General features: G+C 61.9%; 44 protein-coding genes. 18 read left to right on the top strand and 26 right to left on the bottom strand.

Translation table 11 applies throughout. The features are described from left to right. Positions 1-378: 378 nt before the first annotated feature. The 3 genes from M6D32_RS17385 to M6D32_RS17375 all read left to right on the top strand — a co-directional run bounded on the left by M6D32_RS17385 (position 379) and on the right by M6D32_RS17375 (position 5,812). Entirely contained in the window at positions 379-780 is a 402-nt protein-coding gene (locus M6D32_RS17385; protein ID WP_298258382.1) for a DNA-directed RNA polymerase subunit N, read from the top strand. 220 nt (positions 781-1,000) lie between these two features. Beyond that, positions 1,001-2,539 carry a YifB family Mg chelatase-like AAA ATPase gene (locus M6D32_RS17380; protein ID WP_298258380.1) on the top strand — a complete coding sequence of 513 codons (1,539 nt, stop codon included), beginning with the start codon at positions 1,001-1,003 and terminating at the stop codon, positions 2,537-2,539. A 990-nt stretch (positions 2,540-3,529) separates the two neighbouring features. Then, on the top strand, positions 3,530-5,812 hold the full coding sequence (locus tag M6D32_RS17375) for a response regulator (protein ID WP_298258379.1): 2,283 nt from the start codon (positions 3,530-3,532) through the stop codon (positions 5,810-5,812). Between the two features lie 46 nt (positions 5,813-5,858). Here M6D32_RS17375 and coaA read toward each other — a convergent pair whose 3' ends face one another. The 7 genes from coaA to hisB form a co-directional block, all read right to left on the bottom strand. Beyond that, a complete protein-coding gene (gene coaA / locus M6D32_RS17370) occupies positions 5,859-6,815 on the bottom strand; it encodes a type I pantothenate kinase (RefSeq protein WP_298258378.1) in 957 nt (318 codons plus the stop codon). An 18-nt stretch (positions 6,816-6,833) separates the two neighbouring features. Further along, positions 6,834-7,157 carry a phosphoribosyl-ATP diphosphatase gene (locus M6D32_RS17365; RefSeq protein WP_298258376.1) on the bottom strand — a complete coding sequence of 108 codons (324 nt, stop codon included), beginning with the start codon at positions 7,155-7,157 and terminating at the stop codon, positions 6,834-6,836. 252 nt (positions 7,158-7,409) lie between these two features. Continuing rightward, positions 7,410-8,186: an imidazole glycerol phosphate synthase subunit HisF gene (gene hisF, locus M6D32_RS17360; protein ID WP_298258375.1), complete on the bottom strand. Its 777-nt coding sequence runs from the start codon at positions 8,184-8,186 to the stop codon at positions 7,410-7,412. Then, positions 8,168-8,935, bottom strand: coding sequence for a 1-(5-phosphoribosyl)-5-[(5-phosphoribosylamino)methylideneamino]imidazole-4-carboxamide isomerase (gene hisA / locus M6D32_RS17355; protein WP_298258373.1), 768 nt, complete (start codon positions 8,933-8,935; stop codon positions 8,168-8,170). The genes hisF and hisA overlap by 19 nt, the downstream gene beginning before the upstream one ends. Beyond that, positions 8,932-9,582, bottom strand: a complete 651-nt coding sequence (gene hisH / locus M6D32_RS17350) for an imidazole glycerol phosphate synthase subunit HisH (RefSeq protein ID WP_298258371.1) — start codon at positions 9,580-9,582, stop codon at positions 8,932-8,934. The genes hisA and hisH overlap by 4 nt, the downstream gene beginning before the upstream one ends. Continuing rightward, on the bottom strand, positions 9,579-10,109 hold the full coding sequence (locus M6D32_RS17345; protein ID WP_298258370.1) for a DUF2628 domain-containing protein: 531 nt from the start codon (positions 10,107-10,109) through the stop codon (positions 9,579-9,581). The genes hisH and M6D32_RS17345 overlap by 4 nt, the downstream gene beginning before the upstream one ends. Positions 10,110-10,158: 49 nt before the next feature. Next, positions 10,159-10,752, bottom strand: a complete 594-nt coding sequence (gene hisB, locus M6D32_RS17340) for an imidazoleglycerol-phosphate dehydratase HisB (RefSeq protein WP_298258369.1) — start codon at positions 10,750-10,752, stop codon at positions 10,159-10,161. A 239-nt stretch (positions 10,753-10,991) separates the two neighbouring features. Between hisB and hslV the strand changes: the two genes are divergently transcribed. The 4 genes from hslV to M6D32_RS17320 are packed head-to-tail and all read left to right on the top strand — an operon-like array spanning position 10,992 to position 14,530. Then, positions 10,992-11,552 (top strand): ATP-dependent protease subunit HslV, encoded by a 561-nt coding sequence (hslV, locus tag M6D32_RS17335; protein ID WP_298258368.1) that lies wholly within the window; start codon positions 10,992-10,994, stop codon positions 11,550-11,552. Position 11,553: 1 nt separating this feature from the next. After that, positions 11,554-12,036: a GNAT family N-acetyltransferase gene (locus M6D32_RS17330; protein WP_298258366.1), complete on the top strand. Its 483-nt coding sequence runs from the start codon at positions 11,554-11,556 to the stop codon at positions 12,034-12,036. 58 nt (positions 12,037-12,094) lie between these two features. Then, complete coding sequence (gene hslU, locus M6D32_RS17325) at positions 12,095-13,396, top strand: ATP-dependent protease ATPase subunit HslU (protein ID WP_298258364.1); 1,302 nt, start codon at positions 12,095-12,097, stop codon at positions 13,394-13,396. A gap of 9 nt (positions 13,397-13,405) precedes the next feature. Then, positions 13,406-14,530 carry a hypothetical protein gene (locus tag M6D32_RS17320; protein WP_298258362.1) on the top strand — a complete coding sequence of 375 codons (1,125 nt, stop codon included), beginning with the start codon at positions 13,406-13,408 and terminating at the stop codon, positions 14,528-14,530. Between the two features lie 83 nt (positions 14,531-14,613). Here the strand turns inward: M6D32_RS17320 and M6D32_RS17315 are convergent, their stop codons facing one another. From M6D32_RS17315 to M6D32_RS17305, 3 genes are all read right to left on the bottom strand, one after another. After that, positions 14,614-15,195 (bottom strand): Smr/MutS family protein, encoded by a 582-nt coding sequence (locus tag M6D32_RS17315; protein WP_298258360.1) that lies wholly within the window; start codon positions 15,193-15,195, stop codon positions 14,614-14,616. 164 nt (positions 15,196-15,359) lie between these two features. Beyond that, on the bottom strand, positions 15,360-16,805 hold the full coding sequence (locus M6D32_RS17310; protein ID WP_298258388.1) for an MltA domain-containing protein: 1,446 nt from the start codon (positions 16,803-16,805) through the stop codon (positions 15,360-15,362). Positions 16,806-16,875: 70 nt separating this feature from the next. After that, positions 16,876-17,580 (bottom strand): Tim44/TimA family putative adaptor protein, encoded by a 705-nt coding sequence (locus M6D32_RS17305; protein ID WP_298258359.1) that lies wholly within the window; start codon positions 17,578-17,580, stop codon positions 16,876-16,878. Between the two features lie 469 nt (positions 17,581-18,049). On the opposite strand from M6D32_RS17305, the gene secB reads away from it, so the two are divergent. Then, complete coding sequence (gene secB, locus M6D32_RS17300; protein ID WP_298258358.1) at positions 18,050-18,541, top strand: protein-export chaperone SecB; 492 nt, start codon at positions 18,050-18,052, stop codon at positions 18,539-18,541. Between the two features lie 7 nt (positions 18,542-18,548). Here secB and dnaQ read toward each other — a convergent pair whose 3' ends face one another. Genes dnaQ through M6D32_RS17280 form a run of 4 tightly spaced genes read right to left on the bottom strand, consistent with a single transcriptional unit; the run spans position 18,549 to position 21,323 of the window. Next, a complete protein-coding gene (gene dnaQ / locus M6D32_RS17295; protein WP_298258357.1) occupies positions 18,549-19,253 on the bottom strand; it encodes a DNA polymerase III subunit epsilon in 705 nt (234 codons plus the stop codon). A gap of 26 nt (positions 19,254-19,279) precedes the next feature. Beyond that, entirely contained in the window at positions 19,280-19,879 is a 600-nt protein-coding gene (coaE, locus tag M6D32_RS17290) for a dephospho-CoA kinase (protein ID WP_298258355.1), read from the bottom strand. Positions 19,880-19,881: 2 nt separating this feature from the next. After that, entirely contained in the window at positions 19,882-20,490 is a 609-nt protein-coding gene (locus M6D32_RS17285) for a Maf family nucleotide pyrophosphatase (protein WP_298258353.1), read from the bottom strand. Continuing rightward, positions 20,487-21,323, bottom strand: coding sequence for a pyruvate, water dikinase regulatory protein (locus tag M6D32_RS17280; RefSeq protein WP_298258351.1), 837 nt, complete (start codon positions 21,321-21,323; stop codon positions 20,487-20,489). The genes M6D32_RS17285 and M6D32_RS17280 overlap by 4 nt, the downstream gene beginning before the upstream one ends. A 465-nt stretch (positions 21,324-21,788) precedes the next feature. Here M6D32_RS17280 and hemJ point away from each other — a divergent pair, with 465 nt between their 5' ends. The 7 genes from hemJ (at position 21,789) to M6D32_RS17245 (ending at position 30,032) form a co-directional block, all read left to right on the top strand. Beyond that, the gene (hemJ, locus tag M6D32_RS17275) at positions 21,789-22,214 is read left to right on the top strand and encodes a protoporphyrinogen oxidase HemJ (protein WP_298258349.1); all 426 of its coding nucleotides are present in this window, start codon (positions 21,789-21,791) and stop codon (positions 22,212-22,214) included. Positions 22,215-22,464: 250 nt separating this feature from the next. After that, positions 22,465-23,730, top strand: a complete 1,266-nt coding sequence (rho, locus tag M6D32_RS17270) for a transcription termination factor Rho (protein ID WP_298258348.1) — start codon at positions 22,465-22,467, stop codon at positions 23,728-23,730. Between the two features lie 173 nt (positions 23,731-23,903). Continuing rightward, a complete protein-coding gene (gene mnmE, locus M6D32_RS17265; protein WP_298258347.1) occupies positions 23,904-25,259 on the top strand; it encodes a tRNA uridine-5-carboxymethylaminomethyl(34) synthesis GTPase MnmE in 1,356 nt (451 codons plus the stop codon). Between the two features lie 277 nt (positions 25,260-25,536). Next, positions 25,537-27,438: a tRNA uridine-5-carboxymethylaminomethyl(34) synthesis enzyme MnmG gene (mnmG, locus tag M6D32_RS17260; RefSeq protein WP_298258346.1), complete on the top strand. Its 1,902-nt coding sequence runs from the start codon at positions 25,537-25,539 to the stop codon at positions 27,436-27,438. Positions 27,439-27,527: 89 nt separating this feature from the next. Further along, positions 27,528-28,247, top strand: coding sequence for a 16S rRNA (guanine(527)-N(7))-methyltransferase RsmG (gene rsmG, locus M6D32_RS17255; RefSeq protein WP_298258344.1), 720 nt, complete (start codon positions 27,528-27,530; stop codon positions 28,245-28,247). Further along, complete coding sequence (locus tag M6D32_RS17250; protein WP_298258341.1) at positions 28,244-29,095, top strand: ParA family protein; 852 nt, start codon at positions 28,244-28,246, stop codon at positions 29,093-29,095. Before rsmG ends, M6D32_RS17250 begins: the two co-directional genes overlap by 4 nt. A 58-nt stretch (positions 29,096-29,153) precedes the next feature. Further along, positions 29,154-30,032, top strand: a complete 879-nt coding sequence (locus tag M6D32_RS17245) for a ParB/RepB/Spo0J family partition protein (RefSeq protein ID WP_298258339.1) — start codon at positions 29,154-29,156, stop codon at positions 30,030-30,032. A 5-nt stretch (positions 30,033-30,037) separates the two neighbouring features. On the opposite strand, the gene holA is transcribed toward M6D32_RS17245, so the two are convergent. The 4 genes from holA to M6D32_RS17225 form a co-directional block, all read right to left on the bottom strand. Then, on the bottom strand, positions 30,038-31,066 hold the full coding sequence (gene holA, locus M6D32_RS17240) for a DNA polymerase III subunit delta (RefSeq protein WP_298258337.1): 1,029 nt from the start codon (positions 31,064-31,066) through the stop codon (positions 30,038-30,040). 45 nt (positions 31,067-31,111) lie between these two features. Then, positions 31,112-31,657, bottom strand: coding sequence for an LPS assembly lipoprotein LptE (gene lptE / locus M6D32_RS17235; protein ID WP_298258335.1), 546 nt, complete (start codon positions 31,655-31,657; stop codon positions 31,112-31,114). Next, positions 31,644-34,268 (bottom strand): leucine--tRNA ligase, encoded by a 2,625-nt coding sequence (gene leuS / locus M6D32_RS17230; protein WP_298258333.1) that lies wholly within the window; start codon positions 34,266-34,268, stop codon positions 31,644-31,646. Before leuS ends, lptE begins: the two co-directional genes overlap by 14 nt. A gap of 132 nt (positions 34,269-34,400) precedes the next feature. Continuing rightward, positions 34,401-36,098 carry a diguanylate cyclase gene (locus tag M6D32_RS17225; protein ID WP_298258331.1) on the bottom strand — a complete coding sequence of 566 codons (1,698 nt, stop codon included), beginning with the start codon at positions 36,096-36,098 and terminating at the stop codon, positions 34,401-34,403. Between the two features lie 105 nt (positions 36,099-36,203). Here M6D32_RS17225 and M6D32_RS17220 point away from each other — a divergent pair, with 105 nt between their 5' ends. Then, a complete protein-coding gene (locus tag M6D32_RS17220) occupies positions 36,204-36,896 on the top strand; it encodes a YggS family pyridoxal phosphate-dependent enzyme (protein ID WP_298258386.1) in 693 nt (230 codons plus the stop codon). On the opposite strand, the gene M6D32_RS17215 is transcribed toward M6D32_RS17220, so the two are convergent. Beyond that, entirely contained in the window at positions 36,893-37,678 is a 786-nt protein-coding gene (locus M6D32_RS17215; protein ID WP_298258329.1) for a hydratase, read from the bottom strand. The two genes, M6D32_RS17220 and M6D32_RS17215, sit on opposite strands and share 4 nt — an antisense overlap. Positions 37,679-37,693: 15 nt before the next feature. Continuing rightward, complete coding sequence (locus tag M6D32_RS17210; RefSeq protein ID WP_298258327.1) at positions 37,694-38,263, bottom strand: L,D-transpeptidase family protein; 570 nt, start codon at positions 38,261-38,263, stop codon at positions 37,694-37,696. A gap of 227 nt (positions 38,264-38,490) precedes the next feature. Between M6D32_RS17210 and M6D32_RS17205 the strand changes: the two genes are divergently transcribed. Both M6D32_RS17205 and M6D32_RS17200 read left to right on the top strand, forming a co-directional pair. Further along, positions 38,491-39,177 (top strand): response regulator transcription factor, encoded by a 687-nt coding sequence (locus M6D32_RS17205; protein ID WP_298106660.1) that lies wholly within the window; start codon positions 38,491-38,493, stop codon positions 39,175-39,177. A gap of 132 nt (positions 39,178-39,309) precedes the next feature. Then, positions 39,310-39,750, top strand: coding sequence for a cyclic nucleotide-binding domain-containing protein (locus M6D32_RS17200; RefSeq protein ID WP_298258324.1), 441 nt, complete (start codon positions 39,310-39,312; stop codon positions 39,748-39,750). A 5-nt stretch (positions 39,751-39,755) separates the two neighbouring features. On the opposite strand, the gene M6D32_RS17195 is transcribed toward M6D32_RS17200, so the two are convergent. From M6D32_RS17195 to M6D32_RS17170, 6 genes are all read right to left on the bottom strand, one after another. Beyond that, positions 39,756-40,571 carry an exodeoxyribonuclease III gene (locus M6D32_RS17195; protein WP_298258322.1) on the bottom strand — a complete coding sequence of 272 codons (816 nt, stop codon included), beginning with the start codon at positions 40,569-40,571 and terminating at the stop codon, positions 39,756-39,758. Positions 40,572-40,689: 118 nt separating this feature from the next. After that, a complete protein-coding gene (locus M6D32_RS17190; protein WP_298258320.1) occupies positions 40,690-41,526 on the bottom strand; it encodes an outer membrane lipoprotein carrier protein LolA in 837 nt (278 codons plus the stop codon). 467 nt (positions 41,527-41,993) lie between these two features. Next, positions 41,994-44,429 carry a DNA translocase FtsK gene (locus tag M6D32_RS17185; RefSeq protein ID WP_298258318.1) on the bottom strand — a complete coding sequence of 812 codons (2,436 nt, stop codon included), beginning with the start codon at positions 44,427-44,429 and terminating at the stop codon, positions 41,994-41,996. Positions 44,430-44,434: 5 nt separating this feature from the next. Next, positions 44,435-45,649, bottom strand: coding sequence for an aminotransferase class I/II-fold pyridoxal phosphate-dependent enzyme (locus tag M6D32_RS17180; protein WP_298258316.1), 1,215 nt, complete (start codon positions 45,647-45,649; stop codon positions 44,435-44,437). A gap of 256 nt (positions 45,650-45,905) precedes the next feature. Then, positions 45,906-47,396 carry an ammonium transporter gene (locus M6D32_RS17175; protein ID WP_298258314.1) on the bottom strand — a complete coding sequence of 497 codons (1,491 nt, stop codon included), beginning with the start codon at positions 47,394-47,396 and terminating at the stop codon, positions 45,906-45,908. Positions 47,397-47,437: 41 nt separating this feature from the next. Next, the coding region (locus M6D32_RS17170) for a P-II family nitrogen regulator (RefSeq protein WP_298258384.1) at positions 47,438-47,611 on the bottom strand (174 nt) is incomplete at its 5' end.

The following is a 47,611-nucleotide window of genomic DNA, read 5'->3' as shown; positions in this document are numbered from 1 at the left end:
CAGTTTCGCGGCGACCTCGTCATAGGAACTTCAAATTCTAAACCGCACTAGAATCATATAATTGGCTAGTGCTCCTTTGATTCCGAAGTTCGTAAACGTGGAGCCGCAATATGATACGAACTTCGGAATCGGAGCACTAGTATGGCGAATTTGAAGTTCCTATCAGTGTTGCTGCGAGGTCGTCACATGAACTTCAAATTCAAAGGCCGCTGCTTGGAAACAATAAGTTGCTACGCTTCCGGGCACATCCGCACCAAGCCGTCGTCGCGAAGGCGTCCAAATGTAGTCACAATAGTCAGGTGACTGATGACGGAGCAAATGGACTCGCCATGGTCAGGCTTGTCACTATCCGATGGTGGACAAGCGGGGGATTTCAAAATGAAGAAACAGACGATCGGCCTGGCCTTTGCCTTGGCACTGCTGTCATCGGCCGCGACTGCCCAGGAACGCGCAGGCGATGCCGCGCTCGGCGCAGTATCGGGAGCCGTCGTGCTTGGGCCGATCGGTGCGGTGGCCGGTGCGTTTGTGGGTTATACGGCCGGACCGTCGATTGCCAACGCCTGGGGCGTGCGGCGACCAAGCCACCGCCGATACGTCCGCAGGCCCGCGACGGCGGAGCCAGCCGCGATGACACGCGAAAGCGGACCTGCGCCGCGCACCCATGCGGATGTTGCAGCGGTCGCATCGGCCCCGCCTGTTCCATCCCCGCCGCCAGCGCCAACGGCTGCACCTGCTCCAACGCACGCGACTGCCATGCCGCCGGTCCAGCCGCTGGACTGAGCGCTCTCGCGGAATTGGTTCTGCGGCCTGTCGGGGTTTTCCTTTAAAGCGGCTGGCGATCAGAGTGCCTCGCCGTCGTGCGCGGCAGCATCGGCATCACGTCACGAGGATTTTTGAGCTCCCCCTACCCTTAGGTGGTGTCCTCAAGTTGGCGAATGTTCTCCTAATGTTCTTGCCCTCTCGTCCGCCTTCCGCTACCCTCTGACACGGAAGGGGCAGCATGGTCCAGCGGGTTTCAACCGTCGCGTTTGAGGGTATCGAGGCCCGCGCCGTCGACGTGCAGGTGCAGGTCGCGCCGGGTTTGCCGGCCTTTGCCATCGTCGGCCTGCCCGACAAGGCGGTTTCCGAGGCGCGGGAAAGAGTTCGCTCGGCGCTGATTGCCTCCGGCCTCGCGCTGCCGGCGCGCCGCATCACCGTCAATCTTGCGCCGGCGGACCTGCCTAAGGAAGGCAGCCATTACGATCTGCCGATCGCACTCGGACTGATGGCGGCGATCGGGGCCATTCCGCCGGATGCGCTTTCAGGTTTCACCGTGCTCGGCGAACTCGGCCTCGACGGCTCGATTGCAGCCGTCGCGGGCGTCTTGCCAGCCGCCATCGGTGCGAATTCGCGCGAGGAAGGCTTGATCTGTCCCGCCGCCTGCGGCGCGGAAGCCGCCTGGGCCAGCCCGGACATCCAGATCGTGGCCGCACAATCGCTGATCCAGTTGGCCAATCATTTTCGCGGGTCTCAGGTGTTGTCGCGGCCCACGCCCAGGGTGCATGAGGCAACGGCGAGCACACTCGACCTGCGCGACATCAAGGGCCAGGAGAGCGCCAAGCGCGCGCTCGAAATTGCGGCGGCCGGCGGGCATCATTTGCTGATGATGGGAAGTCCCGGCGCGGGCAAGTCGATGCTCGCCGCGAGGCTGCCCTCGATCCTGCCGCCGCTATCGCCGTCCGAATTGCTGGAAGTGTCGATGATCGCGTCGGTCGCCGGCGAAATCCGCGACGGCGCCTTGACGGCACAGCGTCCGTTCCGCTCGCCGCATCATTCCGCGAGCATGGCGGCGCTGACCGGCGGCGGCGTGCGCGCCAAACCCGGCGAGATTTCGCTCGCGCATCAGGGCGTGCTGTTTCTCGACGAACTGCCGGAGTTCGATCCGCGCGTGCTCGATTCGCTGCGCCAGCCGCTTGAAAACGGCACGGTGGCGGTGTCGCGCGCCAACCATCGCGTGACGTATCCGGCGCGCTTCATGCTGATCGCGGCGATGAACCCCTGCCGCTGCGGGCACGCGTTCGAGCCCGGCTTTTCGTGCAAGCGCAATCGCATCGAGCGCTGCACGGCGGATTACCAGGCGCGCATATCGGGTCCGTTGATGGACCGCATCGATCTGCGAATCGAGGTGCCGGCGGTGAGCGCCGCCGATTTGATTCTGCCGCCGCCGGCGGAAGGCTCAGCCGAGGTTGCCGCGCGCGTGGCGGCGGCACGCGACATTCAGGCCGCGCGTTATGCCGCGCTGGGACTACCGAACATCCGCACCAATGCGGAAGCGCCAGCCGCCGTGCTGGAAACAATCGCGCAGACAGATAGCGCGGGCACCAAGCTGTTGCGCGAGGCGTCTGAAACCATGCGGCTCTCGGCGCGAGCCTATCATCGCATCCTGCGGGTGGCGCGCACGCTCGCCGATCTCGACGGCGCCGACAACATCACGCGGCTTCACTTGGCCGAAGCCCTGTCCTATCGCGCGCTCGCCGACGATCTGCAGCGCGCGGCTTGATGATGGTGGCGTTCCCCGGATGCTGCGCAATGCGCCGCGGCAGCGGCGTGGTGCGCTGCTGATCCTAGTGTAGTGGATTTGACATTCGCTCTCCCCAAGCCGCTAGTCCGGAAAGCGAATGTCAAATCCTAAACTACACTAGAATCTAATATTTCTAGTGATCCTATGATTCTAACATTCGCAAAGTGGGCGCTGAGGGGGATGCGAATGTTAGAATCGGATCACTAGGTCCCCGCGGAGGATTGTGGGTCCCGGCTTCTCGCGAAGCAGCCATAGCGCGTCGAGGACGCGCGTGAACGCGCTTTCGGCACGCTGCGTCGCGTCCAGGACACGAGAATTGTCCTTGACAGCTTTTCTCGTCCCTCACCTGATTTGCCCGTCGTGCCAATCTGTCGCAGGTGCGATCCTTGTGACGTCGGGCAAATCACTGGCACTTCTTCGCGCGTCTTCCGCCCGAGATGAGGGCGTTTCGCGATCGTCACTAAACGTTGGGCGGAAGATGCGGTGGACGCGGCGGCGCAACAGACGAATGCGCATCGTCGCGGACGGCGAAGCCACGTGGTCCTGATGTCCCGACGCTGACATCAACTCGCGACAATGCTCCGTATTGCGCGAGGACGGTGACAACAAGCCCGATCGCCGGGGAGAGCGTGGAATAAGCCGTAAAACCAGCCGCGCGGGGAATGCCTGACGACTTCGGCGGACCTGCGGTGACTAACTCGTACGCTTTCTACTTTGCGTGCGAGGCTGTGGGTGCGTTGACGCGCCCGGCATTCCCTGCTCCCTCTGCTTTCGGAGGGACCCTTTGCAATGACTCGGAGGCGATTGCCGCGCGAGAATGAAGAGGCGCGACCCGCGGGAGGTTTAACGTTTCGTCAACCACGTTCGCATGCCGCGAGCGGAACCCGCGCACCTTCAAGCACTTCGCAAGACCGTGGACGGCATCTTCGTGAACCAACGAACGATGCAAAAAAATTCAGGTGATCGGCCATGGGGCGGATGATCCAGATCAAACTGCACCTGCGCCGCTTCGCGCGACGTCATCCGTGGATTTCGCTTTCGGTCCGTTCGTTCGTGATCTTCTCCGCGACGTTCGGCGGCGCCTATGGCTTCATAGCGGGCAGCCGCTCGGAACATTCCGGCTACAACCCCAACAATTTTGCGATCGGCGCAAGTTTCCTGTTTGCGGTCGCATGTCTTGCACTCGTGACCGTCAGCATGCGGCTGCGTTTTGTGCGCAAGAAGATGCGCAAGATCGCGCTGCATAATGAGGCGCTGGCCGACCGCAATTGGGAATTGCAGGAAGCGGAAGGGCGCTCGCGCAGCCTGTTCGAATCGCAGGGCGATTTAATCGTGCTGCGCGACGGAGAAGGCAGGATCACTTTCGTCAACGACGCCTACTGCGAACTGGCGCGCAAGGAGCGGGGCGAGCTGATCGGCAGCCGCTTCCAGCTCACCGTGATCGAACAGGGCGAAAGCGCGATCGAGGCGAACGGGACCCGGATTCACGACCAGCGCATCGAAACCGCGCTGGGTGCGCGCTGGATCGCCTGGCGCGAAGCGCTGGTCCGCTTCGATGCCGGCGCGCCGGCCGAAATGCAAAGTGTCGGCCGCGACGTCACCGACCGCACCGAAACCGAGCGTGCGCTTGCCGAGGCTCGCGACCAGGCGGACGCCGCCAACCGTGCCAAGTCGCGCTTTCTCGCGATGGCAAGCCACGAGATCCGCACGCCGCTCAACGGCATCCTCGGGATGAGCGGGCTGTTGCTCGACACCGCGCTGACGCCGGAGCAGATGACCTATGCCAAGGCGGTGAAAACCTCGGGCGATGCGCTGCTCGCGCTGATCGAGGAGCTGCTCGATTATTCCAAGATCGAGGCCGGCAAGATCGACCTGGAATCGCGCCCGTTCGCACTCGCCGGCCTGATCGAGGACATCACCGAACTGCTGGCGCCGCGCGCACAGGCGCGCAAACTCGAAATCGCGTCTTTCATCGATGACCGCCTGCCGGCGCAGGTGATCGGCGATGCCGCGCGGCTTCGACAGGTGCTGCTCAACCTCGCCGGCAACGCCATCAAATTCACCGCGACCGGCGGCGTGGCGCTGATCGTCGAGCCCGGCATCTGGCCCAGCGAAATCTCGTTCATCGTGCGCGACACCGGCATGGGTATCGCGCCGGCGGCACAGGAGCGCATCTTCCGCGAATTCGAACAGGCCGACGACCGCATCGCCCGCAGCTATGGCGGCACGGGACTGGGCCTCTCCATTTCCGAGCGCATCGTCAAGCGCATGGGCGGGCGCATCGCGCTGGAAAGCGAACCCGGCAAGGGCTCGACCTTCACCGTCAGCATTCCGTTGGCGGCCAGCGAGAGCGCGCCGCAGCCGTTTGCGGCCCCCGATCTTGGCGGCCGCTCCGTGATGCTGGTGGCGCCACAGAGCATCGAGGCGTCGCTGGTAGCGCGGCGGCTGGAACGCTGGGGCGGCCAGACCTGCGTGGTTTCCGATCCCGATGTGGCGCGCGCGCTGCTGCCGGAGCGGAATTGGCACGCGGTGCTGCTCGACCACGCGCTCGGCATCGAAACGGTCGAGGCGCTGGCGACGTCGGCACGGCCGTTCGCTCCCCGGCGGATCGTCATGTTCACGCCGGCGACCCGGCAGGAATCGCAATTCTCGGCGGCCTCTTCCCTCACCGGCTATCTGGTCAAGCCGTTGCGCGCGGCCTCGCTCGCCGCACGCCTTTCCGGGCCGCCGGAGGTTTCCGCACCCGGCCTCGTCGACGCCATCGCCGAGCCGGCGGAAGCCGCCGAGGCCGCACCCGCCGTCACGCCGCGCGGCTTCTCCGTGCTGGTAGCGGAAGACAACGAGATCAACGCGCTGCTGATGCGCTCGCTTCTGACGCGGCTGGGACATCAGGTCGTCCTCACCACCGATGGCGAGGAGGCGCTGGAATCCTGGCTCGCCGCAAAATCCGCCGGTGCGCCTTATGACCTCGTGCTGATGGACATCCAGATGCCGGGCCTCGACGGCATCGAGACCACCAAGCGCATCCGCAGCCATGAAGCCGCGCAGGCGGGACGGCGGACGCCGATCCTGGCGCTGACCGCGAACACGCTGGTCGAGGATCGCCATGCCTGCTTCGAGGCGGGCATGGACGGTTTCCTGGTCAAGCCGCTCGACCGCGAGAAGCTTGCAGATGCGCTAGAGTCCCGATTCCGAGGTTCGCATGATTACTCGGCCCCACCTCTACGAACTTCGGAATCGACAGGAATCTAGCAAAATTATTGGTCCAGTGTGGCTTTGGTTCAAATAAGAAAGCGGATCAGAGCCGGCGCAGCGCCACGGTTTCGACGACGTGGTCGGCGCCCTTCTTGAGGATCAGCGTCGCGCGCGGTCGCGTCGGAAGGATGTTGTCCTCGAGGTTTGCGAGGTTGGTGCGCTCCCAGATCGCGGTTGCGGTCGCGACGGCTTCGTCGTCGGACAGCAGTGCATAGCGGTGGAAATAGGATTTGGGATCGTGGAAGGCGGTATCGCGAAGGGTCAGGAAGCGGCGGATATACCAATCGCGCAGCACCGGCTCCTCCGCATCGATATAGACGGAGAAGTCGAAGAAGTCGGAGACGACAGGCACCGCCTTGCCATCGCGCGGAAGACGGCTGGTTTGCAGGACGTTGACGCCCTCGACGATCAGGATGTCCGGCCGGTCGATCTCATTCCACTCATTCGGAATGATGTCGTAGGTGAGATGCGAATAGACCGGCGCGCCCACTTTTCCTCGTCCGGCCTTGATGTCGCTCAAAAACGAGAGCAGCCTCGGCTGGTCGTAACTTTCGGGGAAACCCTTCTTCTGCAACAAGCCTTGCCGCTCGAGCACGGCATTGGGAAACAGAAAACCGTCGGTCGTCACCATGTCGACCTTCGGCCGCGGCGACCAGCGCGCCAGGAGGGCTTGCAGCACGCGCGCCGTGGTCGACTTGCCGCCGGCAACCGAGCCTGCAATGCCGATGATGTAGGGCACCTTGCGGTCCCGAATGCCAAGAAACTGGCGCTGCGCCTGAAACAGCCGGGTCGTGGCATCGACATAGATCGACAACAAGCGCGACAGCGGAAGGTAAATGTCTTCGACTTCCTTCAGGTCGAGGCGATCGTGCAGCGAGCGCAAGCGCTCGAACTCGCCCGGTTCCAGTGTCATCGGCGTGTCGTCGCGAAGGCGCGCCCACTGGTCGCGGGAAAATACCCGGTAGGGATTATACTGCTGATCGGGTGCCCTGATATCCATGACGCCTATCCAGCCAAGCTAGTCGCGCTTGCGCGCGGCCTTTTCCTCAAGCCCGGACATGCCGGTGCGGCTCTCCAGCGTAGCCTCGACTTCTTCAAGGGCGACGCCACACGACTTCAACAGCACCAGCAGGTGAAACAGCACGTCCGCGCTTTCCGCGATGAGATGGTCGCGGTTGGTACCGACGGCGGCGATCACGGTTTCCACCGCCTCCTCGCCAAACTTCCTGGCGCAATGCTCTGGCCCCTTGTCCAGGAGCTTGCGGGTATACGAAGCCTCGCCGCCCGATGCCGCGCGGGCGTCGATGATTCTGGCAAGGTCGTGCAGCGAAAAACGCGACATCAATTCGAACTCAACTTCAAACTTGCATGCGCCGGGTATCGCAGGCGCCAATCACCCCTGACTAGTGCGGTGAATTTGAAGTTCCTATCAGTTTCGCGGCAATCTCGTCATAGGAACTTCAAATTCCAAACCGCACTAGATCCATATATTTAGCTAGTGCTCCTCTGATTCCGAAGTTCGCAAACGTGGGGCCGCAATGCAATCCGAACTTCGGAATCGGAGCACTAGTAGCACTCCTGTCATAAGGAGTCGTCAGGGATCGAGCCGCATGGCTAAGCCGGCGCGGGCCATGTGGTCCTTGGCCTGACGTATGGTAAATTCGCCGAAATGGAAGATCGACGCCGCCAGCACCGCGGTCGCGTGGCCTTCGCGGATGCCGTCCACCAGATGGTCGAGATTGCCGACCCCGCCGGAAGCGATGACCGGCACGGCCACGCTGTCGGCGATCAAGCGCGTCAGGGCTAAGTCGAATCCCTGCCTGGTGCCATCCCGATCCATCGAGGTCAGGAGGATTTCACCGGCGCCGAGTGAAACCACTTCCTGCGCATATTCGATGGCGTCGATCCCGGTCGCCTTGCGCCCGCCATGGGTGAATATCTCCCAGCGATCCGAGCCACCGACGCGATTGACGCGCTTGGCGTCGATCGCAACCACGATGCACTGGTCGCAGAACTTCTCCGCCGCTTCCCTGACGAATTGGCGCCGGCTGACCGCGGCCGAGTTGATCGAAACCTTGTCGGCGCCGGACCGCAGCAACGTGTTGATGTCGTCGACCTCGCGCACGCCGCCGCCGACGGTGAGCGGCATGAAGCAGGCCTCGGCCGTGCGCCGGACCACGTCCAGCATGATGCCGCGATTTTCGTGGGTCGCGGTGATGTCGAGAAAACAAAGCTCGTCGGCGCCGGCGGCGTCATAGGCGATCGCCGCTTCGACGGGATCGCCGGCGTCGCGCAGATCGACGAAGTTGATGCCCTTGACGACGCGGCCATCTTTCACATCGAGACAGGGGATCACGCGAGCCTTGAACATGGATCCTCCTGGGCCGCCGCCCGTGCGCTGTGGATCAGCTTCAGCGCCGCGACAGGATCGAGACGGCCGTCATAGAGCGCGCGGCCGACAATGGCGCCGGCGAGCTTCTTGGCCCGCGGGTCGAGTAGCGCCTTCACGTCGTCGATCGAGGCAAATCCGCCCGAAGCGATGACCGGAATGGAAATGCGATCGGCGAGCGCAATCGTGGCGTCGAGGTTGAGGCCCTTGAGCAGGCCATCGCGCGCGATATCGGTGAAGATGATCGCGGCAACGCCGGCATCCTCGAACCGCCGCGCGATGTCGAGTGCGGTGACCTGCGATGTCTCGGCCCAGCCTTCGACCGCAACCTTGCCGGCGCGCGCATCGAGCCCCACGGCGACGCGGCCGGGAAACTTCTTCGACGCGCTTTTGACCAGTGCGGGATCGCGCACCGCGGCGGTGCCGATGATCACCCGCGCGATGCCCTTCTCGAGCCAGGCTTCGACCGTCTTCAGATCGCGGATGCCGCCGCCGAGTTGCACCGGTATGGTGACCTTCCTGAGCATGGCTTCGACGACGCCGGCATTCACCGGCCTGCCGGCGAAGGCGCCATCGAGATCGACGACGTGGAGATATTCGAACCCTTGCGCGGCGAAGCTTGCTGCCTGGGCGGCGGGATCGAGGTTGAACACGGTCGCGCGCGCCATGTCGCCTTGTTCGAGGCGCACGCACTGTCCGTTTTTCAGATCGATGGCAGGAAAAAGAATCACGGCTTCCACTTCAAGAAGTTCGAGATCAGGGCGAGTCCGAAGCGCTGGCTCTTTTCTGGATGGAATTGCGTGCCGATCGCGGTATCGCGGGCGACGATCGCCGTCACCGGCCCGCCATAGTCGGCGCGCGCCAGCACATCAGCTTCGTTGGCGGCAATGAGGTGATAGGAGTGCACGAAATAAGCGTGACGGCCCTTCGGGCCCAGCGGCAACCGCTCAAGCACGGGGTGTTCGCCCGCCAGATCGAGCGTGTTCCAGCCCATGTGCGGGATTTTCAGGTTCTCGTCGCGCGGCGAAATCTTCACGACTTCGCCGGCGATCCAGTTGAAGCCGTCGGTGTTGACGTATTCCTTGCCACGCGTCGCCATCAACTGCATGCCGACGCAGATGCCAAAAAACGGCCGCGCCTTGTTTCGCACGGTTTCGGTCAACGCGTCGACCATTCCGTCCAGTGCATCGAGGCCGCGGCGGCAATCGGCGAACGCGCCGACGCCGGGCAGCACGATGCGGTCGGCGCGATAGACCGTATCGGGATCGCGCGTCACGACGATCTTGTCCGGGTTCTCCATGCTGCGACTCGCGCGCTCGAAGGCTTTCGCCGCCGAGTGCAGGTTGCCGGAGCCGTAATCGATGATCGCAACACTCACCGCGGCGCTCCCGGTTCGGGAAAGAGACCGATGATGTCGTCGCGTGGCGGTGACGGCGGCTTCGAAAAAGCCTGGCCCGGGACATCCCGCGTCGGCGGCGGGCCGCCGCGATCGACCGCCGGCTGGTCGTTGCCCGTCACGCGTTGCCGCGCGGTCCAGCGATCGAAGAAGCGACGCTCGGCGGCCTCCTCGTCGTCGGCAACCACAATATCAAGCTGCCGCCATCTGCGCCGCGACAAGGTCCAGCGCTTGAGGCTTGTGGCCTCAAAGCCAAGCAGCAACGCAAGCAACGCATCGACAAGAAAAACGATTCCACCGCTGAAGCCGAGCCGGACAAAGGCGATATCGATTGCCGTCATCAGCACGATCCACCCGATCAGCGCGAGCCACAGACGATGCCAGGCGAGCCACACGACGCCAAAGACGGCGGCCCACACATGAAAGCCGTCTCTAACGAAGGCAAAGCGATCGGTCGCACGGAAATCGATGTTGCTCACCGCGGGGGCGTGAACGGTATAGACCGGCATGTATTGGCCTCGTTTCCGAAGTTCGTCGCTCGCCGTCCGAAAAATCAGATCAGCCGCCGAGCTGACCCTTGGTGGACGGCACCTCGCCTGCCGCGCGCGGATCGATGGCAATCGCGGTCCGCAACGCACGCGCCAGGCCCTTGAAGCAGGACTCGGCGATATGATGGCTATTCTCGCCATATAGGGTTTCGACGTGCAAAGTCACCCCGGCATTCATCGCGAACGCGTTGAACCATTCGCGAACCAGCTCGGTATCGAATTGGCCAACCTTGTCGCGCGGAAACTCGGCCTTGAAGACCAGCACCGGGCGGCCGGAAATATCGATCACGACCCGCGACAAAGTCTCGTCCATCGGCATGTGGACGCTGGCGTAGCGGGTGATGCCGGCCATGGTGCCGAGCGCCTGTTTCACCGCCTGCCCCAGCGCAATGCCGACGTCCTCGGTCGTGTGGTGGTGATCGACGTGGAGATCGCCGGCGGCCTTCACCGTGATGTCGATGCGGGAATGGCGGGCCAGCAGGTCAAGCATATGGTCGAAGAAGCCGATTCCAGTGGCGACGTTGGACACACCCGACCCGTCGAGGTTGACGGTCACCTCGATATCGGTCTCTTTCGTCTTGCGCTTGATGGTGGCGCTGCGCATGAGCATCTTTCCCTGATGTCGGAATCGGGACACTAAAGCCAAACCATTGGCCGAAAACGCGGTCTTTTAACAGGCCGCACCCGGCTTCGCTACTGCGGGATACCGTTTTGAAAACCCAACTTCGACCTATGGTGACCGAAATCCGGTCCCTCGCGGAGGCCAGAGGTCACCTGGTTGCACGTGCCTTGTTGTAACCACGCGGACCTGCCCTTAAATCAGGCGAAGTTTAGAGGTAATCCATGCATTCAGCAGCCCCAGATATGCCGGTTTGGCACGGCACCACCATTTTAACGGTCCGCAAAGGCGGCAAGGTCGTGGTCGGCGGCGACGGCCAGGTCTCGATCGGCCAGACCGTGATCAAATCCAACGCCAAAAAGGTCCGCAAGCTTGGCAAGGGCGAGGTCATCGGCGGGTTTGCAGGCGCCACGGCCGATGCCTTCACCCTGTTCGAGCGGCTGGAAGCCAAGCTCGAGCAATATCCCGGCCAATTGACCCGCGCGGCAGTCGAACTCGCCAAGGACTGGCGGACCGACCGCTATCTGCGGCGGCTCGAGGCGATGATGATCGTCGCCGACAAGGAGGTCTCGCTGGTTCTGACCGGGACCGGCGACGTGCTCGAGCCGGAAGGCGGCGTGATGGCGATCGGCTCGGGCGGCAATTATGCGCTGGCCGCGGCACGTGCGCTCGTCGACACCGACAAGGATGCCGAGACGATCGTGCGCCGGTCGCTCGATATTGCGGCGGACATTTGCGTCTACACCAATCGCAACGTCACGATTGAGACCCTGCAAGCAGGTTAGCATGACCGCTTACGTTTTCCGCCCGATGTCGGCAGACGATCTGCCGACAATCAAGCGCTGGCTAGAGACGCAGCATGTCCGCGAATGGTGGCACGATCCCGCCGAGCAATTCGAACTCGTCAGCGGCGATCTCGATCATCCGGATATGGCGCAGTTCATCGTGGCCGCCGACGGACAGGAGTTCGCTTATTTGCAGTGCTACAATTTGAGCGTCTGGGATTGCGGTTTCGGTTCCCAACCCGATGGCACCCGAGGGCTCGATCAGTTCATCGGCGAGGCCGATATGGTCGGGCGCGGCCATGGCTCAGCCTTCGTCCGTGCCTTTGCCGATCGCTTGCTGGCTGCCGGAGCGCCGCGTGTCGTCACCGATCCGGATCCGGACAATGCGCGCGCAATCCAGGCCTATGAAAAAGCCGGATTTCACCGTGATCGCCTTGTCGAAACACCCGACGGAGCGGCGTTGTTGATGATCCGCGATTCTTGACCGCCATCGTTTCAAATCGCCGCTTGTTCTGACCCGCATTTAGACTTAGCTAGAAACCATGACCGACTTTTCTCCCCGCGAAATCGTTTCCGAACTCGACCGCTTCATCGTCGGCCAGACCGATGCCAAGCGTGCGGTATCGATTGCCTTGCGCAATCGATGGCGTCGTCTGCAGCTCGCTGACGGCTTGCGCGAGGAAGTGCTGCCGAAAAATATTCTGATGATCGGGCCGACCGGCGTCGGCAAAACCGAAATCGCACGAAGGCTGGCAAAGCTCGCCGGCGCGCCGTTCATCAAGGTCGAGGCCACCAAGTTCACCGAAGTCGGCTATGTCGGCCGCGACGTCGAGCAGATCGTGCGCGATCTTGTCGAGGTAGCCATTTCGCAAACCCGCGAGCGCAAGCGCAAGGACGTTCAGGCCCGCGCCCAACTCGCCGCCGAAGATCGCGTGCTCGACGCGCTGGTTGGCGCCAATTCCAGCGCCGCGACGCGCGACTCCTTCCGCCGGAAACTGCGTGCCGGCGAACTCAACGACAAGGAAATCGAGATCGAGACGCAGGCGTCCGGTGGAATGCCGATGTTCGAGATTCCGGGCATGCCCGGCGCGCAGATGGGCGCGATTTCGCTCGGCGATATCTTCGGCAAGATGGGCGGTCGCACCAAGACGCGCCGACTAACGGTCGAAGGCTCGCACGAAATCCTCGTCAATGAAGAGGCCGACAAGCTGCTCGACAACGACCAGCTCGTGCTTGAGGCAATCGCAGCGGTCGAGAACAACGGTATTGTGTTCCTCGACGAGATCGACAAGATCTGTGTGCGCGACGGGCGCGTCGGCGGCGAGGTTTCGCGCGAGGGCGTGCAGCGCGACCTGCTGCCGCTGATCGAAGGCACCACGGTATCGACCAAGCACGGCGCGGTGAAAACCGATCACATCCTCTTCATCGCTTCCGGCGCATTCCACATCGCCAAGCCGTCGGACCTGTTGCCGGAATTGCAGGGACGGTTGCCGATCCGCGTCGAGCTGGCAGCGCTCACCCGGGACGACATGCGGCGCATTCTGACCGAGCCGGAAGCATCGCTGATCAAGCAATACATTGCGTTGATGCAGACCGAGGGCGTCACGCTCGATATCGCTGACGGCGCGATCGACGCGCTCGCCGATATCGCGGTGGCCGTCAATTCCACCGTGGAGAATATCGGCGCCCGGCGGCTGCAAACCGTGATGGAGCGCGTGCTCGACGAAATTTCCTTTGCCGCGCCGGATCGCCACGGGGAAACCATCCGGATCGACGCCGAATATGTTCAAAAGCACGTTGGCGACCTCGCCAGGAATGCCGATCTGAGCCGATTCATTTTATAGCGCTTGCGAATGAACTGGTTCACCCGGCAAAATCCCTGGCGTGTGATGGTTACCATCAACGCCGCCGTGATTGCCGGGGTGTTCATTCACAAGATCCTGCTGCCGCCTTACGTCCCCTATATCCATCTACTCGTCGACTATCATTTCGGGCTCGTCAAACGCGCGCTGATCGGCGCGATCGTTGCGCTGTTTACCGCGAAAGTGCCGGTATGGCTGGTGTTCGCGCTCGGCGGCGCCGCCTGGGTCGCGACGGCCGCGCTATTTGCAAAGCTGTTCCGGCGCACCTTCGGCTTCGACGACGCCCACATGCCGCTCTTTATCTTCATCGCCGGCTCGCCATTCTTCCTGAAGAATTTCATGCACACGCTCGGGCACTTCGACATCTACGGCTGTCTGGCTGCGATCATTCTGTTGTTGATTCCCGCGCATGGGATCGCCTTGGTGCTGCTCGCGGCTTTCCTTTCGGCCGTCCTGATCCTGATCCACCACATCCATCTCCTGATGTATGTGCCGACCATCGCCCTGATCGTCGTGCTCCGGCACTATCTGGCGATGGGGTTCAACCGCACGAACCTCGTCGTGGGCACGATCTCAATTCTCGCGCTCGCCGCACTGTTTCTCGGCCTGCAATTCTGGGGGACGATGCCGATCCCCGAAGCCGACTTCGTCGCCTATCTCAAGACGCGAATGGCCGACCCTGCCCGCACCGATCTGCTCGGCTTCAGTTACATCTGGTACCAGCCGCTCGTGAAGGAAATCGGCGACACTTGGGCACGGATGCCGTCGAACATTCTCGGCGTACCTGTTTTCGCGCTGCTGATCTGGCTGCACACGCCGCTCTGGCGATATTTTGCCGATTCAATTCGGTCACTGGCGGATGATTTCCACCGCCACATCGTCGTCGCGGGCATTCTTGGCGTTACCGCGGCCTATCTCGTCATGTTTGCGATGGTGTTTGATTATTCGCGATGGATCTCGAACTGGGTGGTGTGCCTGTTCTTGATCCTCCACGCTGTCAAGACGCTGCCGTCTTTGAAACCAGTTCCGCCGATCGCCAGCGATGACCGCAAGACCAACGTCGCCGGCTGGATCGTGACGCTGATTCCGCGCGTCGGCGTGATCCGGCCATTCTGACTTTTTTATTTTGACGCGTTTTCTTCACGCCAACCGGAATCCACCCACGGATCAAGTCCGAGGGAATGCTTCGCTCGAAAACGCTATGTAAAGCGCGAGCGGCGGATCCGAACATAGAGTGCGCCCGCGCCACCGTGGCCGATATGGGCTTCTTCAAAGCCGACGACCAGCGTGCGAAAATCCGGCTGGCTCAGCCATTGCGGTACCTGGCGCCGAAGCACGCCACCTTCGGATTCGGCGCCGACCTTGCCTTTGCCGGTGATAACGAGCACGAAGGTCAGCCCGTCGCCATGCGCACGGTGCAGAAAGGCGGACAATGCGCGATGCGCCCGCACCTGGGTCATGCCGTGCAGGTCGAGACGAGCTTCGATCTCCTTCCTGCCCTTCGACAGCTGTGATCGCTCGCGCCGGCCGAGCGGCACGAGCGGCGGTGTCGCGGATTTTTTCGGCTGCGGCGTAGCGGCGGGAGCAGGCTTCGGACGAACCGCGATCTTGGCGGCAGCCCGCGCCTCCACCGATGGCGGCGACGCTAGCGCAGTTATTGCGCGGTGCTTCTTTCGCAGCGGCTTGATCTGCCTGGCAACGCTGTCCCACAGCGCATGCTCTTCGTCGCTCAGGGCTCGCCTGCGGCGCGGCGGATCCAGAATCGGAGGCGGTCGCTTCATGTTTGAGTGGTCCGATTCCAACATACCCGTAGGAGTTTGTGGTCAGGCGGGTAGCGAATGTCAAATCCGCAACCACTAGAATCACATAATTGGCTAGAGCTCCTTTGATTCCGAAGTTCGTAAACGTAGAGCCGCAATATGATACGAACTTCGGAATCGGAGCACTAGCCCCCGCGGTGGCGGATAAAGCGGCGAAGACGAAGACCCGTGCGGCCAGGCTTGGTCACCGGCCGCGCCTGCGGCAGCGGCACTTTCTCCGTCACTTGGGCTGAGGTGGCTGGAGCCGCCGATGGCTTGACGCCACCCGCCGGTTCGTTCGGCTTGTCTTTTAAAGGATCGGTTTGTGGAAACAGCTTTGCGATTTTCTCGGAAGGCCGCGGGTCCGGCAGCGGCATCTTGCGGCCGCGCTCGACAGGATCGACGCGCTTCGGCACCAGCATGACAAAGCGCATGTTGTGACGGAAACGGCCGGATATGCGTCCCGCTTCCGCGCCGGCCCCATAATAAATGTCGGCGCGCGCAGGACCGGTGATGGCCGAGCCGGTGTCCTGTGCGACCATCAGCCGCCGGAACGGCGTTTTCGCTTGCGGCGATTCGATCGGCAGCTCGCCTTCGATGAAGAACAGCGTGCCGTAGACGTGAAGCGAGTTGTCGACCGCAATCGACCGGCCCGGCGTCAGCGGCACGCCTTGCGCGCCCACTGGTTCGTCCTTGTCGGAGAGCGGCACTTGACGAAAGAACACGTAGGCGCGGTTTTGCCGTCGGACTTCATTCGCCCCGTCGGGATTTTGCTCCATCCACTCCCTGATCTTCTGCATCGACATCTGTTCTCTTGGAATGATGCCGCGCTCGATCAGGATGCGGCCGACGGCCGTATAGGGATAGCCGTTATGTGCATCGTAGTTGATGCGGATGGTCGAGCCGTCCTGAAGACGTATCCGCGCCGACCCCTGGATCTGTGCAAACAGAAGATCGGTCTGATCCTTGAGCCAGCAGATTTCGAGGCCCCGGCCGGCAATCGCGCCATCTTCGATCTGGGCGCGATCATAATAGGGCACAAGCTTGCGCCGGCCGATCTTGCGATATACCGGGCCCTTGTTGGGCAGGCTGGGAGAATCCTGCGTGAAGCCCCGGACAAACAAGTTGGAGGGCCGGCGATAGACCGGCACGTTGAAGACATCGGTCCGGGTCCGCGAGCCCTCGAGGATCGGCTCGTAATAGCCCGTTACAAAGCCCGCATCCTCGCCAAGCCGCGATATTTGCAGCGGAACGAAATTCTCCTCGAAAAAAGCGCGCGCCGTGGCGTCATCGGTAATCGCGCGCGCTTTCGCAAGGCGGCACGGTTCGCGCAGCGAGGCGCCGAGCGCTTTGGAATCATCGGGCGGATTTTGTTGCGCAGCTATGGAAGTACAGCTGACGCGAAAGGCTTTGTAAGCCTGCGCGTGGTCGTCCGACGCCCAGCCGGCGATATCCTTCCAGGCGAGCGGAATGTATTGGCCGCCATGGATCACGATCGGCCATTCAAGACGTGGATAGGGAATCTGACGAGGAGCCGGAGCTTCCGAATGCTTGCGCGCCGCGAACGTTGTACGCAGTTTGCGTGCAGCCATGGCGCCAAGCGGGACAACCACCAGTGCCAGAACGATCACACCGAGCGCGGCGGCAATGCGCCGCCCACGATTAGTGCGCGCTACCGGTGCCAACCAGCTTCCAGTTCGGATCGCGCGAGGTCGGGTCGCGGGCGAATGTCCAGACGTCGGTGATATCGGCGACCTTGTCCGGGTTGCCGTCAACAATCGCGCCGGCCTTGTCACGGGTAACCGAGATCATTTGCGAGACAAAGCGAACCGTCAGCTGCGCGTTGCGCTCGCGCGCCTCTGCCCCGACAATTTCAGCCTTGTCGATCGAAACAAACCGCGTCTCGGTCTTGCGCTCTTGCCGCTCCCGCTCCTTGATCGCGGCGTCAAAGCTGTCATAGACCTCGGTCGAGAGCAGGTCTTTCAGCGAGCGGCGGTCACCGTTGGCGAATGCCAGCACGATCATTTCGTAGGCGCTTCGTGCGCCGCTCAGGAAATGACGCGGGTCAAACGACGAATCCTGTGCAACGAGCCCATCGAGACCTTGGGCGAGCGCCGTTCCCGCTTCGGCAATGCCCTTCCAGCGATCCACGGGCGGGACAACGTCGGGTGCCGGCGCCATCGGCGCCTGGTCGATCACGGTTCCAGGTATCGGAACGACGTTGCTGTCCGGCGCACCCTGCACGACGTTGCGCGCCGCGCGATCGTATGGCGGCCGCTCACTGCCGGTGCGCTGCCCGAGCACATTGCGCAAGCGGAGGAAAATGAACACGGCCAGCGCCAGGAAGATGATCGTATAAATATCCACGTCGAATTCGCTTTCTGGTTCTAGGCGCCGGCAGTGGACCCGGCGGTAGAGCGTCCCCGTTGTCAGGGGGCAGACATTACATCATCGATCAGCCCGCCGCATGTAAGCATGAAACCGAGGCTGGCCAATGGCACCTGCCGGCAAGCATGCCGCAGAATCACGCACCAACCGGTCCCGGGCCCTGTCCGGCTGCCACGCGCGAATTCTAGCGCGTTTCAAACGCGAGGGGAAACCCCACGATGGCCATAAATCGCGCATATTCAATTATTTAGAGGAACTTCTCGTTCCCTCCCCGGTTCGCAATTGATCAAATAGGCCTCCCGCTGCGATCCGCTCTGACGGTCGTCCTTGTGGAAAGAGGTTGGGCTATGATAGCCACTCGCCCCGACAAGGCCTTTTGCTTCCCTTTCAGGCGCATTCGGATGCGACAAATGGCTCCGTTCGCCAAACCGTTCCAGGAGAGAATCGTATGACCAACGGCAATGGTACGCCTCCCGAGGCAGCGCTTCCTCCGCAGCTGAACGTGTTGGCGCAGTACACCAAGGATCTGTCGTTCGAAAACCCGAATGCGCCGGCGTCCCTTGGAGCGCAACAGCAGCAGCCCGCGATCAACATCCAGATCAACGTCAACGCCGGCAATGTGGCCGAGAACGATTACGAGGTCGCGCTATCGGTCGAAGGCAAGGCCGAAAGCAACGGCAAAGTGATGTTCAGCTTCGAGCTCATCTATGCCGGCGTGTTCCGGATCCTCAACGTGCCGAAGGAAAACCTGCATCCGCTGATCATGATCGAATGCCCGCGTCTGCTGTTTCCGTTCGCTCGCGAGATTATCGCAACTGCGGTTCGCGATGGCGGCTTCCCGCCGTTGATGCTGGATCCGGTCGACTTCGTCGGGCTGTATCGCCAGAACATGGAACGGCAAGCGGCGCAGATGCAAGCCGCCCAAGTGAAGCCGAGCTGATTTTGTCCTAAACGGCGGCAGCCGGCAGGAAATCGTTCCAGACCGGCTTGTCGCCAAGCGTCAGAACAAACTCGCGATGTGCAGCGCGGTCGGCCTCGGTGACGCGGGGCGCGAGCGGAGTTTCCCGCTGTCGCCGCGGCATGTCGCCAACGCCGGAGACACGAACCTCGCGCGACTCGGACGCCAGAACGAGTTGCGACTGCCGCGCGCCGATCAGATCGATGTAGACCTCGGCCAGAAGCTCAGCATCGAGCAGCGCGCCGTGTTTGGTGCGCCGTGAATTGTCGATCTGATAACGCGAGCAAAGATCGTCGAGGCGGTTGGAGACGCCGGGATGCTTGCGCCGCGCCAGGAGCAGCGTATCGACCAGGCGATCCCTGGAGAGCGCCGGCCGCTTGATCCGGTCGAGTTCCGCATTGATGAAGCTGATGTCGAACGAGGCGTTGTGGATCACCAGCGGCGCATCGCCGATGAACGCCAGGAACTCGTCGACCTCCTCCACAAACAGCGGTTTGGCGGCGAGAAATTCGGTTGAAAGCCCGTGCACGGCAAAGGCTTCCGCCGGCATGGCCCGCTCGGGATTGAAGTAGCGGTGAAAGGTTTGCCCCGTCGGCATGCGGTTGAAAATCTCGACGCAGCCGATTTCGACCAGCCGGTCGCCCCGCAGGGGATCAAGGCCAGTGGTCTCAGTATCGAGAACGATTTCGCGCATGAAAAAGACCGCCGAGGACGGGCGAATCAGGATCGCCGGGGGGGCAATTTAGCAGCCTCAGCCAGAATGTCGCGAATTCGCAGCCTGACGGGATCAAGACCGTGCGAGGTATCCACCACGAAATGCGCCCGCTTTCTTTTTTCGGCATCCGGCATTTGCCGCGCCAGAATAGCGTCGAGTTTTTCCTCGGTCATATTGGGGCGGGTGAGAATTCGCTCGCGCTGAAGTTCCGCGCTCGTCGTCACCACGACCACGGCATCGACGCGCTTTTCGCCACCGGTCTCAAACAGCAAGGGCACATCGACCACCGCGACCGGCGCGCCGGATTGTTCGGCATCTTGAAGAAATCGATGTCGCGACGCGCCAAGCATCGGGTGAACGATTTCCTCGAGCCGCCTCATCGCAGCGGAATCGTGCACCACGCGGGCTGAAAGCCTGTTGCGATCGACCTTTCCATTTGCCGTCGTGCCGGGAAACGCCGCCTCGATGGCGGCGACGGCTTCGCCTTCGTAAAGCCGATGAACAGCGGCGTCCGCGTCATAGACGGGCACGCCCGCTTCCGCGAACAAATTCGCGGTGGTCGACTTTCCCATCCCGATCGAACCGGTCAATCCAAGGACGATCATGTTCAAACGCCTAACAAGCGTTCGCCGCGCAGAAATGCAAACAGCGGCAACAACGGCAAACCGAGAATGGTGAAGTGGTCGCCCTCGATCTGCTCGAACAGATGAACACCGAGCCCTTCAAGTTGATAGGCACCGACGCTGGACGTCACGGCGTGACCTGCTTCCACCAGATAGGCCTCGATCTGGGCATCGTCGAGCTGACGCATGGTCATGCGCGCGACCGAGACGTGATCGTATAACAGCTTTCCGTCACGCGCGACCGCGACCGCGGCATGAAGCTCATGGCGCTGTCCGGAAAGCGCGCGTAACTGTTCGACCGCCTGTGTCCTGCCCGCCGGCTTGTTGAAAGTTCGCATTCCGAGCGCCAGCGTCTGATCGGCGCCGATGACGTAGTGTCCTTGTCGCCTCACTGAGACGGCACGGGCTTTCTCGCGGGCCAGCAGGTTTGCGATCCCGCCGGGGTCCGACAGGCCCGATGATTTCTGGATCGCGCGTTCATCGATGTCGGCCGGATCGCTTTCGAAGGCGATGCCGGCATTGGCAAGCAGGATCTGTCTCGCCTTGCTCTGCGAGGCCAACAGCAACGGCTCTTTTCCGCGCCACAGCGTCATTCGGGAAGCCGTTGCCGCTGCCGATCACTAAAGAGTTTCATGACGGCGGCCGCGGTTTCCTCGATCGAGCGGCGGGTGACGTCGAGCTGCGCCCAATTGAACTTGGCGCACAGCCGCCGCGCAAAGGCAACTTCATCCGCCACGGCCTGGCGGTCGATGTAAGTGTCGTTGTCACGGTCACCCATGCTCAGTAGCCGGTTCTGCCTGACCTGGATGAGACGTTCGGGCGTCGCATGCAGACTGACGACCAGCGGCTTGGTCAAGATTTCGAGCTGATGCGGAATCGGAATGCCCTGCACCAACGGCACATTGGCGGTGCGGATGCCGCGGTTGGCGAGATAGATCGAGGTCGGCGTTTTCGAGGTGCGGGACACACCGACCAGAATCACGTCCGCCTCGTCGAGACCTTCGACATGCTGACCGTCGTCGTGCAGCATCGTGTAGTTCAGCGCATCGATCCGCTTGAAATATTCGGCATTCAGCGTGTGCTGGGCCCCTACCCGGCCCGACGTCGGCGCGCCGAGATAGGCCTGGAACAATTGCATCACCGGCCCGATGATCGACAGACTCGGAATATTTATTTCCTGGCACTTCGTTTGAAGTTTCGAGACGAGATCTTTTTCCAGCAACGTGAATAGTACGATGCCGGGCGCTTCCTCGATTTCGGTCAGCACGCGATCGAGCTGCTTCTGGCTGCGAACCAGCGGGTAGACATGCTCGACGGGTATCACGTTGGTGTATTGGGCGGCGACGGCGCGCGCCACGGTGATCAAGGTCTCGCCGGTCGAGTCCGATATCAGATGCAGGTGAAAATAGTTGCTGGTCGTGGACACGAAAAAGCCTGTGTGGTCTGTGAATCCTTGTGGAGCCAATCCGAGAAAAAGCCGGTCCCGTCATCCGATCAGGGATAACCGGCTTTTTTCTTCACAAGGCTCCCCGTGAGGATAATTCCGTTCCGGCGCGACAACGTTAGTGGGGTTTTGTGGATTTGTCTCTTCATAAACTGACTAGCTGAATGTCCAAGGAATTGAAACCGCTCGCATAACGGCAATCGACACGAACCGTGCGGGAATTGTCGATAGATGTGAGTAAAGTCTCGGAAGCGAGCGGATGTCGTTGGGTGAGTCCAATCCACGGTCACTCAGACTCAAACCTTAAGATTCTAGAATTATTAGTTTAGATAAGGGCTCTTCACGGATAAGTCTCACCGTGTTGAGAGAAACAGGACTCGCGGCCTGAAATGATCTATCCGTGGCGAGCTTCATCACGTTTCATGCGTTCCGACAAAGGCGAGACCGGTGTACGAGTGGATCAAGGCGCTGCACGTCATTGCGGTTATCTCCTGGATGGCCGGCATGCTCTATCTGCCGCGTCTGTTCGTCTATCACTGCGAGGCCGAGGTCGGCTCAAAGCAGTCCGAGACCTTCAAGGTGATGGAACGGCGATTGCTGAAAGCAATCATCAATCCGGCGATGATGGTGACCTGGCTGGCTGGGATTTACCTCGTCTGGTCGGGGCATTGGCTTTTCACCAGCTGGTGGATCTACGGAAAACTCTTTCTGGTGCTGGTGCTCTCCGGGGTCCACGGCCTTTTTGTCCGCTGGGTCAAGGATTTCGCAGCGGACCGAAATCATCTCTCACAGAGATTTTATCGTATAATCAATGAGATACCAACAATCCTGATGATCGGAATCGTCATTTTGGTGATCGTCAAGCCGTTTTAGATGCCATCGCTGCGCCATGACGCCGTCTTGCGGAAGGTCAGGCGATTTTCTATATTGGCCGAATTCCCACCCTACGCAGGCGGATGTGATTGCGTCCCGGTTTCCTTGTTGGACCGGCCGCTGCATCAGGTTTGAGGCCTTCCCAGCCCTTTCCTTGCTCAGACCTGCGGACCTTCCTGACTTCAGGCTCCGCACTCCAAGAAGCCGCCTCGCACCCTCCCCCTCTTAAGCACTCCACAGGACCACCCCAATGCGGGAAATCAAACTCCAAGACCTCAAAACCCAGACGCCGGCGGAACTTGTCGCCTTCGCGGAGGAAAAGGGGGTCGAAAACGCCAGCACGATGCGCAAGCAGGAGCTGATGTTTGCCATTCTCAAGCAGCTTGCGATCCAGGAAATCGACATTATCGGCGAAGGCGTCGTCGAGGTTCTCTCCGACGGCTTCGGCTTCCTGCGCTCGCCGGATGCCAACTACCTGCCCGGCCCCGACGATATCTACGTTTCGCCGTCGCAGATTCGCCGCTTCGGCCTTCGTACCGGCGATACCATCGAAGGCCACATTCGCAGCCCGAAGGAAGGCGAACGCTACTTTGCGCTGCTCAAGGTCAACACGCTGAATTTCGAAGATCCGGAAAAGTCCAAGCACAAGGTCAATTTCGACAATTTGACGCCGCTGTTTCCGGACGAGCGTTTCCGCCTCGAGCTCGAAGACCCTACAAGAAAAGACCTTTCTGCGCGCGTGATCGATATCGTGGCGCCAATCGGCAAAGGCCAGCGCGCCTTGATCGTGGCGCCGCCGCGCACCGGCAAGACGGTGTTGATGCAGAACATCGCCCATTCGATCACGGCCAATCATCCCGAATGCTATCTGATCGTGCTTCTGATCGACGAACGTCCGGAAGAAGTCACGGATATGCAGCGTTCGGTAAAGGGCGAAGTGGTTTCATCCACGTTCGATGAACCGGCGGTGCGTCACGTCCAGGTCGCCGAGATGGTGATCGAGAAAGCCAAGCGCCTGGTCGAGCACGGCCGAGATGTCGTGATCCTGCTTGATTCGATCACACGTCTTGGTCGCGCCTACAACACCGTGGTGCCGTCATCCGGCAAGGTGCTGACCGGCGGCGTCGACGCCAACGCGCTGCAACGGCCGAAGCGGTTCTTCGGCGCCGCGCGTAACATCGAAGAGGGCGGTTCGCTGACGATCATCGCGACCGCGTTGGTCGATACCGGCAGCCGTATGGACGAAGTGATCTTCGAAGAATTCAAGGGCACGGGTAACTCCGAACTGATTCTTGACCGCAAGGTGTCCGACAAGCGAACCTTCCCGGCGATCGACATCTCGCGCTCCGGCACCCGTAAGGAAGAGTTGATCACCGACCCGCAGGTCTTGAAGAAGATGTACGTGCTGCGGCGGATCCTCAATCCGATGGGCACGATGGATGCGATCGACTTCCTGCTCGACAAGCTCCGCAACACCAAGAACAACTCGGAGTTCTTCGAGTCCATGAATACGTAAAGCACTCAGCCATTGAGCACTCGGCCATTGGCTCAGCTTCAGGCGTCCTTGCGCGAGCAGGGGCGCCTTTTTGCTGCAAGATTTGCTGCGACCGGAGCCGCAGCATTTAAGAGCCGCCTCCAAGATCGGCTCATATTGCATTGCCTTTTCAACGACCCGCGACCAAATAGGGCATGCACCCACGCGATCAGACCATTTTTGCGCTGTCATCGGGCCGGCCTCCGAGCGCCATTGCGGTCGTGCGGGTGTCGGGTCCGCAAGCGGGTCCTGCGCTCAAGGCCCTGGCGGGCAGGACGGTCGAACCTCGGCGCGCCGCGCGCGTGCTGCTGCGAGACGGCGAGGGACGCGAGATCGACGATGCGATCGTGCTGTGGTTTCCGGGGCCCGCGAGCGCGACGGGAGAAGACGTCGCCGAGTTTCATATTCACGGCGGACGCGCAGTGCAGGCCGCGCTGTTTGCCGCGCTCACGGCCCAGGAGAACATTCGCGCGGCCGAGCCCGGCGAGTTCACCCGCCGCGGATTCGAAAACGGCAAGATCGATCTCACCGAAGCCGAAGCGCTGGACGATTTGATTCATGCCGACACGGACCGGCAACGGCGGCAGGCCTTGCGCCAGTTGCAGGGACTGTTGGGCGACAAAGCGCGCGATTGGCGAGCGCGCGTCATCGAAGCGGCGGCTTTGATCGAAGCCGGAATCGATTTCTCCGATGAAGGCGATGTGCCCACGGAACTGATTGCGCCGGCCTTGGCGAGAATCAAATCGTTGCTTGCCGAGATCGAGGAAGTGCTTGCGGGGCAGGGGCGCAGTGAACGGCTGCGCGACGGCCTGATCGTTGCGATCTCGGGTCCGCCGAACGTCGGCAAATCGACACTGATCAACCTGCTGGCGCGGCGCGACGTGGCGATCGTCTCACCGCACGCCGGAACCACGCGCGACGTGATCGAGGTTGAATTCGATCTCGACGGCTATCCGGTGACGATGATCGACACGGCTGGCATTCGCGATACGGACGATCCCGTCGAACAGGAGGGCGTGCGTCGTGCGCGATCGCGCGCAGCCGAAGCTGACCTCGTTTTGTGGGTGACGGATGCCGACCACGAGCGAAGCAAGCAGAAGCCCGATGCCGCAGCGGCGGCGTTGTGGACGGTTCGCAACAAGATCGATCTCGACTCGGCCAATGAACGGGCAGGGACCCGGGTCAGTCCAGGGCAGGGGAGAGCGACGGCTTTCAAAATTTCCGCGCGCAAGGGCGTTGGCATTCCCGAATTGGTCGCGGCAATCACAGCGTTTGCGCGAAATTATTTTGGGTCCGCTGAAGACGGTCTGATCGGCCGCGAGCGGCAGCGGGAATTGTTGCGTGAAACGGTTGACGCGTTGCGACGCTGTCTGGCGGTTGCGGTAGCTGGCGACGAATTGGCCGCGGAAGAGTTGCGGGTCGCGGCTCATGCGTTGGGCCGGCTGCTCGGGCGCGTCGATGTCGAGGACATTCTGGACAAGATTTTCCGGGAATTCTGCGTCGGGAAATAGTGAACTTTTGTTCAGTTCTTTGTTACGCCCCTGTTTCACGTGAAACGGGCTTGCGTTTGGGCTAGTGTGGCGGTTCAGAAGTCCGCATCCATTTGTGCCGCGGGTTCGTGGTGCGGACTTCTGAACCAAAGCCACACTAGAACAATAGGTTGGCTAGTGTCCTTTCGATTCCGAAGTTCGAAACGTGGCTCCGCAAAATGCGACGAACTTCGGAATCGGGACACTAGCTCCGCTTTGCCACTTTCGGGTTTGACGCCCGCGGTATAGAAGACGCGGCATGATTTCCCGACCTGAATCCTTTGACGTCATCGTTGTCGGGGGCGGCCATGCCGGCTGCGAGGCCGCGAGCGCTGCCGCGCGGTTGGGCGCGCGAACAGCACTAGTGACGCATCGCTTTTCAACGATCGGTGCGATGTCCTGCAATCCGGCCATCGGCGGCTTGGGCAAGGGGCACCTCGTTCGCGAGGTCGATGCGCTGGACGGCCTGATGGGCCGCGCCGCCGACGCCGGCGGTATCCAGTTTCGTGTCCTCAATCGCCGCAAGGGTCCGGCAGTTCGCGGACCCCGCGCCCAGGCGGACCGCAAACTCTACGCGGCAGCGGTGCAGGCCGCGATCAGCGAAACTGCCAATCTGAGCGTCATCGAAAGCGAAGCCGATGAGCTTCTGCTCTCGGAGGGTCGGTTGCGAGGCATCAAACTCGCCGATGGCAGCGAGCTCGGTGCGGGCGCTGTCGTCGTAACGACCGGGACCTTTCTCCGAGGCCTCATCCACCTCGGCGAGAAGAATTGGCCCGCTGGCCGAGTCGGCGAAGCGCCGGCGCTCGGTCTCTCCTCGTCGTTTGAGCGGATCGGCTTTACGCTGGGGCGGTTGAAGACCGGCACACCGCCGCGGCTGGACGGCGCCACGATCGACTGGTCCGCGGTCGAGATGCAGCCGGGCGACGATCCGCCCGAGCCGTTTTCGGTCCTGACTGACCGGATCACGACGCCTCAGATCCAGTGCGGTATCACCCGCACGACCGCGGCAACCCACGAGTTGATCCGGGCCAATGTCCATCGTTCGCCGATGTATTCCGGCCAGATCAAAAGCTCCGGCCCGCGCTATTGCCCCTCGATCGAGGACAAGATCGTCCGCTTCGGCGACCGGGATGGGCATCAGATCTTCCTGGAACCCGAGGGCCTCGACGACACCACGGTTTATCCCAACGGCATTTCGACATCACTTCCGGAGGAGGTCCAGCTCGGCATCCTGGCCTCGATCCCGGGGCTCGAGCGAGTCCGGATGGTCCGTCCTGGTTATGCGATCGAATACGATCATGTCGATCCACGCGAACTCGACCCGTCGCTGGAGGCCAAACGGCTTTCGGGACTATTCCTCGCCGGTCAGATCAACGGCACCACGGGCTACGAAGAGGCCGCGGCCCAGGGCCTGGTGGCCGGTCTCAACGCGGCGCTTTCGGCCGGCGGTTCTCGGCAGGTCGTGTTCGATCGCGCCGACGGCTATCTCGGCGTCATGATCGACGATCTGGTGACGCGCGGGATTACCGAGCCCTATCGGATGTTCACTTCGCGCGCCGAGTATCGCCTGACACTCCGCGCCGACAACGCCGATCAGCGGCTTACCGACAAAGGCCTCGCGCTCGGATGTGTCGGGCCGCCGAGATCCCAACGGCACCGCGCCAAAATGGCGGCTCTGGATGCCGCGAAGGCGAGGGCGCAGTCGGTGACGGTGACACCGAATGAAGCCGCCCGATACGGGCTTTCGCTGAACCGCGACGGCCAACGCCGCTCGGCCTTTGAGCTGCTCGCTTATCCCGAAGTCGGCTGGGAGCAGGTCCGCACCATTTGGCCGGAGCTATCGGCCGTTGACCCGACCATCGCTGTCCATCTCGAGATCGATGCCAAATACCACGTCTATTTGAAGCGCCAGGAGGCGGATGTCGAAGCCTTCCGCCGCGATGAGGGTCTGGTTCTATCCAGCGTCGACTTTGATGACGTGCCGGGCCTATCCAATGAAGCCCGCACCAAACTCAAGGCAGCGCAACCGCACACCGTCGGGCAGGCTGGCCGGTTGGACGGCGTGACCCCGGCCGCACTCGGCATTCTCGCGGCCTACCTCCGGCGGGAAGCCAGACGGAAAACGAGAATCTCGGCCGCAGGCGGCCAAGCGCGCTTCTGAATTTTGTTTGACGCGTTTTCTTCACGCGAACCGGTATCCACTTCGCTCGAAAACGCTACCCTGTTTCACGTGAAACAAAGCGATTCGCCATGAGGGCTGCCGCCCCACGTCCGAAACCTTCGACGGAAAGCTCGCTGGAGCAGCGCCTTGTCGCCGACCGTGCGACGGCTTTGGCTCTCACGCCTGTTTCACGTGAAACAGAGATCCGGCTCGATCGATATGTCGCGCTGCTGCAAACGTGGCAGGCCAAAACCAATCTGGTCTCGCCCTCCACGCTGCCGACGCTTTGGAGCCGGCACGTTTCCGATTCGTTGCAGCTCCTGGCGCTGGCGCCTGGCGCCAAGACCTGGGTCGACTTCGGCAGCGGCGGCGGCTTTCCCGGTCTGGTGCTCGCCTGCGCGCTGGCCGATAGGCCGGGCGCGGTGGTTCATCTGGTCGAACGCAATGGCAAGAAGGCGGGCTTTTTGCGCGAGGCGTTGCGGGTGACCGGAGCCGCCGCGGTCATCCATCATGCGGATATCAAGGATACTGTGGATAGGCTCGCTGGCCCGCTCGATTGCGTCACCGCCCGCGCGGTTGCTCCGCTACAGCAATTGATGGCCTTTGCAGAACCCCTAATCAAAAGGGGCGCGAAAGCGCTGTTTTTAAAGGGTCAAGATGTAGAAGCAGAATTGACCGAAGCTACTAAGTATTGGAAAATTGAGCCGCGCCTTCATTCCAGCCTTACCGGGGGACACGGCTGGATCGTCGAACTCGACTGGATCGAGCGCCGCAACCCGTCTCCCAGCGTCGATGGTAGCCCGCGATGAGCGAAATAGATCAAGAGTTTCAAATGGATACCCCGGAACCCCAGCTCGGCCATCCGCGGATTTTGTCGCTGGCCAATCAAAAAGGCGGCGTGGGCAAGACCACGACCGCAATCAATCTCGGTACCGCGCTCGCGGCAATTGGCGAGCGGGTGCTGATTGTCGATCTCGATCCGCAGGGCAACGCGTCGACCGGGCTCGGGATCGACCGCCGCAATCGCAGCTGCTCAACCTACGACGTGCTGATCGGTGAAGCGCCGTTGCGCGAAGCGGTGGTGGCGACGGCGGTACCGCGTTTGCACATCGCGCCGTCGACGATGGACCTGTCGGGGCTCGAACTCGAGCTCGGCCACACCCAGGGCCGCGCCTTCCGCCTGCGCGATGCGATCGCTGCGCTCAATCACAACGCCTTGCCGGATGCGGACTACACCTACGTGCTGATCGATTGTCCGCCCTCGCTCAACCTGCTCACCGTCAATGCGATGGCCGCGTCGGATGCGATCCTGGTGCCGCTACAGTGCGAGTTCTTTGCGCTCGAAGGTCTGTCGCAATTGCTGCAGACCGTCGAGCAGGTGCGTTCGACGCTCAATCCGAATCTGTCGATCCACGGCATCGTGCTGACGATGTTCGACTCGCGCAACAACCTGTCGAACCAGGTGGTCGCCGACGTCCGGCAGTTCATGGGCAGCAAAGTCTACAACACCATGATCCCGCGCAACGTGCGCATCTCCGAGGCGCCGTCATACGGCAAGCCGGTGCTGGTTTATGACCTCAAATGCGTCGGCAGCGACGCGTATCTGAAGCTCGCCACGGAAGTCATTCAGCGCGAGCGCGAACTGCGCACGCATTGAACTCGGTCAGGTCCGAGTACGAACGGGAGTGGTTGAGTTGAATCCAAGGGAGTTGGCGATGGCGGACGAAGCTCGTTCGCGACTGGGGCGCGGTCTTGCAAGTCTGATCGGCGACGTTGGCGGAGAAGCCGCGCATGTAGAGCGGCCGCGCGCGCAGCGCAAGGTGCCGATCGAATTCCTCAAACCCAATCCGCGCAACCCGCGCCGGGAATTTCCCGATGCCGAGCTCAAGGAACTTGCTGATTCGATCAAGCAGCACGGCGTGATTCAGCCGATCGTGGTGCGGCCGGTGCGCGGCGCCCAGGATCGCTTCGAGATCATCGCCGGCGAGCGCCGCTGGCGTGCCTCGCAGGCTGCCGGCTTGCACGAAGTGCCGATCGTGCCGGTCGATGTCAGCGATTCGGACGCGCTTGAGATCGCCATCGTCGAGAACGTGCAGCGCGAAGATCTCAATGCGATGGAGGAAGCGCAGGGCTATCACGCGCTCGCCGACGATTTCAAGCGCAGCCAGGAAGACATCGCGAAAATCGTCGGCAAGAGCCGCAGCCACATCGCCAATATGATGCGGCTGACAAAGCTGCCGGCCGAGGTCCAGGCCTATATCGCGGCTGGCAAGCTATCGGCGGGCCATGCCCGTGCGCTGATTGGCGTGCCGGATCCTGTCGCCGCCGCCAAGCGCATCGTCGAGGAAGGTCTCAACGTGCGCCAGGCCGAGGCGCTGGCCCATACCGAAGGTGTGCCGGAGCGCAAGCCGCAAAAGGCGAGGGGCGGCAAGACCAAGGATCCCAACACGGTCTCGCTGGAAAAGACCGTCAGCGACGCGCTCGGTCTTGCCGTCAGCATCGATCACCGCAATTCCGGCGGTTTTGTCCACATTCGCTACCGCGATCTCGATCAGCTCGACGAGGTCGTGAAGCGGCTGAGTTCGAAGACATAAGAAACTTATCCGCGGCGTCTCGCGTTCACGGCGATCGAAAGCAGCGCGCGCTGCGCGATGACAGCGGCGAGCACGGCCTGCTTGCGCATATCGAGGGCCGCGGTTGCCAGTTGATCGATTATGGCCGTCAGCCGGGCCACGTCAAAATTGCGCAGCGCCGTCTCGACGTTTGCCTTGCGTGAGAAATGCAGCCGCGGAAATCCGCCGTCGAGTACGGCCGAAGCCGGTGCCCCCTCCGCGATCGCAATCGCCGATTTGTGAAGCCACGCCGCCTGGCGCTGCGCGGCGGAGATGATCACGCCGGGATAGGTGCCCGCCACCATCGCCTTGGCGAATTCGGTTTCGACGGCGGCGGCGTTTCCGGCAAACGCGCCATCGACGATCGGGTCGATCTTCAACTCGGAAGCATCGGCCACGACCGCCATCACGTCATCGAGTGTCACTTCGCGCTTGCCATGCGCGTAGAGCGTGAGCTTGCGCAATTCGTTGCGCGATGCCTGGCGGTCGCCGCCCAGCAATCCCATCAGCACGGCGCGCGCGTCGGAAGCGATCCGCAGATTCGAGAGCTTCAGTTCATCGTCTATCAATTTCGTCAGATCGCGTTCGGTGTCGGGATAGCAGGCGATGGCAACCGCGGTCCTGGCGCGCTCGCAGGCCTTGCGCAGCGGCGATTCGGCGCGCAACTCGCCGGCCTCGATCACGACGCGGCAATCCTTCAGCGATGCTTCCGCCAGCGCATCGATGCCGCTGGCAAAACTTCGCGAGCCGGCCCTGACCCGGATCGCGCGGCGGCCGCCGAACAGCGGAATCGTCAGGGCTTCATCGACCAGCCGTGACGGTTCGGCCGAAAGTTCGTCGCCGTCCAGCCTCACCAGCGAGAACGGATCGCTGGGATCATCGACCGCAGACGTCAGCAAGGCCTCGGCGCGCTCGCGCACGAGACCGGCGTCCGGGCCGTAAAGCAGGATGATTGGACGCCCCGGATCCGGCCGGGCGAGATAGGCGTCGATTTCTTTTCCGCGGAGCGCGACCATGGCCGGACCAGTTCGTCTCTAACCCGAAGCCGCAAGGCCGAACGCTTAGGCGCCTGCGTAGAAGAACGAGGCAAGCCGCGTCTGGATGCGTTCGGCGATTTCCTGACTGGCGCGATCTTCTGCGTCGTGGAAGGCGCGGGCACGGGCAAAGCGCTGATAGCTGCCGGGAATATCGAAGGAGACGCGCGAGGCGGTGGTTCCGGTCATCACCGACTTGTTGGTGGCGATGTCGACCAGGTTGAACTGCGCGTTGATGCCGTAATTTTCGCTGGTTGGCAGCCCGGTATTCACATCGGTCATCAGCGTGTAATCGGTTGTCTGGATCCTGATCACCAAACGATGCGTAGGCGAGGTTCCGGTGGCGTTACCATAGAGTTTGAACGCCAGGGCATTGCGGATTTCAACGCCAAGCCGAGCCTCACGCGATGAATTGGGATAGTTGAGCGGCGGCAGCTCGACGCCCATCAGCTTCTCACGCAAGGCAGGCGTGCCGTCGGAATGTTCGGCATACATCGGCTGAAAACAACCCGCCGTCAGCGCCGCCAACGCTGCCACAGCGAGGAGCCGAGCGGCAATTCTAGCCAACGACATTCACGATCCTCATGGGAACGACGATTACTTTGCGCACGGGTTTGTCCCCCAAGGACTGTTTTACCGTATCAAGGGCCAAAACGGCAGCCTCAATTTCTGCGTTCTGGGCTGTGCGGGCCACGGTGACCTCGCCCCGTTTCTTGCCGTTGACCTGGACCACCAATGTTACCGTGTCTTCAACCAGCAAATCTCGTTCGATTTGGGGCCAATCGGCCTCCGAAACCAGACCGGTCTGGCCGAGCGCGCCCCAGCATGCCTCCGCCAAATGAGGCATCATGGGCGCGAACAGCTGCACCAGGATGACGGCGGCTTCCCGAATCGCCCAGGCGAGGTCGGGCGAGGGCTGTCCCGGTCGGGACAGGACGTCACCCAGCGCATTGGAAAATTCGCGGATGTGGGCGAGGCACACGTTGAAGTGCAGCAGTTCGATGCCGGTCGAGACCTTGTCGAGGGCGCCGTGGGCCGCCTTGCGGAGCGCAGTCGCATCAGCGACGAAGGCGGCGGGTCTTGCCGCGGGTGTGGCCTTGGCGGCCTCGGCCGATTCATGAACGAGACGCCACAGCCGCTGCACGAAACGTGAGGCGCCTTGCACACGCTCGTCGCTCCAGATCACGTCGCGGTCGGGCGGGGAGTCCGACAGCATGAACCAACGCGCCACGTCGGCGCCGTAGGTTGCGATGATATCGTCGGGGTCGACCGTGTTCTTCTTCGACTTCGACATCTTCTCGATTGCGCCGATCGCAATCTGCTCGCCGGTTGACAGCAGCGTGGCGTGCCGGTCGGTTCCGGCACTCTCGACCTTTACTTCGGCCGGAGTGACATAACTGCCGTCGGCCTTCTGGTAGGTCTCGTGAACCACCATGCCCTGGGTGAACATGCCGGCGAACGGTTCCTTCATGTCGATATGGCCCGTCGCGTTCATGGCGCGGGTGAAGAAGCGGCTATAGAGCAGATGCAGGATCGCATGCTCGACGCCGCCGATATACTGATCGACCGGCATCATCCGGTTGGCGACCGCTGGCGTTGTCGGCGCGCTCTCGTTCCACGGATCGGTGAAGCGCGCGAAGTACCAGGACGAATCGACGAAGGTGTCCATGGTGTCGGTTTCGCGCTGCGCTTTACCGCCGCATTGCGGGCAACTGACGTGCTTCCAGGTCGGATGATGGTCAAGCGCGTTGCCCGGTCTGTCGAAGGTCACGTCTTCGGGCAGCACCACCGGCAAATCCTTGTCGGGCACCGGCACCACGTCGCATTTCGGGCAATGAATGACCGGGATCGGACAGCCCCAATAGCGCTGGCGCGAGATGCCCCAGTCGCGCAGGCGGAAGTTGATTTGCCGCTCGCCGACCGGCGCGTTGCCGCGCAGTTCGCTCTCCAGCCGTTTCGCGACCTCGTCCTTGGCCTTCTCGATGGTCATGCCGTCGAGGAAGCGCGAATTGATCATGCGGCCGTCGCCGTCATAGGCGGTGTCCGTGATCACGAACGTCTTCGGGTCCTGGCCTTCGGGGCAAACCACCGGCGTATTGCCGAGATTATATTTGTTGACGAAGTCCAGGTCGCGCTGATCGTGCGCGGGACAGCCGAAGATCGCGCCGGTGCCGTATTCCATCAGCACGAAATTGGCGACATAGACCGGCAGCTTCCAGTTCGGATCGAACGGATGCACTGCGCGAATGCCCGTATCAAACCCCTGCTTCTCGGCGGTGTCGATAATTTCCTGCGCGGTGCCGATACGTTTGATGTCGGCGATGAACTCGGCAAGTTTTGGATTCTTGACGGCTGCCGCCTGCGCCAGTGGATGATCGGCTGAAATCGCCATGAACTTGGCGCCGAACAACGTGTCAGGGCGCGTCGTGAAAATCTTCAGGTCGCTCTCGCCGGCCGGCGTCGTGGCGGCATCGAGCGCAAAGCGGATCAGGAGACCCTCGCTGCGCCCGATCCAATTGCGCTGCATCAGCCGCACCTTGTCGGGCCAGCGGTCAAGCGTCTCGAGCGCGTCGAGCAGTTCCTGCGAGTACTTCGTGATCTTGAAGACCCACTGATTCATCTCGCGCTGTTCGACGACGGCGCCCGAGCGCCAGCCGCGGCCGTCGATCACCTGCTCGTTGGCGAGCACCGTCATGTCCACCGGGTCCCAGTTGACCTTGCGCTTCTCGCGCTCGGCCAGACCCGCGCGCAGGAAGTCGTTGAACATTTTCTGCTGGTGCTTGTAATAGGTGGGATCGCAGGTCGCGAACTCTCTGGACCAGTCGAGCGACAGCCCGATCGAACGCAACTGCTTCTTCATCGCGGCGATGTTGTCGTAAGTCCACGCCTTCGGCGCCACCTTGCGTTCGATCGCCGCGTTTTCGGCCGGAAGACCGAAGGCGTCCCAGCCCATCGGGTGCAACACGTTGAAGCCTTTGGCGCGCATGAAACGCGCCAGCACGTCGCCGAGCGTATAATTCCTGACGTGCCCGATATGGATGCGCCCGGACGGGTAGGGGAACATCTCCAGCACGTAGTATTTCGGCCGCGGATCGTCGTTTTTGGCGGAAAAAATCGCCTTTTCGTCCCACTGGCGCTGCCAATAGGGCTCGGATTCGCGTGCGTTGTAGCGTTCGGAACTCATGGAATCGCGGGGCTTTTCGTGGATTCGGGCCATCAATAAATGAGGCCGGACTAGGCCACAAAAGCAGCTTTCCGGTCAACGGGGCGCGGCCGGTTCGACTGTAACCAAGCTCGCCGATTGTCACGCAGCCGGCTAGCCCGCGAGCGCGACAGCGCCGCCGTTTTCGCCCGCCTGAGCGAGTCCATGTTCGGCAACCCGGTTGCGTCCCTGGCGCTTGGCGATATAGAGGCTCGCGTCGGCAGCCTCCAGCAGGTCGTTCGGGTTGAGCGCCGTGTTTGGCCTGAGGCTCGCCACGCCAACGCTGACGGTGACGGCCTGATAGGCCGAAGTTGCGTGCAAGATGTCGAGGTTCAACACCGTCTCCCGCACCATCTCGCCGATTTCAAGCGCATGGCTTGCATCGGTGTTCGGTATCAGCAGGCAGAATTCCTCGCCGCCGTAGCGGGCGGCGAAGCCGGAGGTCGCGAGCGCGATCTGGCTCAGCGTTTCGCCGATCCGGGACAGGCAGGCGTCGCCCTCGGGATGGCCGTAGGTGTCGTTGAAAAGCTTGAAATAGTCGACGTCGATCATCAGGAGCGACAGTTCGCCGTTACTCTGCGCAGCCTTCGCCCACTCAAAGTCGAGCCGGCTCTGGAATCCACGGCGATTCGCCAGGCCCGACAGCATATCGATCGAGGCCATCACGGTGAGGCGGTCGTTGGATGCGATCAATTCGCGTTCCCGCTCGGAAAGCTGGCCTGCCATCCTGTCGAAGGCACGGGCGAGCGGCGCGAATTCGGCCGGCAGCGGGCTGTCAGAGGCACGCACCGACCATTCGCCCTCGCCAACGCGCCGAGCGACGGCAACCAGCTTGCGGATCGGCCTGATGATGAGCGTTTCGGCCGCGATCAGCGCCCCCAACAGCACGATCAAGCAGACCAGAGCGAGCTGGTAATACGCGTTGCGAATGTCGCGGTTGATCCCGGCGGCCACCCTAGCTTCGTCGACGATCAGGACCATCCGCGATTGCGCGCCGGGAATGCGCGAAAAGCTTAATGTCAACTTGGCGCCATCAGGTGCGGGGAATGAGAACATCCCGGACGGCTGGTCCGGATTGATCGCCCTCGTCGCCGCTGCCGCGAGCGCCGGGACGCTATTGAGGGGATGGCCAACCAGACGCGCGAGGTCCGTCGGCGCTGCCATTACGGTGCCAGCGCTGTCGAGGAGGAACGCCATAATGCCGCGACGATCGCTGAGATCGTTCATGACCGTCGACATCCAGCCGAGGTTCACGCTGGCGACAATGAAGAGGTCCGATTCAGGATTGACCGCCGCAACCGGGTAGGCGGCCATCACGACCGGTTCGTTGTCGTATTTCGACAACAGGAAATCACTGAAGATGAGATCGTGCGCCTGCCGCGCCCGCCTGAAGTAATCGCGGTCGCTGAGGTCGAGGCCGATCAACGTATCGAGAGTCGCGCATTTGATCCGGCCCTCGCTGCTCACGATCGCCAGGTTGCGGATCCACGGCAGGCTGACCGGAAGGCTCGCCGATAACGTGTCACAGCTCGGGTCGGAGTTTTTTTTGGAGGCCTGGATATGGGCGGCCGACTTCAACACGGTTTCGACCGAAGAAATAGCCTCGCGTTCGCTGTCGGCGCTTTGCTGGGCGATCCGCGAGAATTCCGAATAAGCGAGCGCGATCTGCTTGTTGCGGGCTTCCTCGAGCGAACGGGCGCGCTCCAGCATCAATGGCGTCACCAGGATCAGCGCCAATAGCGCGAGCCGGGCGCGGATGCCGAACAGCTTGCGTAGACCGATGGTTTTGCGCTTGAAGCCGAAGCTTGACATGCTGGTTCCCAACCCCGAACCGCACGCTACAGGGAAGGGTTCAAGAAGCCCTGCCCGGATTATATAAAAATGGAACGATCCCGAAACTGGCTGATTGGCACGCCCATGGTCTCCGAGAACGCCTCACACCTAACCGAACATTTACCAAGCGGACTTGCCGCGGTCGAAGAAGCCGTCGCCCGGGCCTGCCGTGAAGCGCGGCGGGATCGCGCCTCGGTGACATTGATCGCCGTGTCCAAGACATTTGATGCCGAGGCGATTGTGCCGGTAATCGCCGCCGGGCGGCGCGTGTTCGGCGAAAACCGCGTCCAGGAAGCCAAGGCGAAGTGGCCAGAGTTAATGTCGACTTACTCCGACATCTCGCTGCATCTGATTGGTCCCCTGCAATCCAACAAGACCAGGGAAGCCGTGGCGCTGTTCGATGCGATTCATTCGGTCGATCGTCCGAGCCTGTGCGAGGCGCTGGCCAGGGAATTCCGAAGCCAGGCCCGGCGGCCGCAACTGTTTGTTCAGCTCAATACTGGCGAGGAGCCGCAAAAGGCCGGTATCGCGCCCACTGAGGCCGACAGCTTCATTGCAAGCTGCCGCGAAAAATATGGGCTGGAGATTTCCGGCTTGATGTGCATTCCGCCGGTCAACGATGCGCCGGCACCGTACTTTGCATTGACCGCCAAGATCGCGGCGCGCAACGGCTTGACGAACCTGTCGATGGGCATGAGCGCGGATTTCGCTGTCGCGATCCAGATGGGCGCGACCCACGTCCGCGTCGGTTCCGCGATTTTCGGGCATCGCGGTTAGCTAAATCCGACAGAGACTTTACCGAGTTCGCCGAAGTCGGCGGCGAAGACGTCGCCGGCCTGGATTGGCAGCGGCGTGCAGCACGTCCCTGTCGTAATTATCTCCCCTGTCCGCAAGATGATGCCGAAGGCGCGGAGCTCGTTGACGCACCAGGCAAGCGCCATGCGGGGATCGCCGAGCACATTCTTGCCGTGGCCGATATGTTTCGCGCCGCGCAGGGTAACGACCGGCCGCTCCTCGATGAGGTCGCGGGCGCGCCAGTCGGTGGGCGTCGGATCGCCCAGAACGAACAGATGCGCGCAAGCATTGTCGGCAATCAGCTGCGCTTCGCCGGCGCCGACAAAATCGGCGAAACGCGAATCCGGGATTTCGATTGCCGGATGCAGCGTGCCGACCGCGCCGAGCACCTCCTGCACCGAGTACGGATTGGGCCGCGGTGCCAGGTCGCGCGAAAAGCGGAAGGCGAATTCGGCTTCGCCCACGCGCATCTCGTTGCCTTTCATCGACGCGGTGCCACCGTCGGCAATGACCTTTTCGGTGAAGATACGTCCCGCCAGCGGTCCGCTGACGTTGATGTGCTTCTGCCCGGCCTCGCTCGTCGCCGCAATTTTCCAGCCGAACAATTTGCCAGTCGAATGCTTGGCGAGCTCGGCCTGGACCGCATAGCCTTCAGTTCGGTTCTTCGGCCGCATCGAAGTGTCGAGCTTCCCAAGCTTGGTGCCGTTGCGCCAGTGATCGCTGAGCGTCTTTGCAGCGGCCGCTATCTTGTCGTGGTCGAGCATGCTGTCTCTCCGACCCTAATCGATGATGATCTTCGTATCCGGTCCTATTTGCCGCAACAGGTGCAGCATCGCCGATTTTGTCATCGAGATGCAGCCAGCGGTCGGCGAAAAGTTGGGACGGGCCAGATGAAGAAACACCGCGCTGCCACGGCCGGCGATCGTGGGCCGCGTGTTGTGATCGATCTCGATAATGAAGTCGTAGAGGTGGTCGTCGCGCGTCAGCCGGTCGCCGCCGCCGTCGCGGGGGATTTTCAGTGGCCGGTTGTAATAGCGGCTTGCGGGATCCTCGCACCAGGCATCGTCGGGGCGGATGGCACGAAGGGGCAGAAAGGTCGATGGCCGCGGGTGGCGATCGGCACGCCACCATAGCCGCCGTGGCCGGAATGTCCCTTTCGGGGTTCCGCCGTCGCCCTCGCGCTTATTGGCAATGATTCCCCCTCGCCCCAAGGCCACCGGGATCGTCTGCGAACCGGCGATGAGCCAACCGCGGCATTGGTTACCGGCCGCCGCATGGATCCTGATCTCTCGAAGCGGTCGATCCCGCGTCGTTTTTCGGTAAGTATCTGAAAAGGGGGAATTATCCATCAGTTCATCGAGTCTCCTGACCGGCTGTCACGGGGCAGTTCGACGCCGCCGCATTACAGGACATTCATCTCTATGGGGGCGAATCCTAGGGTAGATTGCGTTTTGGCTTGTGAATTCGTAACAGCCACTTACCTCATGACGAAAGTCTTGAAGTATCCCCCGTTTGACCCATACGACACGGCCCAACCCCCTCGGGCCCGCGCCGCCGCCCTCAAAGGACTGTACCCATGGCCAATGCCCGCAAGATCCTGATCGTAGATGACGATACCGATCTGCGCGATACGCTGGTGGAGCAATTATCGCTACACGACGAATTCGAGGCTTCCGCCGTTGATACCGGCGCCAAAGGCGCGACCGCGGCCAAGACCGATGCTCCCGATCTGGTGCTGATGGATGTCGGACTGCCCGACACCGATGGCCGTGAAGTGGTGCGCTCGCTGCGCAAGGGCGGCTTCAAGGCGCCAATCATCATGCTGACCGGTCATGACACCGATTCGGATACGATTTTGGGACTTGAGTCCGGCGCCAATGATTATGTCGCCAAGCCCTTCCGGTTCGCGGTGCTGCTGGCGCGGATCCGCGCCCAGCTTCGTCAGCACGAAGCCAGCGAAGACGCCGTGTTTTCGGTCGGTCCTTACAGCTTCCGGCCCGGCTCCAAAATGCTGACGGGCGCCAATGCCAAGAAGGTGCGGCTGACGGAAAAGGAGACCGCGATTCTCCGCTTCCTCTATCGCGCGGGCCAGGCTCCGGTCTCGCGCGAAACGCTGTTGCAGGAAGTCTGGGGCTACAACTCCGGCGTCACCACGCACACGCTGGAAACCCATATCTATCGTCTGCGCCAGAAGATCGAGAAAGACGCCGCCAATCCAGAGATCCTGGTGACCGAAGCCGGTGGCTACAAGCTGGTGCCGTGATACGGGTCGGCTTCCTGGTGTGGCGGTTCAAAAGTCCGCAGTGTCCTATCGATTCCGAAGTTCGTGAACTGGGGGTCGCGCTATGATACGAACTTCGGAATCGGAACTCTAGATTCGCGCAACCGGTCTTTTATGTCGATCGAGGATGATGTTGCCCTGCTGGAGCGCGTCCCGACCCTTCGCGTATTGGGGACGACGGCGCTTCGCATGCTCGCTATCGGCTCCGAACAACGCGGTTGCGCCCGCGACTCCACCCTGTTTCGTGCCGGCGATGAGGCGGATGCCGGCTTTGTCGTTCAGCGTGGCGCCTTTCGCATCGAGGACGGCGGCGCATCGGTCGTGGCAGGTCCCGGCGGCCTGATCGGCGAGCTCGCATTGATCAACGCGATGCGGCGGCCTTCGACGGCGATCGCACTGGAAGATTCCTCCGTGATCCGGGTCTCGCGCAGCCTGTTTCAGCGCGTACTGGAGAGCGATCCTGCTGCGGCACGAAGGCTGCGCGACGAATTTGCCCGCCGCACAAGCCAGATCGCGAGCGACATCCTGATCGCCGGCGCAAAGCTCAGCACGTAAAGGCCTCAAACCTCGAGTGTGACCGTTACGGGAACGTGGTCGGACGGCCGCTCCCAGCCGCGAGCGTCGCGCGCAATGCGGAAGTCGCTGACGCGTTGTTTCAGCGCGCGGGAGACCCAGATGTGGTCGAGCCTCCGTCCGCGATCGCCGACCGTCCAATCCGCCGCGCGATAGCTCCACCAGGTGTAGACCTTCTCGGGAAACGGAATGCGATCGCGCGCGACGTCAATCCATTCACCGTGGTGTTGGGCGGCCAAAAGCTTCTCGCATTCGATCGGCGTATGCGAAACAACCTTGAGAAGCTGCTTGTGCGACCAGACGTCGTTCTCATGCGGCGCGACGTTGAGATCGCCGACAAGGATATGGTGATCGTCGCCGCGCGGATGCAGCGGCTCGCAGGATTTCATCTCATCGAGAAAGCGAAGCTTGTGCTCGAATTTCGGATTGAGCGCGGGGTCCGGAATATCGCCGCCGGCCGGCACGTAGAAATTATGCAGCACCAGCGGCTTGGAGAGTTGGGCGCGCTCGCCGAACTCGACCGAGATGTGACGGGAGTCGAGCTTGTCGCAGAAGGTGCGGATATCCGTCTTCTCGAACGGTAGCCGCGAGATCACGGCAACGCCGTGATAGCCCTTCTGGCCGTTCAAGGCGATGTGTTCGTAGCCGAGACGCTTGAATCGCTTGAGCGGAAAGGCATCGTCGATGCATTTCGTTTCCTGCAGGCACAGGACATCAGGCCTCGCCGACTTGATGAATTTGGCGACGAGGTTGATGCGCAGCCGAACCGAATTGATATTCCAGGTTGTCAGGGAAAAGCGCATGAGGACCGGAGACACGATATGCGTTTAGAGGTGACGCATGTCTCCGCCGTGCAATCAAGGATGAATTCGAATATCCGGCAGGGAATAGTGGATTGTTCAAGGAAATCCAGATTGAAGGTCAGCCCGGCGGCGAATAGGGCTTCTCGGACGTGTCGATCTTGAACATGCCGGGATCGATCTTCTTCGACGTATCCAGGTTATAGACGGCGACCGTGGTGTCATAACCTTGCGGATCGGTGACGGTCCATTGCTTGAGCTGGCCATCCTTGGCGCCAACCATCAGCATCAAACGGCTGGTGCCCGTGAGCAACTGATGCTCTTCGATGGTGACGCTGATGTACATATCGTCTGCGGTCACGCTGACGACATTGGTGTCCTTCATCAGGTCGATGCGGTCGGACAGCAAATAGCGTAGCGGCGTTTGCGACAACGGATAAAGATCCTGGGTCGCAAGATTGCGGTCGCGTACCGCTACCATCGATCCATCCGCGACGATCGCGATCGGATTCGGCGGGTCATATTCGAAACGCACCTTGCCGGGCTTCTGGATGAAGAACTGACCCTTGCTCCTGGAGCCGTCGGGCCCGACCTGGACGAAGTTTCCGACCAGCGTCTGCAGCGACGAGAGATAGCTGCTGATCTTGGCCGCTTGTGCCTTTTGCTTGTCGTCGAAGGTCGCAAAGATGCTCAAAGGCAAATTGCGACGTGGATCGGGGATGAAGGGCGTGGGCGGCGTCTGCACGGCGCCCGTGGTCGTCGGACCTTTTTGCGCGTCCGATCCGCCGTCGCGGTTCTTCGGCGCAGCCTTCGGCATTGGAATGCTCTGCGGGGGGATCGGGGCTTGCGCAACCGCCGAGGTCGAGACGATGCCGACAAAGAGGGGGGTCGCGAGAAACGCCAGAGCGACGGGTGCGAGAGCGGCGCCTTTGAAGGAAAGCGGCAATCGTTTGGCCATTCGAATTTTCTGACTTTCGATCAACGCGTCGTCCCGCCGGTTCGTCGCCCTTTTATCCTGCTTCGCATCAGGGCGATATCGATTTTCCGTGAGAATAGGCCCGCAATTATTGGGGTTTTAGGGGCACACGATGTGGCTAGTGGTCCGGTTCTAACATTCGCATCCCTTCTCAGCGGTCACTTTTGGCGAATGTTAGAACCACAGGATCACTAGCAAATTTAGGTTCCTAGTGGAGTCTGGGATTTGACATTCGCTTTGAGATTTCGCGGCTTGGCGGGGAGCGAATGTCAAATCCACTCCACTAGAGCTCCGATTCCGAAGTTCGCAAGCTATTGCGGCCCCTCCGATGCGAACTTCGGAATCAAAGGAGCTCTAGCAACTTGTTGTTTCTAGTGCGGCTTTGAATTTGAAGTTCCTATAACGAACTCACGGCGAAACTGATAGGAACTTCAAATTCGCCGCACTAGTCAGAAGCCGCCTTCTTCTTCCGGAACGAGAATTTCGCGCTTTCCGGCATGATTGGCCTGCCCAACGATGCCCTCGAGTTCCATCCGTTCCATCAGGGATGCCGCACGATTGTAGCCAATTTGCAGCCGGCGCTGAATATAACTGGTCGAGGCCTTGCGGTCGCGTTTGACGATGGCCACGGCCTGCGAGAACAAGTCGCCGCCGCCGTCGCTGCCCATGCCGGTGGAATCGAATACCGCACCGTCCTCCTCGGAAGGTTCTTCGGCGGTAACCGCCTCGAGATATTCCGGCGAGCCTTGCGTCTTGAGGTGACGCACTACCTTCTCGACTTCTTCATCCGACGCGAACGGGCCGTGCACACGGCTGATGCGTCCACCGCCGGCCATGTAGAGCATGTCGCCCTGGCCGAGCAGTTGCTCAGCGCCCATTTCACCCAGGATGGTTCGGCTGTCGATCTTCGAAGTGACCTGGAATGCGACGCGGGTCGGGAAGTTCGCCTTGATCGTGCCGGTGATGACGTCGACCGCCGGGCGTTGCGTCGCGAGGATCACGTGCAGGCCTGCCGCGCGCGCCATCTGCGCCAGCCGTTGCACGGCGCCTTCGATGTCCTTACCGGCGACCATCATCAGGTCGGCCATTTCGTCGACGATGATGACGATGTAAGGCAACGGATCGAGGTCGAGCTTCTCTTCCTCGTAGATCGCTTTGCCGGTCTCCTTGTCGAAGCCGGTGTGGACGGTGCGCGTGAGTTCTTCGCCCTTGTTCCTCGCTTCACCGAGGCGTGCGTTGTAGCCGTCGATGTTGCGCACGCCGAGCTTGGACATTCGCTTGTAGCGTTCTTCCATCTCTCGTACGGCCCATTTCAGCGCGACGACGGCTTTCTTGGGATCGGTCACGACCGGCGTCAGCAGATGCGGAATGCCGTCATAGACGGAGAGTTCGAGCATCTTGGGGTCGACCATGATCAGGCGGCACTGGTCGGGCCGCAGCCGATAGACGAGGCTGAGGATCATGGTGTTGATGGCGACCGACTTGCCCGAGCCGGTGGTGCCCGCGATCAGCATATGCGGCGTGCGGGCGAGATCGATGGTGACGGGATCGCCGCCGATGGTCTTGCCGAGACAGAGCGGAAGCTTGGCGACGGACTCGTTGGATTCCCTTGCGGTCAGCAATTCGCGCAAGTAGACCTTCTCGCGATGCGCGTTCGGCAATTCGATGCCGATGGCGTTGCGGCCGGGCACGACGGCGACTCGCGCCGAGAGCGCGCTCATCGAGCGGGCGATATCGTCGGCAAGCCCGATCACGCGCGAGGACTTGATGCCGGGCGCCGGCTCGAGTTCGTACAACGTGACGACCGGACCCGGATTGGCCTTGACGATTTCGCCGCGAACACCGAAGTCCTGCAGGACGCTTTCGAGTTGGCGCGAATTGGCTTCCAGTTCCGCCTTCGAAAGCGGCTGGCGATCGGCGGCCTTGGGCGCGGCGAGCATCGACATTGCCGGGAAATCCCACTTGTCGGATTTCCTTGGCGCTGATTTCGGCACAGCCTTCTTGCGCGGTGAACGGGCGGCGGGCTCTTCGTCGTCCTCTTCCTCCTCTTCCTCTTCGTCGTCATCCTGTGGAGCGAGGGAGGGCGAGGTGCGTCCGCCAAGGTTCGGTTCCTGACGATCGTAGGACGCCGCGCGCGGGGCGGTCGCGCTCGAGACGAGCCAACGGTAGGCAGCGACGAGAGCCCAGGACAATCTTGCCCGCAGGCTCATCAAGGCATGCACGAGCCTGCCGAGCGAGATCGAGCCGCCGTCTTCCTCGTCGACGAGTTGGTCATCCTCTTCCTCCTCGACCGCACCCGAATCTTCTTCGGCTGGATGGGAGCCGATGCCGCTTGCGACGATGAAAGTTGCGATCGTCGCCGCGCCGAGGACCATTCCAAGTCCCAAATGGTAGAGGAAACCGGGTGGCCCAAACACGACCGCCGGTGCGCGCACCAACGCATCGCCGACAACGCCGCCGAGCCCGGTCGGTAGGGGCCATCGGCCGCCGTGCGGCCAGCAGCTGGCAAATCCGGCCGCCAGCCCCGCGCACAGAATCCAGCAGCCGAGCCTTACGGCGTCGCGGTCCAAAGCGCGATGGGTCAGCATGCGCCAGCCCCACACCGCAACCGGCAGGATCAGCATGATGGCGCCGAGGCCGAGAATCTGCATCAGGAAGTCAGCACTAATCGCGCCAATGTAGCCGGCGACGTTGTGGATCGGGCGCGAGGTGGCGTGGCTGAGACTCGGATCCTGAACCGACCATGTCATCAGAGCCGCGGCGGCGCCGCCAGCCAGCGTGACCAAGCCGAGCCCCGCGAGTTCGCGCAAGCGACGGACCAGCGCCTTGCGGATTGCGGCCGGCAGTTGGTTCACCAGGGGAATGACGCGTTCGATTGCCGGCATGCTTTTCAGCCTAGAGTCTGAACCAGCCGGTGCAGCGCCTCGGCCGTTATTTCACTGTCCGCGACCAGCGCGAGGCGGATGTAGCCGGCGCCGGGATTGCTGCCGTCCGGTTGCTGCCGGGCGAGATAGCTGCCTGGGATCACCCGGACACCGGCGTCCCTGTAAAGTCTGATGGTTGCTTGCTCATCGCCGCCTTTGGCCGACACGTCGAGCCAGACGCAGAAACCGCCGGCGGGACGGCGATAGCCGTAACGGCTGCCGAGAATCTGATCCGCCAGATCGAACTTGATCCGGTAGAGCCTGCGGTTTTCGTCGACATGGGATTCGTCGTTGTAGGCCGCGACCGCGACATGCTGCACCGGAACCGGCACCTGGGGTGCAGCGACGTTACGAAGCTCGTGAAACGCACCGAGAAACCGCTTGTCGCCGGCCGCAAAGCCAAGGCGCATGCCGGGAAGATTCGAGCGCTTCGACAACGATTGGAACGCCACCACATTGGCAAAATCGTCGCCGGCGCATTCGAGCATGCTGCCGGGCGCGGCTTGCGTGTAGATTTCCGAATAGCATTCGTCGCTGAAAATCATGAAGCCGCGGCGATCGGCGAGTTTTTTCAGGCGCGTGAAATAGTCTTTCGATGCGACGGAGCCTTGCGGATTGGCGGGCGAGGCGATGTACATCGCCACCGTTCGCGCCAGCGTCGCCTCATCGAGGGTGTCGAGGTCAGGCAGGAATCCGTTGGCAGGCGTTGCCGGCAGATAGATCGGCTCGCATCCGGCAGCGCGCGTGCCGGCGCCGTAGGCCGGGTAGAACGGATTGGGCATCAGAATGGCCGGCTTGCCCTTGCGTTCGCCGACAAAGCGGACGGCGGCGAGCGCTGCCAGAAAGAGCCCTTCGCGGCTGCCACTGAGCACCAATAGTTCAGTCTCGGGATCGAGCGCGCGCGGCAGCTTGAAACGCCGGGAGAGCCAGTCGGCCGCGGCGCGCCGGAAGGGCTCGATGCCTTTCGCAATCGGATAGCGGCCGAAATCGGCAATATGCTCGGCCAGCACCGGGCCCACAAAGCGCGGCACCGGATGCTGGGGCTCGCCTAAAGACAGCGTTATCAGTGGTTTACCTGGCTGATAGGGGGCCAATAATTCGGCGACCCGCAAAAAAGGCGAGCGCTCACCTTCAGCGTTTCCACCGCCTTGGGGAGCGCGGGATGATGCGGTCATGGCCATACGTGTCGCGTCAGCACTCTTTCACACCGCCGATCAGGTTTCGGGACGGGCGGGAAATAGACCAGATCACCATAGATACGGCGAGGTTAAGACGCGATTAACCATCGGACCGGCAATCGAAATCCGCTTGCCTGGGACACAAGAAAAAAGGGCTTCAGCTTGCGCTGAAGCCCTTCAACGGTCGGAGCATTGCCGGGTATGTGCCCAAACCGTAGTGCCGGGCATGCCTCGCGAAGAGGAATGCCCTCGGGAGAACTCACATATTGTAGGCGCGCTCGCCGTGATCGGTGATGTCGAGGCCTTCGCGCTCCTGTTCGACTGCCGGACGCAGGCCGACGACAAGATCGACGATCTTGTAGAGGATGGCCGATCCGACGCCGGACCAGATCAGCGTCGCCAGCACCGCCTTGGACTGCGCGATCATCTGGGTCGCCAGATCATAGGTGCCGGCATTGTTGCCGGTGATGTTGGCGTAGTCCGTGATGCCGACACCGCCAAGCGCCGGGTTGACCAGGATGCCGGTGCCGAGCGCGCCGATGATGCCGCCGATGCAGTGGACGCCGAACACGTCGAGCGCATCGTCATAGCCGAATGCGTTCTTCACCGTGCTGACAAAGAACAAGCAGACAGGCGAAACCACAAGCCCCAGCACGAGCGCGCCGATGGGGCCGGCGAAACCGGAGGCTGGCGTGACGGCGACCAGTCCGGCGACAGCGCCCGAGCAGATGCCGAGCAATGACGGCTTGCCTTTGACGATCCATTCGCAGAGCAGCCAGGAGAGCGCCGCGCCCGAGGTGGCGACCATGGTATTGACGAACGCCAGCGCGGTTGTGCCGTTCGCCTCCAGGTTGGATCCGGCGTTGAAGCCGAACCAGCCGACCCAGAGCAGCGAAGCGCCGATCATGGTCATGGTCAGCGAATGCGGAGCCATCAGATCCTTGCCGTAGCCGACGCGCTTGCCGATGATCAGCGCGCCGACGAGGCCCGCGATGCCGGCATTGATGTGCACGACCGTCCCGCCAGCGAAATCCAGTGCGCCTGCACCAGCGAGCCAGCCGACACTGCCGGTGACTTCGTCGAGCTTGGCCTGCGCCGCCGCCTTCGCTGCTGCGTCCGTCGCGGCGGCGAGCGCCTTGGCCGCGGCTGCGACGTCGTCAGGAGCGGCCACATACCACACCCAGTGCGCGATCGGGTAATAGATGAAGGTCGACCACAGCAGGATGAACAGCATCACGGCCGAGAATTTGATGCGCTCGGCAAATGCGCCGACGATCAGGGCCGGTGTGATCATGGCAAAGGTCATCTGGAACACGAAGTAAGCGAATTCCGGAATCACGACGCCGTTGGAGAAGGTTGCCGCCGTCGAGTTGGCGTCAACTCCATGCAAGAACGCCTTGGAGAAGCCACCGATCCAGTGCGTCATGCTGCCGCCGTCACTGAAGGCAAGCGAGTAGCCGTAGATCGTCCAGGTCACGCCGATCATGGATACGATTGCAAACACCTGGGTCAGCACCGAGGCCATGTTCTTGGTGCGCACGAGACCACCATAGAACAGCGCCAGACCGGGAATCGACATCATGAGAACGAGCGCGCTGGCTGCGAGCATCCAGGCCACATCGCCCTTGTTGGGAACGACTGCAACCGGCGCCGCGTCTTCGGCGAACGCCATGTTGGCGAAGCCAATCACGCACACGGCCGCAATTGCCAGGGCTGCCCATCCCGTGCTGGAGGGACGCTTGAACGTCATTTGGTTTTACTCCTGATTGGAAAAAGGTTGAGCGCGCCGCATCAGAGCGCGGCAGCGTCGGCCTCGCCGGTCCGGATCCGGACTGCGTTTTCGAGGTTGATGACGAAAATCTTGCCGTCGCCGATCTGACCGGTCTTGGCCGCCGACGTGATGGCCTCGATGGTTTTCTCAACCTGGTCGGTCGCGATCGCGACTTCGATCTTGATCTTGGGCAG

Source organism: Bradyrhizobium sp. (assembly GCF_027307225.1).
In the GTDB taxonomy this organism is placed as follows: Bacteria; Pseudomonadota; Alphaproteobacteria; order Rhizobiales; family Xanthobacteraceae; genus Bradyrhizobium.
Note: the sequence above shows the minus strand (reverse complement) of the source record. Positions and strands in the feature narration are given on the sequence as shown.

What these genes read in the sequence shown, in the direction of transcription:
- M6D32_RS17385 (WP_298258382.1), top strand. Translation starts at nt 379, where the DNA reads ATGAAGAAACAGACGATCGGCCTGGCCTTTGCCTTGGCACTGCTGTCA.
- M6D32_RS17380 (WP_298258380.1), top strand. Translation starts at nt 1,001, where the DNA reads ATGGTCCAGCGGGTTTCAACCGTCGCGTTTGAGGGTATCGAGGCCCGC.
- M6D32_RS17375 (WP_298258379.1), top strand. Translation starts at nt 3,530, where the DNA reads ATGGGGCGGATGATCCAGATCAAACTGCACCTGCGCCGCTTCGCGCGA.
- coaA (WP_298258378.1), bottom strand. Translation starts at nt 6,815, where the DNA reads ATGGATATCAGGGCACCCGATCAGCAGTATAATCCCTACCGGGTATTT.
- M6D32_RS17365 (WP_298258376.1), bottom strand. Translation starts at nt 7,157, where the DNA reads ATGTCGCGTTTTTCGCTGCACGACCTTGCCAGAATCATCGACGCCCGC.
- hisF (WP_298258375.1), bottom strand. Translation starts at nt 8,186, where the DNA reads ATGTTCAAGGCTCGCGTGATCCCCTGTCTCGATGTGAAAGATGGCCGC.
- M6D32_RS17345 (WP_298258370.1), bottom strand. Translation starts at nt 10,109, where the DNA reads ATGCCGGTCTATACCGTTCACGCCCCCGCGGTGAGCAACATCGATTTC.
- hisB (WP_298258369.1), bottom strand. Translation starts at nt 10,752, where the DNA reads ATGCGCAGCGCCACCATCAAGCGCAAGACGAAAGAGACCGATATCGAG.
- hslV (WP_298258368.1), top strand. Translation starts at nt 10,992, where the DNA reads ATGCATTCAGCAGCCCCAGATATGCCGGTTTGGCACGGCACCACCATT.
- M6D32_RS17330 (WP_298258366.1), top strand. Translation starts at nt 11,554, where the DNA reads ATGACCGCTTACGTTTTCCGCCCGATGTCGGCAGACGATCTGCCGACA.
- hslU (WP_298258364.1), top strand. Translation starts at nt 12,095, where the DNA reads ATGACCGACTTTTCTCCCCGCGAAATCGTTTCCGAACTCGACCGCTTC.
- M6D32_RS17320 (WP_298258362.1), top strand. Translation starts at nt 13,406, where the DNA reads ATGAACTGGTTCACCCGGCAAAATCCCTGGCGTGTGATGGTTACCATC.
- M6D32_RS17315 (WP_298258360.1), bottom strand. Translation starts at nt 15,195, where the DNA reads ATGAAGCGACCGCCTCCGATTCTGGATCCGCCGCGCCGCAGGCGAGCC.
- M6D32_RS17310 (WP_298258388.1), bottom strand. Translation starts at nt 16,805, where the DNA reads ATGGCTGCACGCAAACTGCGTACAACGTTCGCGGCGCGCAAGCATTCG.
- secB (WP_298258358.1), top strand. Translation starts at nt 18,050, where the DNA reads ATGACCAACGGCAATGGTACGCCTCCCGAGGCAGCGCTTCCTCCGCAG.
- dnaQ (WP_298258357.1), bottom strand. Translation starts at nt 19,253, where the DNA reads ATGCGCGAAATCGTTCTCGATACTGAGACCACTGGCCTTGATCCCCTG.
- coaE (WP_298258355.1), bottom strand. Translation starts at nt 19,879, where the DNA reads ATGATCGTCCTTGGATTGACCGGTTCGATCGGGATGGGAAAGTCGACC.
- M6D32_RS17285 (WP_298258353.1), bottom strand. Translation starts at nt 20,490, where the DNA reads ATGACGCTGTGGCGCGGAAAAGAGCCGTTGCTGTTGGCCTCGCAGAGC.
- rho (WP_298258348.1), top strand. Translation starts at nt 22,465, where the DNA reads ATGCGGGAAATCAAACTCCAAGACCTCAAAACCCAGACGCCGGCGGAA.
- mnmE (WP_298258347.1), top strand. Translation starts at nt 23,904, where the DNA reads ATGCACCCACGCGATCAGACCATTTTTGCGCTGTCATCGGGCCGGCCT.
- mnmG (WP_298258346.1), top strand. Translation starts at nt 25,537, where the DNA reads ATGATTTCCCGACCTGAATCCTTTGACGTCATCGTTGTCGGGGGCGGC.
- rsmG (WP_298258344.1), top strand. Translation starts at nt 27,528, where the DNA reads ATGAGGGCTGCCGCCCCACGTCCGAAACCTTCGACGGAAAGCTCGCTG.
- M6D32_RS17250 (WP_298258341.1), top strand. Translation starts at nt 28,244, where the DNA reads ATGAGCGAAATAGATCAAGAGTTTCAAATGGATACCCCGGAACCCCAG.
- M6D32_RS17245 (WP_298258339.1), top strand. Translation starts at nt 29,154, where the DNA reads ATGGCGGACGAAGCTCGTTCGCGACTGGGGCGCGGTCTTGCAAGTCTG.
- holA (WP_298258337.1), bottom strand. Translation starts at nt 31,066, where the DNA reads ATGGTCGCGCTCCGCGGAAAAGAAATCGACGCCTATCTCGCCCGGCCG.
- lptE (WP_298258335.1), bottom strand. Translation starts at nt 31,657, where the DNA reads ATGTCGTTGGCTAGAATTGCCGCTCGGCTCCTCGCTGTGGCAGCGTTG.
- leuS (WP_298258333.1), bottom strand. Translation starts at nt 34,268, where the DNA reads ATGAGTTCCGAACGCTACAACGCACGCGAATCCGAGCCCTATTGGCAG.
- M6D32_RS17225 (WP_298258331.1), bottom strand. Translation starts at nt 36,098, where the DNA reads ATGTCAAGCTTCGGCTTCAAGCGCAAAACCATCGGTCTACGCAAGCTG.
- M6D32_RS17220 (WP_298258386.1), top strand. Translation starts at nt 36,204, where the DNA reads ATGGTCTCCGAGAACGCCTCACACCTAACCGAACATTTACCAAGCGGA.
- M6D32_RS17215 (WP_298258329.1), bottom strand. Translation starts at nt 37,678, where the DNA reads ATGCTCGACCACGACAAGATAGCGGCCGCTGCAAAGACGCTCAGCGAT.
- M6D32_RS17210 (WP_298258327.1), bottom strand. Translation starts at nt 38,263, where the DNA reads ATGGATAATTCCCCCTTTTCAGATACTTACCGAAAAACGACGCGGGAT.
- M6D32_RS17205 (WP_298106660.1), top strand. Translation starts at nt 38,491, where the DNA reads ATGGCCAATGCCCGCAAGATCCTGATCGTAGATGACGATACCGATCTG.
- M6D32_RS17200 (WP_298258324.1), top strand. Translation starts at nt 39,310, where the DNA reads ATGTCGATCGAGGATGATGTTGCCCTGCTGGAGCGCGTCCCGACCCTT.
- M6D32_RS17195 (WP_298258322.1), bottom strand. Translation starts at nt 40,571, where the DNA reads ATGCGCTTTTCCCTGACAACCTGGAATATCAATTCGGTTCGGCTGCGC.
- M6D32_RS17190 (WP_298258320.1), bottom strand. Translation starts at nt 41,526, where the DNA reads ATGGCCAAACGATTGCCGCTTTCCTTCAAAGGCGCCGCTCTCGCACCC.
- M6D32_RS17185 (WP_298258318.1), bottom strand. Translation starts at nt 44,429, where the DNA reads ATGCCGGCAATCGAACGCGTCATTCCCCTGGTGAACCAACTGCCGGCC.
- M6D32_RS17180 (WP_298258316.1), bottom strand. Translation starts at nt 45,649, where the DNA reads ATGGCCATGACCGCATCATCCCGCGCTCCCCAAGGCGGTGGAAACGCT.
- M6D32_RS17175 (WP_298258314.1), bottom strand. Translation starts at nt 47,396, where the DNA reads ATGACGTTCAAGCGTCCCTCCAGCACGGGATGGGCAGCCCTGGCAATT.